Origin of the sequence: Staphylococcus intermedius NCTC 11048, assembly GCF_002902385.1 — a bacterium.
GTDB classification, from domain to species: domain Bacteria; phylum Bacillota; class Bacilli; order Staphylococcales; family Staphylococcaceae; genus Staphylococcus; species Staphylococcus intermedius.
Genome location: NZ_PPQH01000050.1, coordinates 1 through 44,254 on the forward strand (window position 1 = coordinate 1; position 44,254 = coordinate 44,254).

Annotated in this window: 31 protein-coding genes and 3 pseudogenes; 9 read left to right on the forward strand and 25 right to left on the reverse strand. The window is 39.0% G+C overall.

Annotation, left to right across the window (positions count from 1 at the left end; translation table 11 throughout):
* Positions 1-265: 265 nt before the first annotated feature.
* Positions 266-1,402, forward strand: coding sequence for an amidohydrolase (locus CD138_RS10710; RefSeq protein ID WP_019168984.1), 1,137 nt, complete (start codon positions 266-268; stop codon positions 1,400-1,402).
* A 282-nt stretch (positions 1,403-1,684) separates the two neighbouring features.
* Here CD138_RS10710 and CD138_RS14770 read toward each other — a convergent pair whose 3' ends face one another.
* From CD138_RS14770 to CD138_RS10730, 4 genes are all read right to left on the reverse strand, one after another.
* Positions 1,685-1,795 (reverse strand): helix-turn-helix domain-containing protein, encoded by a 111-nt coding sequence (locus CD138_RS14770; RefSeq protein WP_019168982.1) that lies wholly within the window; start codon positions 1,793-1,795, stop codon positions 1,685-1,687.
* A 66-nt stretch (positions 1,796-1,861) separates the two neighbouring features.
* A complete protein-coding gene (locus tag CD138_RS10720) occupies positions 1,862-2,143 on the reverse strand; it encodes a hypothetical protein (RefSeq protein ID WP_019168981.1) in 282 nt (93 codons plus the stop codon).
* Positions 2,144-2,352: 209 nt separating this feature from the next.
* A complete protein-coding gene (locus CD138_RS10725) occupies positions 2,353-8,526 on the reverse strand; it encodes a Rib/alpha-like domain-containing protein (RefSeq protein ID WP_096559500.1) in 6,174 nt (2,057 codons plus the stop codon).
* Positions 8,527-10,259: 1,733 nt separating this feature from the next.
* Complete coding sequence (locus tag CD138_RS10730) at positions 10,260-10,817, reverse strand: NADPH-dependent FMN reductase (RefSeq protein ID WP_019167709.1); 558 nt, start codon at positions 10,815-10,817, stop codon at positions 10,260-10,262.
* Between the two features lie 369 nt (positions 10,818-11,186).
* Between CD138_RS10730 and CD138_RS10735 the strand changes: the two genes are divergently transcribed.
* Positions 11,187-11,666: a YagU family protein gene (locus CD138_RS10735; RefSeq protein ID WP_096559653.1), complete on the forward strand. Its 480-nt coding sequence runs from the start codon at positions 11,187-11,189 to the stop codon at positions 11,664-11,666.
* A 48-nt stretch (positions 11,667-11,714) separates the two neighbouring features.
* Here the strand turns inward: CD138_RS10735 and CD138_RS10740 are convergent, their stop codons facing one another.
* Positions 11,715-12,557 carry a peptidoglycan recognition protein family protein gene (locus CD138_RS10740; protein ID WP_019167707.1) on the reverse strand — a complete coding sequence of 281 codons (843 nt, stop codon included), beginning with the start codon at positions 12,555-12,557 and terminating at the stop codon, positions 11,715-11,717.
* A 414-nt stretch (positions 12,558-12,971) separates the two neighbouring features.
* Between CD138_RS10740 and CD138_RS10745 the strand changes: the two genes are divergently transcribed.
* From CD138_RS10745 to CD138_RS10765, 5 genes are all read left to right on the forward strand, one after another.
* On the forward strand, positions 12,972-13,295 hold the full coding sequence (locus tag CD138_RS10745; protein ID WP_019167706.1) for a magnetosome magnetite crystal formation protein family: 324 nt from the start codon (positions 12,972-12,974) through the stop codon (positions 13,293-13,295).
* A 225-nt stretch (positions 13,296-13,520) separates the two neighbouring features.
* On the forward strand, positions 13,521-14,393 hold the full coding sequence (locus tag CD138_RS10750; RefSeq protein WP_019167705.1) for an ABC transporter ATP-binding protein: 873 nt from the start codon (positions 13,521-13,523) through the stop codon (positions 14,391-14,393).
* Positions 14,390-15,121 (forward strand): ABC transporter permease, encoded by a 732-nt coding sequence (locus tag CD138_RS10755; RefSeq protein WP_019167704.1) that lies wholly within the window; start codon positions 14,390-14,392, stop codon positions 15,119-15,121. The genes CD138_RS10750 and CD138_RS10755 overlap by 4 nt, the downstream gene beginning before the upstream one ends.
* Complete coding sequence (locus CD138_RS10760) at positions 15,118-16,218, forward strand: sensor histidine kinase (RefSeq protein ID WP_019167703.1); 1,101 nt, start codon at positions 15,118-15,120, stop codon at positions 16,216-16,218. Before CD138_RS10755 ends, CD138_RS10760 begins: the two co-directional genes overlap by 4 nt.
* The gene (locus tag CD138_RS10765; RefSeq protein WP_019167702.1) at positions 16,215-16,817 is read left to right on the forward strand and encodes a response regulator transcription factor; all 603 of its coding nucleotides are present in this window, start codon (positions 16,215-16,217) and stop codon (positions 16,815-16,817) included. The genes CD138_RS10760 and CD138_RS10765 overlap by 4 nt, the downstream gene beginning before the upstream one ends.
* A 128-nt stretch (positions 16,818-16,945) precedes the next feature.
* Here the strand turns inward: CD138_RS10765 and CD138_RS10770 are convergent, their stop codons facing one another.
* Positions 16,946-17,812 carry an alpha/beta hydrolase gene (locus CD138_RS10770; protein ID WP_019167701.1) on the reverse strand — a complete coding sequence of 289 codons (867 nt, stop codon included), beginning with the start codon at positions 17,810-17,812 and terminating at the stop codon, positions 16,946-16,948.
* A gap of 303 nt (positions 17,813-18,115) precedes the next feature.
* Here CD138_RS10770 and CD138_RS10775 point away from each other — a divergent pair, with 303 nt between their 5' ends.
* Positions 18,116-18,844, forward strand: coding sequence for an NAD-dependent protein deacylase (locus CD138_RS10775; protein WP_019167700.1), 729 nt, complete (start codon positions 18,116-18,118; stop codon positions 18,842-18,844).
* A gap of 95 nt (positions 18,845-18,939) precedes the next feature.
* Here the strand turns inward: CD138_RS10775 and CD138_RS10780 are convergent, their stop codons facing one another.
* From CD138_RS10780 to CD138_RS10810, 7 genes are all read right to left on the reverse strand, one after another.
* A complete protein-coding gene (locus CD138_RS10780; RefSeq protein ID WP_019167699.1) occupies positions 18,940-20,304 on the reverse strand; it encodes a trypsin-like serine peptidase in 1,365 nt (454 codons plus the stop codon).
* A gap of 498 nt (positions 20,305-20,802) precedes the next feature.
* Positions 20,803-21,297, reverse strand: a complete 495-nt coding sequence (locus CD138_RS10785) for a peptide-methionine (S)-S-oxide reductase (RefSeq protein ID WP_019167698.1) — start codon at positions 21,295-21,297, stop codon at positions 20,803-20,805.
* Between the two features lie 197 nt (positions 21,298-21,494).
* On the reverse strand, positions 21,495-22,661 hold the full coding sequence (locus CD138_RS10790) for an ArgE/DapE family deacylase (protein WP_019167697.1): 1,167 nt from the start codon (positions 22,659-22,661) through the stop codon (positions 21,495-21,497).
* A 227-nt stretch (positions 22,662-22,888) separates the two neighbouring features.
* Positions 22,889-23,824 (reverse strand): amidohydrolase family protein, encoded by a 936-nt coding sequence (locus CD138_RS10795; RefSeq protein ID WP_019167696.1) that lies wholly within the window; start codon positions 23,822-23,824, stop codon positions 22,889-22,891.
* Between the two features lie 589 nt (positions 23,825-24,413).
* On the reverse strand, positions 24,414-24,617 hold the full coding sequence (locus CD138_RS10800; protein ID WP_019167695.1) for a helix-turn-helix domain-containing protein: 204 nt from the start codon (positions 24,615-24,617) through the stop codon (positions 24,414-24,416).
* A gap of 9 nt (positions 24,618-24,626) precedes the next feature.
* Positions 24,627-24,803: a hypothetical protein gene (locus tag CD138_RS14270; protein WP_155961034.1), complete on the reverse strand. Its 177-nt coding sequence runs from the start codon at positions 24,801-24,803 to the stop codon at positions 24,627-24,629.
* Between the two features lie 338 nt (positions 24,804-25,141).
* Positions 25,142-25,615 carry a DUF2975 domain-containing protein gene (locus CD138_RS10810; protein ID WP_019167693.1) on the reverse strand — a complete coding sequence of 158 codons (474 nt, stop codon included), beginning with the start codon at positions 25,613-25,615 and terminating at the stop codon, positions 25,142-25,144.
* A gap of 145 nt (positions 25,616-25,760) precedes the next feature.
* Between CD138_RS10810 and CD138_RS10815 the strand changes: the two genes are divergently transcribed.
* The gene (locus CD138_RS10815) at positions 25,761-26,534 is read left to right on the forward strand and encodes a PhzF family phenazine biosynthesis protein (protein WP_019167692.1); all 774 of its coding nucleotides are present in this window, start codon (positions 25,761-25,763) and stop codon (positions 26,532-26,534) included.
* Between the two features lie 352 nt (positions 26,535-26,886).
* On the opposite strand, the gene CD138_RS10820 is transcribed toward CD138_RS10815, so the two are convergent.
* The 12 genes and pseudogenes from CD138_RS10820 to CD138_RS10875 all read right to left on the reverse strand — a co-directional run bounded on the left by CD138_RS10820 (position 26,887) and on the right by CD138_RS10875 (position 44,211).
* The gene (locus tag CD138_RS10820; RefSeq protein ID WP_019167691.1) at positions 26,887-28,020 is read right to left on the reverse strand and encodes a Fic family protein; all 1,134 of its coding nucleotides are present in this window, start codon (positions 28,018-28,020) and stop codon (positions 26,887-26,889) included.
* Between the two features lie 186 nt (positions 28,021-28,206).
* Positions 28,207-28,293: pseudogene (locus CD138_RS10825) on the reverse strand (helix-turn-helix domain-containing protein); the annotation flags it as partial.
* An 89-nt stretch (positions 28,294-28,382) separates the two neighbouring features.
* A pseudogene (locus tag CD138_RS10830) lies at positions 28,383-29,665 on the reverse strand (nucleotide sugar dehydrogenase).
* A gap of 32 nt (positions 29,666-29,697) precedes the next feature.
* A complete protein-coding gene (locus CD138_RS10835) occupies positions 29,698-30,204 on the reverse strand; it encodes a Rossmann-fold NAD(P)-binding domain-containing protein (protein WP_019167690.1) in 507 nt (168 codons plus the stop codon).
* Between the two features lie 55 nt (positions 30,205-30,259).
* A pseudogene (gtfB, locus tag CD138_RS14775) lies at positions 30,260-31,600 on the reverse strand (accessory Sec system glycosylation chaperone GtfB).
* Entirely contained in the window at positions 31,593-33,104 is a 1,512-nt protein-coding gene (gene gtfA / locus CD138_RS10845) for an accessory Sec system glycosyltransferase GtfA (RefSeq protein ID WP_019167687.1), read from the reverse strand. The pseudogene gtfB and the gene gtfA overlap by 8 nt, the downstream one beginning before the upstream one ends.
* Before the next feature lie 13 nt (positions 33,105-33,117).
* Positions 33,118-35,508, reverse strand: a complete 2,391-nt coding sequence (gene secA2, locus CD138_RS10850) for an accessory Sec system translocase SecA2 (protein WP_019167686.1) — start codon at positions 35,506-35,508, stop codon at positions 33,118-33,120.
* Positions 35,509-35,522: 14 nt separating this feature from the next.
* Positions 35,523-36,062 carry an accessory Sec system protein Asp3 gene (gene asp3 / locus CD138_RS10855; RefSeq protein ID WP_019167685.1) on the reverse strand — a complete coding sequence of 180 codons (540 nt, stop codon included), beginning with the start codon at positions 36,060-36,062 and terminating at the stop codon, positions 35,523-35,525.
* The gene (asp2, locus tag CD138_RS10860) at positions 36,052-37,614 is read right to left on the reverse strand and encodes an accessory Sec system protein Asp2 (protein ID WP_019167684.1); all 1,563 of its coding nucleotides are present in this window, start codon (positions 37,612-37,614) and stop codon (positions 36,052-36,054) included. Before asp2 ends, asp3 begins: the two co-directional genes overlap by 11 nt.
* Positions 37,598-39,163, reverse strand: a complete 1,566-nt coding sequence (asp1, locus tag CD138_RS10865) for an accessory Sec system protein Asp1 (RefSeq protein ID WP_019167683.1) — start codon at positions 39,161-39,163, stop codon at positions 37,598-37,600. Before asp1 ends, asp2 begins: the two co-directional genes overlap by 17 nt.
* Before the next feature lie 3 nt (positions 39,164-39,166).
* Positions 39,167-40,390: an accessory Sec system protein translocase subunit SecY2 gene (secY2, locus tag CD138_RS10870; RefSeq protein WP_019167682.1), complete on the reverse strand. Its 1,224-nt coding sequence runs from the start codon at positions 40,388-40,390 to the stop codon at positions 39,167-39,169.
* Between the two features lie 113 nt (positions 40,391-40,503).
* Positions 40,504-44,211: a lectin-like domain-containing protein gene (locus CD138_RS10875; RefSeq protein ID WP_258026513.1), complete on the reverse strand. Its 3,708-nt coding sequence runs from the start codon at positions 44,209-44,211 to the stop codon at positions 40,504-40,506.
* Between the last annotated feature and the right edge of the window lie 43 nt (positions 44,212-44,254).

The following is a 44,254-nucleotide window of genomic DNA, read 5'->3' on the forward strand; positions in this document are numbered from 1 at the left end:
AGCACTCCCCTAAGACGATTATGAAATTCTTCCCATGTTTCTTTGTATATCAACTCGCTGCTTTTATAATCACATCCATTTAGTAATTGTTATAACAGTACAAACTTTAATTATTTTTTCGGCTTACTATTTTTCTCTATATTTTAATAATTAGTAGATTCGAATGTAGCTATTTTACTAAAATTCCCCTACCTTACTTTACTTACTACAACACCCAATTTGACTGTATCAACCATTAGTTTTCACGTGAAACATCTGTATTGATTTGAAGCTGCCACTCCTATTCACTCCCAATGAAGAATTTAAAGCTGTCAAACAAATCACCTCAATTCTTGATAAGTATGGGTTTGATATAGAACGACACGTCGCTGATTTACCAACTGCATTTATTGCAAAATTTGATCATCATATGAATTTGTTAAAAGAACCTTATACTATCGGGTTAATTTGTGAATATGACGCCTTAGCTCAGTTAGGTCATGGTTGTGGACATCAACTTCAAACGCCATCAATTATCGGTGCTGCGATTGCGACAATTAAGGCTTATTCCGACTTAAATTTCATTACCAAAGTCATTGGTACACCCGCTGAAGAAACGACAAGCGGTAAGTTGCCTATGCAAAAAGCAGGGGTATTCAAAGACTTAGATTTGGCCTTAATGATGCAAGGGAGTGACCGCACCACAGCAGATACAAAGTCTTTAGCTATCAATAAAGTAGACTTCGAATTTACCGGCGCACCCTCTCACGCCGCTGTGTCACCCAAACTTGGTAGAAGTGCTTTAGACGGAGTCATGATGCTATTTAACGGTATCGAGTACTTACGAAAACATGTCACAAGTGATGTACGTATGCATGGCATTATTACGAATGGCGGACAAGCTGTCAATATCGTGCTTGAGTTCGCATCAGCACAGTTTTCTTTTAGAGCAGAAAAACGTTCGAATTTAAATCAACTTTTAAAACGAATGAAACGTGTTGCAGAAGGTGCCGCTCACGCTACAGAAACCGAAGTAACGATTAAAACAGTTAAACAGTTAGAAAGTAAAGTCAACGTTCAAACATTAAATGATGTTTTGTTAAAAAACAATGAGGTTTTGTTAAAAAACGCTGAATTAGCAGGGGCCTCTCGAATCTCACCACCAAGAGAAAAGACTGGATCCACAGATTTCAATTTAGTTACGCATCATGTACCTGGAGCTTGTTTAAGGACTGCCTTTGTACCGCTTCACACACCTAATCATACAAAAGCATGGGTCGATTCAGGAAAATTAGCTGAAGCACATGCAGCAATTCAAGTAGCAAGTAAAGCTTTAAGTTATACCATAGCCGATTTTCTAACTCAACCTACTTTAAGACATCAAATTAATAGCGAATTTAAGCAAGCCTATCAAGAGTTGTAACAAAAAATGAGATGTTTTAAATGAAAGAAAAAAATGTTAAAAAGTTTCCTGATGCTATCGTCATTATTTTTACTATGTCCATTATCGCCGTGTTAATTAACTATGGTACTTAGTCAAAGTAATTCTCACAAAATTTTATAAACTGATATATGTGACTATTTTTCTGAATCGAGGTTCTATAAAATAGCCATGTTTTTCTAAAAATATATTCGCCCTCTGTTGTAAACTCGATATTTTACCAAATTTATTCGTCAAATGAATTCCAAACTCTTCTTCAATTTTCTAAATGCGGTACGTCAATGCTGGTTGTGACATAAACAATTTTTCTGCTACTCTCATTAAATTTTTCTCCCGATAAAGTAAAGATAAAATTTTATAATCTTGCTCCCTCATATGTAACACCCCTTATCAACCAAAAAACGACCTTGTTTCATACAAAGCCGCTTCTCGTATGGCTGATTATTCAATCACTTCTAGTTTTAGTAATATGTACACTACGACTAAATCCAACACTGACAAACCTATGCAAAGTAACAACATGGTCGAGATGCGTACGGGCAAAGCGATGACAATGATCAGGTAAATCAAACTCAAAACTAAAAAAGACCTGCCTGTTAATATATTGGTTCGCGTCTTTGCTGGAAAAAAGAAAATAATCGGTTGATGACGGTTAAAAATAATAAACCACAGACCTGTTAATAAAATTAAAATGGTAAAACTAATTCCTACAGCATAACTCATTTCATACACTCCAATCTCTCTTTTTCTCTATTTGGCTGAATGAAATATTCTCTATCAAAACTATTATAAATAAAATAAATGTAATACGTAAACTATATTTCATAAAACTACTAACTTATGCATATATTATCATTTAAAACATCCAGAATGATGACACTTATTAAAAAAAGACCTGCCCTCATGAACGAGGACAAGCCTTTATCAAAAGATTAGTCTTTCTTTTCTTTACGGCGTCTACCGAATAATAGTAAGCTACCCATTACTGCAATGAATCCGCCTAATAATGCACCTGCTTGTTTCGAATTTCCACCTGTTTCTGGTAATTGTTGAATCTCGACTTGAGTTGTTGTTTCAGCTGTAGTCATTTCAGTTTGCGTTACTTGCATATGAGAGACAGTAGCGAGATTTGTTAGTGCAACATCGCCATTTGTCTTATTTATAGGCATATGCACAACATTTTCAGTCGTATCTTTAGCTTGTTTTGATACATTTGCACCACTTTCATCATCATTTGCTAATTTTGAGCCATGAGCAACGGTTGGAATTGTGACTACTTCATCATTCGCTGGTTGTTGATCTTTTGCTTTTGATGCTACTTTTTCATGACCTTTCACAACAGGCGTAACATCGCCAACTGTTGGTACGTCATCCGTCGTTGATGCATCTTCTTCTGCTTGTGTCTCTACTGAGTCCACAGTTGTTTGCGTTGATTTGACACCACTAGGATCCATTGCTTCTACTTGCACTTTCGATGTACTTTCAATCGTCACGGGTACTGTGAGCTGGGTTGTTGAACCATCAGGATAGCGCACTTCAACATCGACATCTACTGTACCATCTGTTGTGCCATCTGGTAATTGCGTTTCATCGTGCACTGTCACAGTAGGCTGACCACCCCCTGTTGGATAGTTCGGAATGTACACTGAATCTGTGACATCATTCTTCTTCACGGGTATGCCATGCGCTTTCGTTATCCCTTCACTTGTTGGACTGTACTTGTCACTATCTGCTTCTTGATGAGGGGTTGTTGGTGCTGCCAAATGCGGTACAGAGCCTTTCAAACGCGGTAATTGAATAGCTGGTCTCACTGTTGGACTATTAGCGTTTGGCGTTGAACCACTTCCTGATGAGCCACTTGAACCATGTCCTCCCTCATCTGAACTGACTGTTGTGACTGGAACAGTGATTTCATCTGTTGTGCCATCTGGGTATGTCACCGTCACATCAACATCTACTGTCGTAGCCACACTGCCGTCTGGTAATTGTGTTGGGTCTTTCACTTTGACGACGGGTGGTTGCGCATCTACTGGGTAATTCGGAATCTTTACAGCATCTTCCACTTCATCAGAACTTGTCGGAATGCCGAATGGTTTTGTAATACCATTTGTTTTTGGCGTGTATTGATCGCTATCTGCCTGCTTACTTGTCACAACCGGCACTGTGAAGTAATCCGTTGTGCCATCTGGATATGTCACTATCACACCCACATTTACCAGCCCTTCTTTTTGACCGTCCGGCAATTGTTTTGGATCAATGACTGTAATCGTAGGTTGTTCGCCTTCTGTTGGGAAGTGGGGTATTTTAACCGCATTCGTCACATCATCTGCTGTCGTAGGTTCACCAAATGGCTTCGTAATACCGTCCGTTGTAGGTTCATATCTGACATTATCCGTTGGTGGATTTGTTACGACTGGCACTTTAATATAATCTTTTGAACCATCTGGATATGTTACTGTAACACCGACAAGGACTTGGCCTTCTGTCGTACCATCTGGTAATTGATCTGGCGCATCGACTGTTTTTACAGGTTGTTCCTCTCGATCAGCTGGGTAGTCCGGTACTGTGACTGCATTCAACACATCTTCAACAGTTGTTGGTGTGTCATATTCTTTTGTTACGCCCGTGCTTGTCGGTTCGTATTTTTGATTATCCTTTTGTGGGTTTGTAACCACTGAAACAGTAATGTGATCTTTTGTGCCATCTGGGTACGTCACTGTTACTTTGACATCCACTTGACCTTCTGTCGTACCATCTGGCAATTGTGTTTCGTCATCTACTGTCACTTTTGGTTGTTGACCCCCTACTGGATATGTTGGGATTTGAATGGAATCCGTTACATCTTTAGCAGTTGTAGGATTACCATAATCTTTGACTACTCCCAAAGTGATTGGCTCGTATTTTTCATTTTCTGCCTGTTTACCTGTGATTACGGGTACTGTCATGTAATCTTTTGTGCCGTCTGGATATGTCACTGTCACGGGAACATTGATTTGACCTTCCTTTTTACCATTTGGCAATCGTTTAGGGTCATTCACTGTCACAACAGGTTGCTTGCCATCGACTGGGAAATTCGGGATATGAACTGAACCTGTCACTTCATCTGCTGTCGTAGGAATACCATAAGCTTTTGTAACTCCCGTTGATGTAGGTTCATATTTTTCATTATCCGGTTGCTTCTCTGTCACAACTGGAACTTTGATGTGATCCCTCGTTCCGTCTGGATACGTCACTGTTACATCTACTTCCACTTTTCCTTCTGTTGTGCCGTCTGGCAATTGTGTTTCATCATCTACCGTGACTTTCGGTTGCTGGCCATCAACTGGAAAATCTGGAATCTTCACTGTGCCAGTCACATCATCTGTCGTTACTGATGTGCCATACTTTTTCGTTACACCCTCGGTTGTTGGTTCGTACTTATCTCCGTCTAGTTGCTTCTCTGTCACGACAGGCACTTTGATATGATCCTTCGTTCCATCTGGATACGTCACTGTTACGTCTACATCCACTCGGCCTTCTGTTGTACCGTCTGGTAATTGTGTTTCATCATCTACCGTGACTTTTGGTTGCTCTCCATCAACTGGGAAATTCGGAATCTTCACTGTGCCAGTCACATCACCTGTCGTTACTGGCGTGCCATATTTTTTCGTCACGCCAGTACTTGTTGGTTCATACTTGTCTCCGTCCGGTTGTTTCTCTGACACAACTGGAACTTTGATGTGATCCTTCGTGCCATCTGGATACGTCACTGTTACGTCTACATCCACTCGGCCTTCTGTTGTGCCGTCCGGTAATTGTGTTTCATCATCTACCGTGACTTTTGGTTGCTGGCCCTCAACTGGAAAATCTGGAATCTTCACTGTGCCAGTCACATCATCACTCGTTACTGGTGTGCCGTATTTTTTCGTTACACCCTCGGTTGTTGGCTCATACTTGTCTCCATCCGGTTGTTTCTCTGTCACGACAGGCACTTTGATGTGATCCTTCGTGCCATCCGGATACGTCACTGTTACGTCTACTTCCACTTTTCCTTCTGTTGTACCGTCTGGTAATTGTGTTTCATCATCTACCGTGACTTTCGGTTGCTCTCCATCAACTGGAAAATCTGGAATCTTCACTGTGCCAGTCACATCATCTGTCGTTACTGGTGTGCCATACTTTTTCGTTACGCCTTCCGTTGTAGGTTCGTACTTATCTCCGTCCGGTTGTTTCTCTGTCACGACAGGCACTTTGATGTGATCCTTCGTGCCATCCGGATATGTCACTGTTACATCTACTTCCACTCGGCCTTCCGTTGTGCCGCCTGGTAATTGTGTTTCATCATCTACCGTGACTTTTGGTTGCTCTCCATCAACTGGAAAATCTGGAATTTTCACTGTGCCAGTCACATCATCACTCGTTACTGGTGTGCCGTATTTTTTCGTTACACCCTCGGTTGTTGGCTCATATTCCGATGCCATTGGTTCTTTTTGTTGAACAGTAACAGGGGCAAAAATTGTGTTTTTAGACCCGTCTGGATACGTCACAATGACAGGTATCGCATATTCATCTTCTGTGACTTTTTCTCCAGGTTTAACTGTGATCGACCCATCCTTATTCACAGTCACCCAAGTTGGCACGTGATAACCTTTTTCAAAAGTTGTACCATTCGGTAAAGGCTGACCATCTGTATTTTGCGGTGCTGGAATCGTTGCTGATTGTCCTGGTTCTACTGTGACTGGCGGATACACTGGTTGATATTTCGCTGCATCTTCATTGACATGTACAATGAATGAGTCAGAAGCTGCGACATGTCCATCCACGACAAGCTCTACAGTATAGACTTCACCTGATTTGGCATGCGTTGGGATTGTAAATTTACCTTTGTTTTCCGCTTCTGCTTTCGAAGTGACCGGACCACTATCTTGAACAACTTTGCCTGTTGAATCTTTCCATTGTACACGTGTAGGCAATGATGTACGCGGTATGCCTGAAACATCGACATATGCGACTTGACCACGATGACCAGGGTTTGAAGTGACATCGAAGTTTTTAATATTGATTTGTGCGCGTGTCGATTCAACTACTGCAAAATTAACATTGACCCAAGCATTTCGAATCGGTCTGTAATAAGCTGCTGTTTGTGGTGCGGTTGCGACATCATAATTAGGTTTACGAAACTCTGTTGAAGTAAACCCTGAATAACTTGCTAGAACCTCACCGTTTGGACTTAATACGTAACCGTAAAGAAAATCTTTATTCAGTGTACCTTTAGGGAAACGTAATGTGTATTCACCCCGTGCATTTGTTGTCCCTTCTACAGTTACCGACATATATTCCGGATGCGCTTTTAACAATTTGCGTGCTGCTGCCGCTCTGTCTTTTTCTGGTAAACGGTTCACCTGGGTTTGATATGCTTGAGCACCCGCCTTTGTTAATGATGTCATCACTACTTTGTATCCAGAGGCAGGGATATCTTTCTTATTAAAATTCGGGCCCGACGCTGAATTCGCATAGTCGCCATCACCTGTTTCAAGCCAAACTTTACCACTCACAAAATTGTTTTCAATCATTGTCACCGCGGGATTGGCAGTCGCACCTTTTTTATCTTGAACTTTATTTTTTGCAGATAAATGTTTTTCTGAAGGCAATGTGGTCATAAAGATACCTGTACGTTGCATATTTGTGCCCACTAGTGGAAATTGACCCATATTGTTTTTCGTCACTGAATCAACAAATGTTCCTGGAAGAAAGCCTCCTGATACACGTAACATTGTGTAGATATCGCCCTCTTTAGTTCTGAAGTCGTCAATCCATATTTTATAACGTTGACCTTTTTCCGCACTGTATACATGGTGTTTACCGTTCGCATCCGTCCAGCCTTTACGTAAATCAAATGCATAGGCACCTGGCCCCACTTGACTACCGTCTACAGCACTTAACTTATTCGTTGTTTTTGCAGTATAAATCGGTGAAGTTGCACCATCTTTATCTATCCATTGTAAATGAACTTTAGTACCTTCTGGAACAGGTGTTAAGCCATTAGCCATCGTTGCCAGTGTGCCGCGACCTAATACCCAAGCGCGACCTGATAACGTATGTGCCGCATTTGTCGCATCTGTACCCGTACGGATATAACCGTTTGCGATTGCATCTGCAGTCACTTCACGCTTGTTTTCTGCAACGACATCACTTGGTCGTGTGTTCGTTTTAGGCGCAGTCACTTTCTTAGCTTGAGTTCTCGTTTTCGCTGTGGCTATAGGTTTTGCTGCATCTTGTTTATTCGTATAGTCTTTAAGCAAGTCTAAATAGAGTGCTTTTGTAGTTGCATCCATATCCTCGAAAGATGTTTCTTTTAATAATTTTTCAAGGTCTGCTTTTGTTATTTTTGATGCTTCCGTTGTTTGTGATTGATTTGTTGGGTTTTCTTGAGCTGAAGATTCTGGTTGGTTTGTAGATTTTTTTGTTGTAGTCGTTTCTGTTGTGGGGGTTTCACTTGTTGAAGATTCTGTTGTTTGCTTTTCTGTTGTGTCCTTGTCATTTTTAGACAATTCTTCCCTATGAGATATTTCTTCTTGAGGTGTTTTTTCTGTTACTGCTTCTTTTGTAGATGCTTCGACTGTTGTTTCTTCTGTTGTTTTGGGTTCTTGAGTGGAAGTCCCATCATTCGATTGGAGTTCAGTATCATTTTTCGGAGTGCCGTCGTGATTTTCGTCAGTGGCTTGTACATCTTGCGTTTGTTCTTGCGTAACGGCTTCGGATGTATTTTCTGAGTCATTGATTGCTGTTGCATCTTCCTGTTGTTCTGAAGTTTGTGGTGCTATTGACTGATCAATACCTGCTTCTTCTTGTTGATTGACTTCTTCAACTGATGGATTTGTTGCTGTTGTCGGTACTTGTGCTGTTTCTTCATTGATTTCTGTGAGCGTGTCCGAAGTCCCAGAATCATCATGAGCGGTTTGCGCTGTTTGATCTTGTTCCGAGGCAGATGCTTCACTCGTATGGGCACCGAAAAAGAAAGCTGTACCGACGAGCACTGAAGCGATACCAGCTGAAAAGCGACGAATGGCATACCTATTTTGACGTTTTGACAAAAATCCTAACTGTTTCTCTTTTGATTTGTTCATTAAATTATCAACTCCTGATTTTTTTAAACACATTTGCAACTTAACGATATGACTGACAATGACGTTGTGATTTTTAAAATTTCCACCAAAATATGACGATATTTTAAGCATAGTTTTTTGGTTTTAACTTTAAAAAGGTATGACTTTCAAAATATTAATATAGAACTTTAAGCATCATTAGACTTTTGTCACTTTATCCTTCTCAAACTCTATAAATAAACAATATAAATATTTTTTTAGGGTGAATTGATTACAAAAAATAATTTATATGTGAAATCCAAAAAGCGATCAATATCAATAGTCATTATGATGCTTAACTTTCATAAACAGGAGAATATATGTGCGCGCAGTATATCGCGGTAGGTTAAACCCTTTTTGATACGAATGTAATAGACAAAGTATAGAACAGACCACTTATATATGATCGTATGTCCTCACTAACCAATTGCAACTAGCAGCAGAAGCAATGATGAAATGAAGTCTGATACTTTTCATATACTTATGGAAAAAGTGAGCATTTTGTTAATTTGCTTAATCACAAATCATCAAATTTACTATTCTATAAATTACAAAATGGATTTATTTACAATATAATCTTCTGTAAATATTTAAAAGTTTTCATACAACTTTCGCCATTCTATCACCGAAATCCTAAATGTCATAAGTGTTTGAAAAACGTTTTCATTTGTTTACAATGAAAAACGCTTATCCTATTCAGTGATTAAAGCTAACCAACTCAATCAGGACAAGCGTTGCGCAAAATGGCTCTGAAAAATCAAGAAAGCCTATAGATTGTACTGTTGAACAAAGAAACGTTGCCGTTATCCTACACATTTGAACATCAAAAATCATTACAAACATTGATACGACGCCATTTTTCATATCAATGTTACATATAATTAAAAATATTTCTTTGTTCTTTAAAAATTTAATTATAAAAAGAGTTAGCTATGCTCATTTTAACTAGACGTAGCACGCATTTGCCGTCCATTTTAATGAGTTTTGCTAACTAACTTATTGTGCATTTATTGATTCTATACAGAAAATCAATGATTCTGTAATGAAACTGTAAATATTGGATTAAGTTAATTTACTCTTTTTATTGCATATGTATATGTAATTTGCGATAAAAATCATTCTGTACACGTTGATCGTATGTATCCGCTGTTCAATTTGATTTCCTTTTAATTACGAAAAATCACGAAAAAGGCTGAGACAAAAAATTTTTGATGCTATGGATGCAGTATTTTTTTCACTTGCCCTCCCTATGATTTATGTCTACTGATTGCCCTCATGGCTTCGCGTTCCTAGGTACTTGCCTCAACTCAATTCGGCTTGATTGAAGTGTACACTGGATGGAAGCCAAATTGGATTTTCGGGAGCAGTACAGCAATCTCATGTGGAACAAAGATTTCGTCGTACTGCCCCCGCAAGGCTGACTAGACTTCTCAAAAGCATGCGTATTGAGAAGTCAGACAGCTACTGCGTTAAACAGTAGCCACTATCAAAGTTAAATGGCAGGATTTTGTTGATGACTCTCAGCCTTCTGGGCCATCTTACGTCAAATGTAGTCACTTAGGGCAAGTTTATGACAGGGAGACAACTCCTTAACCTACAAATATTACGTCCCATTCATCCTCATTTTTGGCTGTATTATCAACATCATTAATCGATATATGTCCATAAAAAAGAAGAGACTGGGAAAAATTTAATATCTCCCAGTCTTGTTCCTTTTAGTTTAAACGATCAATATATGCATCGAACGCATTTACAAAACGTTTCATATAAGAAATCGTACGTTCGTCTTCAATTGTCCCTGCATCTGTAATCAATTCGTGTACACGGCCAACAACTAATTTAGGTCCTGGCATAATGTGTGCATTCATTGCTGTTAATGTTTGTCTTAATTGAGCTTGTGACAACGCTGAACCTGTTGCCCCTGGAGAACATCCTGCAATCGCAAATGGTCGATTGATTAATGGTGAACGGTCCCCTTTATTTTTAACACGAGAAGCCCAGTCAATCGCATTTTTCAACGGACCTGGTGTGCCATTATTATACTCTGGTGTCATGATGACAATACCGTCTGCTTCACTTAAGGCATCACGAAATGCGGTCACAGCTGCTGGTTCTTGCTCACCCTCAAGATCAAAGTTATATACAGGCACATCTTTGAATGACACTTCTTTAATATTCCAATTTTCAGGCACTTGTTGCATCATTTTCTCCATATAAATTCGGTTGTACGAGTCTTTCCTTAAGCTACCACAAATAAATACAATGTTTTTCATCTTAATTCTCCTTTAGCCAGTCACTTTCTCATCTACTTACGACTGATGTTAAATTTGGTACTATCATAACACAGGTTTTTTTATTTTACTGAATGCATGAATTCAAAATACCTGAATCATTCCGTTTTTGACAGATGCGTTCATAGCTGTATCGTCTAACACTATCGAGACCTTTTCAAAGTAAAATTCAATTTATTCCCATACTTTCTCATCATAAGCATGATTGCACCTTACATGTCACTCCCTTTTTGCCATCAAATATTCAAAATTATCTTCCAATAGTATATTGATATTTTTTTCACATAATCCTATACTTTGGATATCTTATACAACAAGGAGGTCCTGATATTGAGACAACGACAATGGGGCATGTTGCTCTTTACAGGTATTATTGGAGGCATACTATCTGGTATCGTCAAACTCGGTTGGGAAGTGATGTTTCCACCACGTACGCCAGAAAGAAACGCGACGAATCCACCACAAGAATTGTTACAACAAATCGGATTCAGTCATGACTTTACACATCAAACGTATACATTTTCACATATGGCCTTGCCGTGGGTGAGTTTTATTGTACATTTCAGTTTTTCAATTGTGATCGCAGTGATTTATTGCTTGTTAGTGAAAAAGTATGCCGCTGTCGCTATGGGATACGGAGCTGTTTTTGGGATTGTCATTTGGGTACTTTTCCATTTGATTTTAATGCCGCTCATGCACACAGTACCTGCACCATGGGATCAACCTTTCCATGAGCATTTATCTGAATTATTCGGACATATTGTATGGATGATGACGATTGAAGGTGCTCGTCTACTTTACTTTTATCAGCATCAATCTGAACTTCAATAAAATGAAACATGGGCTAGGACACCGTTACGATTTCCTAGCCCACTTGCTCTATTTCAATTTTTCTTCGTCAACCACAACTTCGGCATCTTCCATTTGTTCATAATGATGTTTCACTAACTCAAAGAATTGTTCCATACTGTAATTCCATCTATGATAATACGCGATTGGGTCTGTATGTGTTGTACCGCCCCAATATTTCGAAACGGCATAATGACTAATAATCGATCCCACCCCTGCTTGATCGTCAGCTAATGTCGGTTCAATGTTTTGTTGTTTCAACATGTACGCTGCGAGCCATGCTTGGTTATTCACTGATCTTGCAAAGTCATCAAAGCTATACATCCGAACGACTTCAATATGATAGAAGTACGGGTTCGCCTCTTTACCTGCACCCCAAGCGATATAATTCGATGATGCTGTAATATGGATTTCATTGGCATCTACAAAGGCATGGACAAAAGCCGTATTATAGGTCGCGTACATCCGGTCGACCCATTGTTGTAACGTACGATTATCTTCACCGACTTCATGAATAACAACACCGATATACGTGCCATATTTGTAAGGAATTTTAGGGAGTGTGTTCATTCGTGAATCTTTGACAACTGGGGCGTGTTGAATGTGATTTTTTATAATGTATTGGTTGACATCAGGATAAGGAATTGGAGGCATGTTTTGTACTGATGATTGAGGTTGCTTTTGCTGACTTTGGGACATCCAACTGTGAGGGCTCGGTACATGTTGAGGCTGTTGTATAACAGTAGCAGCGTCTGTGGAAGCAGCTAAATCCACTGTTCCCAATAGGTTGCGTGCATAACTCGAAGTCGCAAAAAATAATGATGTGAGTGTCATCATTGCAGACAGTGCCATCGTCGTCATCCCTTTTAGCATTTTAACCACGCCTTTCTCTCTGGATTTTATTTAAACAACATCAAATTCTATAATACTTTTATACAATAGATACTACGCCGTTCCTTTTTAAAGTCAAGCCTCTATATTTTAAAAAAGACTACTTTATCTTTAGGTCAGACTTAATTTTCTCTTTTAAAGCCGTTTCTAGTTTGGTTCATTGCCTATGAATATAAATGTATTTGAAATATTATTGTTCATTTGCACGTTTGAGCTGTCTCTTCCGCACACCTGGACGATAGCCACCGTTCTAATCTCAGTTCGAATATTTTTTAACAAGTTTAATGATTATATTGATGTGGAAAATAAAAAATGATTATATTTTGTAAAATTCTAAAATGATTATTTCACATTAAACAAAAATATGATTATAATGACAAAAAGGAGGCTGACACAATGTCAACTACATCAGAAAAATTATTAGCTTGTCTTTCATATTTCAGCGTATTTTTTGCGCCAGTATTATTCCCACTTATCGTATGGTTGGTCGCACCACAGCCTGTTTCAGCACATGGTAAAAAAGCATTGCTTTATCACATTTTGCCGACCGTATTTTCCATCATCGCTTTTGCTTGTTTCATCGCGATTGTCAATACAAGCGGTGCGTTGTTAACAACTTTCCTCGTGATTGTCATGATCATCACCATTGTAGGTTCACTCTATTACATCGTTTATAACTTGTACTCTGGCATCAAAGTATTAGTTGTCGAACAAATTTAGTTGCTGTCTACATGCCATGTCAGTTGATGGCAATACTTGAGACATCATCTCAGTTCAAAGCTCGGACATGAATTTGTCCGAGCTTTTGGCTTCAGTCTTACCCTCTCCCCGCTTCAACTCCTAAATCATGACAAATGTCATATCGTCATGATGACAAACCTCACTACAAACGAAGGGCGCCGTTCACATACAATCAACATAACCTGATTAAAGGATGTGACGGATATGATTCAAATTTCTCATTTAACGCAAACATACAATCAACGCCATGTTGTTGATGATGTGTCATTTCAAATTCATGCTGGCCAATGTACCGCACTGATTGGACCGAATGGCTCTGGAAAAACCACGCTTATTGATATGATTATCGGCGACCGCCACCCTGTACAAGGGACAATACAAGACCTTGACCACCTTTTAACACCAGAACGTTTAGGCGTGATGTTTCAACAAAGTCGCTTTCCCGAGCGCATGAAAGTCATTGAGCTGTATCATTTATTTGCGCATTGCTATCACGCGCCTTTACCACTTGAGTCATGGCTCGACATCACACGCTTTACAGAAGCACAACTCCAACAATTTGCGACACAACTCTCAGGTGGGCAACAACGTATTTTAGACTTTGCGTTAACACTTGTTGGGCAACCCCAATGCCTTATTTTAGACGAGCCAACCAGTGCGATGGATGTCGAAATGCGCCAACATTTCTGGTCAGTCATTCGTCAGTTGAAAGCAGAGGGACGTACGATTTTTTATACTTCTCACTACATAGAAGAAATTGAACAAATGGCAGATCGTGTCATTGTACTCAGTCAAGGCCGTTTAGTCATGGACGATACACCACAACATATTAAACAGGAACAAGGACGCTCCATCATCACATTGCCTACACCACCATCTGAAGCACTGCTATCACAATTATCTAGTGTCAAACTCATGCCATCAGATGACAGGCAACTCAAAATTGAAACAGCAGATGTACAACAAACGTTAATCGAACTCTTGTCACTTCATGTACCGTTACAACATATTGAAATTCATCATCATTCATTACTCGACATTATATTCAAACAAGACCAAGGCGGTGTATCACAATGATCAAACATTACTTTTTCACAGAACTGCGCTTACTGATACGTCACAAAACACGATTTGCACTCGCCGTATTACTCCCGTCTGCATTTTATTTATTGTTTACGTCTATCCTCGACCTAACCAAGGCAGCCATGACACAATTCAACCAAGAGTATATGTACAGTATGACGACATTTAGTTTAATGAGTTTTTGCTTATTTTCTTTTCCGTTAGACCTCATTGACGAACGCACACGTGGCTGGTACAAACGGCTCATGCGTACGCCACTTACACCCGTTCACTACGTTGGCGTCAAAATGGGTAAAGTCATGTTTCAATTTGCGCTGGCGATTGTCATGATATTTACATTGGCGGCACTGTTACGAGGTGTACAGATGTCGTGGCACGATTGGTTGATCTCAGGTGTTTTTATCTGGCTCGGGGCAAGTTTGATGTTGAGTTTAGGCGCGCTTCTTGCACAGATGGATGATACGCAAAAAGTGAGCGGTATCGGCAATATTTTGTATTTAGCTCTGGCTGTTCTCGGCGGGCTATGGTTCCCTGTGTCACAATTTCCAACATGGATGCAACATCTTGCAGTGATCACACCGACATATCATTTAAAAAAGCTATCCTATGACATCAGTTTGCATGAACAATTTCCGGTATTATCTTTAATCGTTTTGCTCATATATAGTATAATTTTCTTAACACTTGCACTGTATATCCGTAAAAGAAGTGAGATATCATGATTAAAAAATTAGATTTACATTATCTGAATTTATCTAGTTTACTTTATTTACTTTTCTTAGTCCTTAACTTATGGAATCCATACATTCATGGTCGTCGCGATATTTTAATCGTCGCTGCTTGTCTCTTTGTCATTGTCTATACAGCCCTTGTAGTCGCTTATCCGCTAATGTCTTACGGTCTAATGTATACTTTGCTCACCTTTCAATACGCGGGCATTATTTATTTCGTATATGCCCTCAATCCGATGACGGCACTGTTTTTGTTTTATAGTGCGTTTGCGATTCCTTACAACTTTAAAGCTAAACTCTGGTCCAAAGAATTTATCACTTGCCTTGCGACGATGGTGCTTTGTATTATCGTGACAGCCATGTATTACCCGGAAACTTACTATATCGCCGCCTTATTAATCTTTTTCACTGTCATCAATCTCATCATGTTTGCGAACTTCAAAAAGGTTGAGCAACAGCACTATCAAAATGAGTTGGATGCTAAAAATAAACAGCTAAACTTTTTAATCGCTGAACAGGAACGCAACCGTATTGGACAAGACTTACACGATACGTTAGGACACGTTTTTGCATCGTTAAGCTTAAAATCCGAACTCGCACTCAAGTTGATCGATACCCAACCTGATCGCGCAAAGTTGGAAATGCAAAGTGTGAACGCCATTTCAAAAGAGACACTCAATCAAATCCGTGTCATTATTAACGATTTGAAAATCCCTTCTTTTGCGGAAGAAGTGGCATCTGTCGAGACATTATTACAAGATGCCAATTTGGAATTCCAGTTTGAAGGCGTACAATTTGCCCATGCATTGAATCCAGCGAAACAAGGATTACTTGCCATGGTACTGCGTGAAGCGATTAACAATGTGATTAAACATGCGAATGCGACGACAGTGCATGCAGCATTATCTGAAACGGTTGATGGATTACAGCTCGATATTCAGGATAATGGTCGCGGCATTAATGAAAAGTCGCCCATTCATCTCCAAAGCATCCAAGCGCGTGTTGATGTTTTAAAAGGGCAATTACATGTACAAAACAATAATGGTTTACATATACAAATTTTGATACCGAGGAGCGTGCCACTATGATTCGTGTCGTTTTAGCTGAAGATCAAACGATGTTACGTCAAGCGATGGTTCAGTTGATGCAACTGCATGACGCGATAGATGTTGTTGCTGATGTTGGTGATGGACAAGCGGCTTTGAAAGCTGTCGAAACACACCCTGTTGATGTCGTCATATTAGATGTCGAAATGCCTGTATTGACTGGCCTTGAAGTATTGAAACACATTCGCGAACAAGCCATTGACGTCAAAGTGATTATAGTGACGACATTTAAACGTCCAGGTTATTTTGAAACAGCCGTAGCACACGATGTCGATGCGTACGTGTTAAAAGAGCGTTCTGTGGATGAACTCGTTCAGACGATACATCACGTCATGGCGGGTCAAAAAGAATACAGTGATGCTTTAATGACCTCATTTGTCACAGAACGGAACCCCCTCACCGACAAAGAACAACTCGTGTTGAAGCAAATTGGCAAAGGCCTGACGAGTAAAGAAATTGCACAAACCCTTTATTTATCAGATGGGACGATACGCAATTATACGTCGACCATCATCGACAAACTTCAAGCAGACAACCGCTTCGATGCATGGAAAAAAGCGCATGACAAAGGATGGGTGTAGTACAAGAACAGCACTGTCGCGGATATTCACCCACATTTCATCAAAAAACGACCACGCACGTCTTCATACACATGCAGTGGTCGTTTCATATGGATTCAGTTGTCGTCATTTTCAAATGCGACTTGCGGTTATTTGCCCCACAAAAATTGGATCAGTTCACGTGCAACTTTTTCATTATCATGCAATTCACTATGCTGTGCACTTGGTCCGACATATTCGGATTCGCGATACGTTTTCGCACTACCACCAAGTAGATACTTCAATGAACGAGAAGACGTATTCGATACACTGCCGTCAGAGTGCGTACCGTCTTTTAAATCTCCGTAAATGTTCAGTACATCAATATTTTTCCCTTTGTACACCTTTTTTAATACAAGTAAATCTTGATATGGTGGATTCATGCGACTCGGTTTACCTTCCGCATCAAGCGTAATTTCATTCACTTCTTCATTCATATGCAATACCCCGTTATACGTCCCTGCGATGTTGACTTGACGTTGTAACTGTGGCAACGCGGTATCTTTACCATATGTCACCATATACTGCGCAAAAGTCATATTCGCCATTGAATGCCCGACAAAGTTAAAATTTTTGATATGATACTTTGTTTGTAAAGCGACTAACACATCTTTAAACCATTCTGCATTTACATCCGGGTCTTCTTCCTTATTCTCTTTCAATACGACTTGTACGATAGGATTGATTGCGTCACTATCCAAATGTCCTTTTAATTTCACTTCACCCGCTTCATCCACGTGCGCGGTAATGACGTCTTGCGTGACACCTTGATTCTCCGCTTCCTTCACTAAAAATTTTAAAGAATTCACTGTCCCACCGTAACCGTGCAAAAATAACGTCGGTGTGGCGCTATCAATATACTTGGCATGTTTGGGATTATTGGCAATAGATGTATTGCGATAAATGCCTATATACGTTACCCACGCAACAATCAATACCACAACCACACCAATACTCCATTTCCAAAATTTTTTCATGGCTGTCACCTCTTTACGCTCGATGCCGTCTCATCGATGTTTAATAAATTTACCTGATTCTATTGCAAAATCTATGAAAAGTCAATGTTACACGACTGTCCTATATATTGGGGTTAGTGTTTCGGACGCAGTATTTTATACATTGGGTTGAATATTTTGCAATGTTCATTGACGTATGTCGACACATGTCTCACCGCATGACACCGTCGAAGTGTTGATACAATCATCGTCTATGCACCTATTTTGTTGTGATATACCTTTTGATAAAATGAAATTGACATTGAAAAATGGAGTGATTCAACTATGGTAAATCCTATTGATCAATTAAAAAATATTATCGACCACTCAACGCGCATCGTCTTTTTCACTGGTGCAGGTGTGTCAGTTGCAAGTGGTGTCCCAGATTTTCGTTCAATGGGTGGCTTGTTTGATGAAATTTCAAAAGAAGGCTACTCACCGGAATATTTGTTAAGCATCGATTATTTAGAGGACGACCCTGTTGGTTTTATGCGTTTTTGTCACAAACGTTTACTCTTAGCGGATAAATTACCCAATCCTGTTCACAAATGGATTGCTGAATTGGAGCAACGTCAACAAGCATTAGGTGTCATCACGCAAAACATTGACGGCCTTCATAGTGATGCGGGGAGCCAACATGTAGATGAATTACATGGCACACTCAATCGTTTTTACTGTCCGAATTGTCATCAACAGTACACGAAAAATGACGTAATGACGCGCGAAATGATCCAATGTGAACGCTGTGGCCATGTGATTAGACCAGATATCGTCCTTTATGGAGAAATGTTGGACCAAGCGACCTTAACACGCGCCGTACAAAAAATCTCCCAAGCCGATACTTTAATTGTTTTAGGTTCTTCACTCGTCGTTCAACCTGCAGCTGGACTCGTCTCAAACTTTCAAGGGCAGCACCTCGTCATTATTAATAAAGATGAAACACCCTATGATCACTATGCAGAATTAGTCATTCATGAAGATATGGTCACTGTCGTCGAACAACTGACATCATGAAGAAAAGCGGTAGCTCTAAACTACCGCTTTTTAATGAGATGTTTGACGTGTAAATGTGATGATGCTTTTTAACTATTGTTATCCAACCTCATCGCTTATTTCACCACAGTGACGATACGACTATCGATGTAACCTATCCGCTTTCCTTTTTTGTCATATAAAGCGTAGTATTGCTTACCATTCGGATGGTAATAAATTTCTTTCGCGTTGTATTGATGACCCGCTTTAATATGCTTTGTGGACACTTTTTGTTTGAGTTGAAGGCCTTTCCAAACTGTAATTTTGCCTTTATTGACTTTGATTTGTTGATTGAATTTTTGTGCCGTTGCTTTTTTAATCGGTGCAATCGAATGACCATTCGTGTAGCCTATCCACTCACCATTTGTTTTATAAAGGGAATAATATTTCTGGCCATCAGGATGGTTGTAAGCGTATTTCGCAAAGTAGACCTCTCCCATCTTGACACTACCAGAACCTTCACCTAATGTAAGTTCTAAATTTGTCCAAATCGGAATTTGCGGATGATTCAATTTCACAAATTTATGATAAGGATGTGCGACAGGTGTACCCATCCAATGTTTAATGTAATCAATTTTTAAAGCATTGAGTCTGACACCACCATTGTATTCCTCTCCACCGAATGTATGCACACCAATCAATTGATTTTTACTATTTCTCACACCACTACCACTTTGACCGTTATAGGTGTCTACATCATAATACAAAATATTGTCAGTTACTTTTTTCAAATGACCCGTTGATTTATACTGCATTTCTCCAGGTTTATCTCCAGGGAATCCAGATATTTCTATTTTTTCGCCTTCCTTAATTCGAGATGTGATGCCTAATGTCCCTGTCTTTTTTCCTAATTTAGAATCCAACTTAATCACACCGATGTCATAGTTTTGATCAGTTGAATCAATCCATTGTTTAAACGTCCATATTTTTTTCGATTTGGCCTTACCTATCGTATATTGGTTCCCTTTTTTACCCGCATAGACCGTCACTTCTTTTGCCCATCCGACGTTATGCGCATAAATGTTATGTGCTGCAGTCAATACCGTATCTTCACTGATCATCGTCCCTGAACCTGAATACGTTTTCCCATTCGGAAATGTCATATTTAACAGCACCACTTGTTTATAAGGCGACTTTAAATGATGTGTTACGGGTTGACGTTGATCTTCTCCAAATACTCTTTCAATACCATTTTGATACAAATATTCAATCGGCTTCACTTTGCTTTGGTCTATTTCTAAAGGACCTGATGATGGCTTTTCTGTTGCTGTGATTGGCAATGTTTCTGGATTCAATTCTATACCTTCTGGATAATATTGGTTTTCGATAATACCATCACTCGCAACGACATTTACTTCGGCAAAAACTGTGGATTTACCACTCAACCATACGACGAACATTAAAACAGCGCTCAGTAAAATCACTCTTAATTTGACTTTCATTTTTAATCCCTCACTCGATGTTATCTATCCATATCATGATTTACTTTTATAAGGCTTTTCATCACTATGCGCTTAGCACGATTAACATGCATGCTATCTATGCAATTACATTATAAGCACCTGTACAAATAATATTCAATAACACATTGAAATGTTTATTATTTTATTTTGTGCGTTTTAGTGTTTCAAATTCATCGCACTTTGTTTAATGTCATCGCACTAAAATGTGTGTAACTTAGAAATATCAAATCGAGAAAATTTTCCTTATCAATTTTTGGCAATAAGAAGAAAAAATAAAATTAGAAGCGTCTACAAAAGTGAACTCTATGAAAGACGCCAACATGTGGACGACCTTACAGTACAATCCCGTGTTGGCATAATGGAAGTTTCATTAATCAAGCGTGTTGTGGTCATCAAACTATGAAGTGAATCCCAAAAGTCAGCCCTAAAAGCTAATTTTTGAGGTGTCGTTCACTATCGACAAATCAAATGTTGTCTCTAATTTGAAGCGATTCCTTTTGTTCCTGGATACTTTTTCATTAATGCATCTGGAATGTGACAATAATCATTCGGATATTTGTCGAGGTGATCTTGATGGATGTCTGCACTCGGAATATAATTCGTGAGTGGCTTCACTTCGACAGCGATACGGTCTGCATCAGCTCGATTTTGAATGAATTGTCGTGCTTCAGCTAAATGTTCGGGCCGTTCACTATACACGCCCGTCCGATATTTCGGGCCGACATCTTCTCCTTGTTGGTTGATGCTATATGGATCAATAATTTCAAATAAGTAACCCATCAATGCTGTAACGTCGACTTGTGACGGGTCAAATGTTGTTTTAACACATTCGACATAGCCATCATACGGGCCGTCTAACGTTTTTGTCGTCCCATTTGCACGCCCCGCTTCTGTTGTGATGACGCCGGGTAATGTTTTCACAAAGGCTTGGACACCCCATAAGCATCCGCCTGCAAGAAATATCGTTTCCATTGAATCCCTCCTTATTGTAGTTTTTGCTGTAACTTAACCTAAAAACTGTTCTTGAATGAGAGCGTCGAGAATCATGCCGCATAGCATTTTCTGACCCAATCTTTATAGCCCAAAAAGACTTGGACGTCATATCATCCAAGCCTTTTATCATTTCGAGTCTCACTCGCCGTGATACAAAAATGATGCATCATGTGCGCTTAAGCCTCATGATTCAAATACGTTGTGAACATGTCTTGATATAGCTCAATAAATGTTAAATAGACATCTTTTTCGACATATTCATCGACTTGATGCGCTTGTGACATTCGCCCTGGACCATAAGTCACGAATGAAAAATGTTCGTCTTTATCTTTTAGTAATAATGATGCATCTGTCACACCCGTCGCAGCGATTTTTTTGACTCTCTCACCAAAGTATTTTTCACTTAAGTTTTGCGCTAAATCGACCCATGCATTTTCACCTGTTGTGACGACGGGCGCACGGTCTCCATAGGGCTGAATCGTCAACTGTTCATCTTTATTCGTTACACGTTGTTGAATGGACTCAAACAAATCGATAAAACTTTGACTATTGAACTCTGAAACGGTACGCACATTAAACAGTGCCGTCGCTTTGTCTGGAATAGAGTTCACCTGATCGCCACCGTTAAAAACAGTCGATGCTAACGTCGGTCTACCGATAATGTCATTTTTTTGATCAACGTGTTGAAATGCTTCATTTAAGTGATAAATAAAGTTGACAACAGGCGTAATGGCATTAATCCCTAATTCTGGCATCGAACTGTGCGCTGATTTGCCTCTAGATGTCAGTTCGACGTGCATGGAACCTTTGTGCGCGTAATACATCCCCTCTTGAGAAGGTTCAGCGATGAGTAATGCATCCACATCGTCCATGTAACCTTGTTGTTGTAATAATGCAGCGCCTTCACTCTCAATTTCTTCTCCCGCAGTCGCTAAAAGGCGAATTGTGCCCTTGTTCAATAATCCTGCTTCTTTAATTTCAATCATGCTTATGACCAGTGCTGCGAGGCCTGCTTTCATATCTGCTGTACCTCGTCCGTGTAATCGACCTGCGTCATCCTCTGTTAATTGAAAAGGTTCATAGTGCCATGTCGCAATATCGCCAACCGTAACCACATCCATATGTCCTGAAACAGCTAGTACAGGTTGACCTGAGCCAATTTCTGCCACTAAATTTGCACGTGTCTCACTATTTTCTAATTTGATGATTTGCGCGTTAATTTGATACTGCTCAAACAAATCGTGTAAATATTGGGCAACTTTTAGCTCATGATCGTTGACTGACTGCATTTCAATAAGGTCACGTAAAATTTGAATGCTTTCATCTTGGCTTAAAACAGGCATTGCTTTCACTCCCCTTCAAAAATGTGTTAAGTGGATTCGTGTTGTGCTAAAAATATCCTCAACTTTAACACTTACTAAACAACCTAATTGTCTCAAAAAGAGTATCGAATTACAATTTAGGGCGCTGATCTAACCAAACAGAACGTATCTTTTCTTCATTCACATATGAAATTAAAAAACACTTCTATGCAAGATGAGGCACAAAAGTGTTTGCTATGTTAATGATTTTATCGTCCTAACAACGTTTCAGCATTTTTATACATGAATTTTTCTTTTTGTTCATCCGTGATAAGGTCCGTTGTTAAAATTTCGTCTGTTAACTTTTTGACAACTGGCGCAATCGTGTATGGTGTGTCTGCGCCATAGACAATGCGATTTTCATCTGCCATTTGAAGGAGCATCGGTAACTGTTGAGGTAACACTTTACCTTCTAAATCAAAGTACAAATTGTGCATGGTTTCCAAAATATCATCCGGTTGTTCCTCGTATTCAAAAATGGCATTTCCCATATCAATCCGTTGCGCAATCACTGGGAGTAATGCACCGCTATGTGGGACAATCCATTTAACGTTAGGAAACTTACTGAATGTTCGGTTTTGATTCATATAGACGATAGCACGCGTCGTATCAAAGAAAAATTCCATCAATGGGGTAAAGACTTTTTGTTTGATTGATTCATTGATCGGCTGAGGTTCGTTAGGATGAATGGCAATAACCGCGTGACGTTCATTGAGTTTCTCAAAAATCGGATCTAAGCTCGGGTCTCCTAAATAGATACCACGCGCATGTGTCGGAAGCGTAAAACCTACCGCACCGTGCACATCTAAAGCTCTATCAATCGCTTGAATTGATGCATCCACGAGAGGTATCGGCAGTGACGCAAAAAGCCCAATCTGTTCTGGATATTTTCTCGACAGCTCAGCACCATAAGCATTGACTTCTTCATTGACTTCAACCATAACGTCATCTGGCACAGCACTATGATGAGGTCCCGCAATAGACAACACCCCATAATCAATCTCCATTTCTTCCATAAATTTCAAATACGCCTCGATAGAAAATGAAGGCGTCGCAACACCTGCACCCTTCCCATCAAAATACGTATCTAAATAGCGAATAAAACCTGGTGAGAAATAATGTGAATGTAAATCAATCTTTTTCATGAGACACACTTCTTTCTTTTTAATATGTGTTTAATAAAAAATTGTCACTGAGCCAAGGTTTCTGAACAGTCATACCTTAAAACGTGTCGTGCATCGCTTTATTCACCAAATTGAGAGCGCCGGCAGTCTTCCCTCAATGCAAACAGCCACACTCACCCGGATACAACAACCTTTAATATGCATGTCATATCATCATCAATCTCACACACCCCGAACTTTTGATAGCAAGATGTTATTCATTATTAAACGAAATTACTTTTGACAATATTTTTTATTAACAATGATATGAAATACACTTGATATTATATATTTAAAATTTCACGACCTCAAACAACGATTCTTAGCCTGTTGACAACAATATCATCGCTGACATTACAACTTCATCCGTTGATTTTTGTCTCCAATAAAAAATCCCACATCACCCTTAACGCAAAAAACACGAAATTTTGCGTTAAGAAAATGCAGGATTTTGACCACTGATTTTGAGAAATGTTGTCATATCAACGTTTCGGACTATTTTAGGTCTTTTTTGAACACTCATGTTACACACGAGCCCTTGTGTTAACTTATCTTAGAACTAGAAATAATATTACGACTCTTCATAAACAATAATATCGCCAGGTTGACATCCTAAATATTTACAAATCGCCTCTAAAGTACTGAAGCGCACAGCCTTTGCTTTCCCCGTCTTTAAAATGGATAAGTTCGCAATGGTCACGTCGACGGCTTTGGACAATTCAGTAAGCGAGACGTCTTTTTCTTTTAACACTTCATCTAACTTTATTTTAATCATGATGACTCCTTATATCGTCAAATCATTTTCTTCTTTAATCTTTTGAGATTTTCTATAAATCGTAGTAAATGAGAGCAATAATAAATTAATAACAACAAGTAAAGTTGCAATCAGGTTGTCAATATCTAATACGTTAACGATGGCTTCATCCACATGTAAGAAATCTATCAAAAAATGAAGAGACACAAAAATTAAAATACACATCGAAGTATACAACGTTTTATCGTGTATCTTATCTGAAAATCTAAATTTGGTATTTATGTTTACTTTACTAAATATTTGATATACGAATATAAAAACAACTAAAGCTAAGATAACTTGTATCACATATACAAGGGCATAAAGCTGATACGATATTGATGCATGCCAAATTCCGTCATCAAACAATTGGCTATACTTGAACAAATTTTTTATTGAAAGCAATACAAATAAAATGATTAATACTGCTAAAGTGCATTTTAGAAATTTAATATTCCTTGTCACATTTATCACTACCTTTATTTCAATTTGATCTATTTGAATTATTATATCGTCAAATCATTTTCTTCTTTGAGTTTCCGTGACTTCTCATAAATAGTACCAAAAATGAGCGTCACTGTTCCGAGTACCATTAAAAGTGTATCAGATAAATCTTGCATATTAAGGACTTTCATGTATTTGGGCTCAATTTGAAGTGGATTGGATAAAAAGCTGATAGCCGAAAATATCATGATACCGAGAGAAATGTACAAAATTCTCATGTGTGATTGAGCTGAAAACTCAAAATTCTTGTATATATCATTAATCAGTATGATGGTTAAGACAAAAACCCCCACAAGTATCAGTAACCGTACAGTATACACTAGCGCATAAAGTTGATATTGTAATGGCGCGTGCCAAATTGACGTTTCAAGCAATTGATAATAATGAATTAAGTCTTTAACTCCTCCAACAAGATATAAGATAGACATGATGACAGCTAGTATTTGAATCAGTCTCATATGTTTTGGTATTTTCATTGAAACCTCTCCTTTTATTGATTATCGATAAAATCATACCACCATTTTTATCGATAATCAATAAATATTTTAAAAATAGATTCCATTTGCATGTAACTATTTAGTATAATGGTGTTCAATTTAACATGTGTAGGGAGTGGTTAGCTTGAAACAATATGTAGTGGATGCATTTACCAATCGTGTTTTTAGTGGGAATCCTGCAGCAGTATGTATTTTAGATGAATGGTTGGACGACCAAACGATGTTATTGATTGCACAAGAAAACAATTTATCTGAAACTGCTTTTTCGGTAAAACAAAATGGGAATTATGAATTGCGTTGGTTTACACCTGGAGGGGAGATTGATTTATGCGGCCATGCGACATTAGCAACCGCGTTTATCCTCATGAATGAAGTAGATGCCTCCCTTAAAGAGGTCACTTTTTCAACATTAAGTGGCGATTTAACGGTCACAAGAGAAGCGCACCTTTATCGCATGACTTTTCCACCGTTCGACTTAAAGCGCGTTGAATTGACTCAAGCAATAATTGATGCGTTGGGGGCTACACCCACAGAAGTTTACTTAGGAAGAGATTTATTATGTGTCTTTGAAAACAGTGAACAAGTGATCCATTTGAAACCTGACATCGAGAAAGTCAAACAACTCGACGGCGTGCTCGTGCATGTCACTGCACCAGGTACTGACACAGATTGCGTTTCACGAAGCTTTGCACCAAAACACAGTATTGCAGAAGATCCAGTATGTGGTTCAGGACATTGTCATATTGTGCCATACTGGGCTAAAAAGTTAAATCAAACAGAGGTCTTGGCATATCAAGCTTCATCACGTGGTGGTACGCTTTATACCACATTCAAAGATGGTGTACTGACATTGGCTGGAGAAGCCGTGCTATTTGCACAAAGTGAGCTTTATATTTAATAAAATGAGACGTGAATCGAAGCAATATGACTCATCAATCATTAAGCGCTGTGGTTTAACGCTTCTCTTATATGCATCAAAACTAAAACTTTATCTCTTTTAGATTGGACAAAGCACATACACAAATACTCTCTTCCACATTGGTTAAGACCAAAATGAATAGAGGTTTTGTTGTATTGTTACGTTAATAAAAAAATCCCCACATCACCCTTAACGCAAAAAACACGAAATTTTGCGTTAAGAGGGATGTGGGATTTTCACTACTTATTTTGGCAAATACTGTCATATCAACGTTTCGGACTGTTTTAGGTCTTTTTGAGCACTCGCGTTACACACGAACCCTTGTGTTAACTTATCTTAGAATTTGTAGTAAATCATAATTCACATATACTTTATTACGTTTTCTTGAGTGATCTACATCAATCATACCTAATTCAACAAGTGTATTCAGATGCATTCTGGCAGTATTTTCACTGATATTCAAACTTTTGGCAGCATACTTCACAGTTACATTAGGTGTCGTAAATGTATAAAACCACACATCTATGATTTTTGAACCAGCCGCACCATTAATTTTTTTAAGCCCGTCCTTTGCCAGTTGTTCAATATTTTCTAGCTTCTTTTGTAGATTAAGAATCATTCGTTGGCACGCTCGTAAGTAAAACTGAATCCATTTATACCAGTCGGCATTTGATCCCCTCACACTATTCAACAAATTATAGTATCTTAACCTTTCTCTTTCTAACTCCTCACTTACAAAGAATATTGGCGCATTTACAGCACTTTCAGCCATCATATTCAATACAATTAAAATTCTACCGAGTCGACCATTACCATCAAGATAAGGGTGAATGGATTCGAACTGTGCATGCATAATTGCAGTTTTAATCAGCGGATCAGAATGCTCATCTAAAAATGTATAGCCTTGATTTGGTTTTTTCTTAAAGCTCTGATGGCCTACACGATTGATGTAATGTTCCCAATTCGTCATATATGCATCAATTTCATGTGCAGGAACTGGTATATATACAGCATCTTTAATATCATTACTTGGACCAATAAAATTTTGTATCTTTCTAAATTCACCTGAAGAGACAGTCGTTCCTCTTGTGTTCCGTCCCATCAATATCTTGTGCAATTCATGAATCAGCCGAGTCGTAATAGGATTTCCATTTTTAATTTGCATGACACCATAATCTAATGCATCTTTATAGTTAAGAACTTCAGTCACTTCAGTACTTTTTTGTTCATTAGGTGTCTCCTCGATAATGTCTAGAAAAGTGACCTGAGTCCCTTCAATTCTTGTAGATTGTACCGATTCAGATAACGTCAATAGTTGGATCATTTGTGTGCTGACCAGTGACTGATTGATTTGAGTATTTAATGCGCCCATTAAACTATTGATTTCAGCAACTGATTTATATAAATCTAAAGCATTTTCTAAAGTCACTTGTGGTGGTAAGAAATCTATACCTTGTAATGTCATTAAAAACACCTCTCTTAACGCAAATTATACAATATTTTGAGTTAAGAAAGGGTATTAATTTGTTCTGAATTATACTTTATCATTAGAAAAACCTTGTCATATTAACACTTCTCCAGCATACACCCATTTTTTCAACCCCCATTGTTACACACGCACCCTTGTGTTAACTCACCTTAGAAGGACTAATTACGACGCTTCATAAACAATCATATCACCGGGTTGGCATTCTAAATATTTACAAATCGCCTCTAAAGTACTGAAGCGCACGGCCTCTTTCAATCAAACCGAAAATATTATCATAGAAAAGTGATTTTGCATTGATAAAGAAGTCCGTGATGACACTGGTTCTTATGGGGTTTCTCTCACATTTTATTTTTGTCAGTTAAATTTTTTTCAAGTTCAAATAGGTTGCCATAATGATAGTATGCGACCTCTTCAAATTTTGAATTCACTACATTTTTCGTATCAAAAATAACTTTATGTTTCATACTTTTAAAGTCATCTCTTTGAGCCCCTTATATTCTGAATGGTCACTTAAAATAAGGACCAAGGACGCATTTTCGACAGCTTGTGCCATATCTTGATCGACAAAATCCAAATTCACATGGGTATCATACGCACGCACTTCGATGTCTGGCTCTTGTAATAATAGTCGATAAATATCAAATGCAGGTGACTCTCGAATATCATCAACATCACCTTTATAAGTTAAACCGAATACTGTGACTTTATGGCCTTTCAACAGCTTAAGAATGCTTTTCGTTTGTTTGACAACATAAGCTGGCATGGAATTATTAATGCCCCGAGCTGTTTGAATCAATTGGGAGTCTGCAGGGTCTTTCGCAATAATAAAATACGGATCTACTGCCAGACAATGTCCTCCAACACCTGGCCCAGGTTGATGAATGTTCACACGTGGGTATTTATTTGCCATACCGATAACATCGATTACATTAATTTCTAAATTTTGACAGATTTTAGTGAGTTCATTGGCAAGTGCGATATTAACATCTCTGTAGGTATTTTCCATCAGTTTACTCATTTCAGCTGTACGTGCATCCGTTTCAATCATTTCACCCTTAACAAAAGTACGATATACACGTTTTCCTTCTGCCGTACATGCTTTTGTCACGCCGCCGATAATGCGATTGTTGTACACCAATTCCTCTAAAATTTTTCCTGGTAATACTCTTTCTGGACAATGCACAAGGTAGACATCTTCTCCGACCGTAAATCCTCTCTCCTCCACGGCTGGTTTAACATAATCATCCATCGTTTTGGGCGCAATCGTGGACTCCACAATAATCGTATTTCCTTTTTTCAAGAGAGATAATACACTATCTAAAGCGCGCATCACAATTGATATATCACAAGATTTATATTGATCTTGGTTATTAGGTGTCGGCACGGAAATGATAAAAACATCTGATGCTTCTGGCGTTGTAGACACTTTTAATTTACCTGTTTCCAACACTTCTTGATATGCTTCTTGTAAGCCCGGTTCTTCAATACTGATTTGGCCATCTTGTAATTGATCAATCACCTTTTGATTGATATCTACACCAAGGACATCTACATTATTTTTCGCAAACATGATTGCGGTTGGTAAGCCGATATATCCTAATCCCACTACAGTTAATTTCATCTTCTAACCTCCAATAAATGTCACTTGTATGTCTAACCTTTGATGACTTTTGACTGATTTTTCTTTGTCACTTCTACAATCTCTTTCATAACTTCTGCCATCTCACCAGAAACGCGCTCTTGAATTTGATGATCGTGATACAAATCATTCGCATAGGTTAAATGACCGAACAATTTTTTGAAAAGCTTAATCTGATTTAAATAACGATTTAACCGCTTAGGTATCCATATTTCCAACGTTTTCAGTTCATATTGTCGCCGTATTTCACGCATGACAGCTGTCGTTTCAAAATAAAAGTCATCTTGTGGGTGAAACACCCCTGCACTTTCTAATGTGATTAAGTCTGTGATAAAAGTTGTAAGGTGCTTAATATACAGTGCACTTCGCTGATTCTCTATTTGTGGTAATACAGGGACCATTTTTGACAGTTGCATTAACCGTTGAAAATTTCCCGGGGAATCTGCACCATAAATCATCGGCGCTCTTACAATTGCGACTTTAAATGTATCACTTTCACAAATAAAAACACCCTTTTCCACGTTGGTAATAACCAAAATGTAAAGGATGTCTTCTCTATCATTCACTATTTTTGAATTATATTCGAAATATTTTTGTTATCAAATGAATTAAAATATCAGGCTTAATGTAGTGGGCATGTTGGCGTTGCTCTGACATTCTTTGTTCAAATGCTCGAGGGTCATCGCCAATTTCGTCTAAAATTTTATTCAATTTCTTATATTCATGAACAGAAAAAATATGACTCGGTGCAGTCAACGGACGATGATGTGTAGTTTCATCATATGCCATAATAAGCTGTTGATGATGAAAAGCACGCGAAATCGCATTTTCTACTTCATTTCCACGGTTAATATCGAGATAAATGTCACATCGCTGATACAATTGCGCGATTGTGTCTTTGTTTGCTGTCGGATATAACTTCACCTGCGGAAACTGCTCAAAAGCCATTAACTTCGATGACATTTCAGTCCGTGCAGCAATGTGAAACTGCCATTCTGGATGTGCAGAAACAATATCTTTTAAGTGAGGGATATCATCTGAATTCGTTAATGTTAAGACGTGCTTCGTATGTTGATTCTTTTTGTTGAATTGATATAAGTAACCAGCCGCGTGCACATATTCTGCTTGTTGGGGTGACAGTTGCGCCACAATTTTCTCATACTCTTTTCTATTAGGAATCATCACGGAGAAGCGTTGGCTTTGTTCTTGATTCAAAAGTGTCAGCATATTGCCTGGAACGTGACCTTGACTCTCTTCTTGCCAAAACAACACACCCCGACCATTCAAATTCATATGATAGAGCACTAAAAATGGTGTTGATAATGAATTAATGACAATATCGCTTAACTCAAGCTGCATCTGTTTTAAATAAAAAGTGATAAACGCGACTTTTGAATCAAAGAAATAGGTTTGACCTTACCAGTCCAATACGTAATCGCCTGTGACGTAATTTTCGTAAATGATATCTTTCTTATCTCGTGTCACATACTTTTTGAAAATAGCTGTTCCTGCTAAGTCATAAATCGTTTCAGCAAATTTAAAGCCTCTGTCCGTATAGTGATCCATCGAACGTAATCGGCCACTCTGATCAAACCAACGCACGTGGCTCACAATTCTCGTTTTATAGTTCGGGCGATACATGATTTCACCACGTGTTTGTCCCATATTTATAATTTTAGCAGTATGGGCGTCTCCTACAATTTCCCAATATGGTGGAATGTCAACATCATTAAAAAATCTCGGTTGGTCGTCTTCGTATAATTGATTCGCCGCAAAAAACTGATAAGGTGAGGTAACATTTTCTGGTAAAAAACCATCATCTTCCATACAAATTGTGAAGTTTTCATAACCTGCTTGAATCAATGTTTGATGTAATAATCGTGTCGGTTCGTGATAATATTCAAATAAGTTAATCATCGCGCACCTCTTCCAATAAGTTTTGCCATTGCTTCACAATTTCAGTCGTTTTAAAATGTTTCGCAATCGCATAAGACGTCTCGTGTGGGGATTTAGGTCCGTGATGAAAATATTGAACAATTTTATCGGCCATACGATCAGTCATTGCGTCTATCGTTTCGTTCGTCGCTAACGTATCAAGTAAATAACCGTTTTGACCGTCATGAATAAAGGTTGGATTACCATAATTAACATTAAAACCAATCATACCGAGCCCCGAACCGACTGCTTCCATTAAAGTTAATCCGAAACCCTCACTTTGTGATGCCGACACAAACAATTCATATTGCGCGTAAATATGTGTTAAGTCGACATGTCCTTTAAAATGAATATAATTTTCGGCGTTGTGTTCTTGAATCACTTTTTGAATACATTCATGTTCAGGGCCTTGACCATAAATATCAAACTGAAGCTCTGGAACGTGTTTTTTTGCTTTAATGACAGCACGTGCAATCCAATCGACATGTTTTTCCGATGCTAGCCTTGAAGCTGTAATGATTGTATAAGGTGTCCTATCTTTGGTTGGATATGTTAACTGCTTCAAGCTCCCAACCGGAATCGTATAAATGCGTGGGTCGTCCGCGGTATATTGACGAAACTGTTCTGTTAAAATGGTGTTCTGCAATTCAGTTGCAACAATATAAAAATCGATAAACCTCGCATTTTTAAACTGATATTCATAATAATTGTTCCATAAAATATGTGTCCCATCTGTCGCGTTCTCACTGAAATGTTCTGCATGGATAACAACGCCTACACGACTCTGTTGTTTGTTTTGAAGTACGGCTTGACCGATATGAGACGCACGATCTAAAAGGATGATGTCAGCTGCTGTTAAATTTAATTTTTGAATGAAATAGGCCACAAGTTCTTCTTTACTGTATAAAATGGCGTCTTGAAAGTGATACATGTGCATATCCTCATCAATAATTTCTTGGTACGCAATAGTGCCATTTTCATTGTAAAATTGGCGCATATACAATTTAGCATGCTGCTCACTCGGGGCATAATACTCTGAAAATGTCCGCACATAGCTGTAAAAATCTTTTCGTATAAGCTTTCCGTTAACTACAAATTCAGCACGATCAACATACGGCTCTCCTTCATTTTTTAAATAGCACGTCACAAATGTTTGTGATGGATGATGAAAATATAGTCGCTGAATTTCGCCCATGTCTTCAACGTACATCACCGGTTGACCAAGTTCATTTTGTAGATCTTGAAGTGTATATGTCGTTGGCGCAATAGGAATATCTGTGAAATATTGATAGATCCAAATGATTTCCTCATCTTTAAAACCGAGGTTGTTGGTTAACGTTTGAATATTTTCAGAAGCGATAAAGTCCAAAAATATAAATTTCGCATCCTCATTGCAAAGACGCAACAGTTGGGCACGATAACTTTGAGCATATTCCACACCACTACTCGCCCAACCAATGCCAAAATTAATATTATAAATTGTCATACCGCACCTCCTTTTAAGGAAAATGAATCGTTAAGTCTCCATTTTTTTGTTGATCCACCATACTTAAACAAACGTTTCTAATTATACGATGCTTGATTTCCCACAACATACGATTGAATGACTCTAAGGCGACTTTATGATATTCAAACATCGCATTACGTTGTCCTTTTTGGCGTTGATTGACATTCGCTTTTAATTGTTGCAAGTAGTCCACTTGTTCAATCCATGCTGTATCGATCGCTTTAAGAACAGCTTTACGTAAAAATTGTTGAAACAAGGCATCATCGTTAATTTTCTGTTTATTTTTCGCGAATTGTTGCTTAAATTGCGCCATTAATAATGTCATCACTGCAGTCTCATGCGTTGTCGCAGCTTTAACCTCAACATCTACAGCACTAAAACTCAAATTTTGATAAATATATTGCGAAATATCAGAAGAAGTCACAGTGCCCGATGTCTTAAAATGGTGATGAAATACATCTCGTGCTATCTGTTCAAAATTAAACGTCTCCATCTGTGCACTTTCTAAAATCCGATTTCGCTCACGATAAATGAGTTGACGTTGGATGCTCATACTTTTTTCGAACTCATTTGCCAATGCTCTTAATTTCATTCCTTGTTCTTCTGCAACACGTTGGGCTTTAGTTAAAATCCGTGTCACTTGATGTCGAAAGAGCAGACTTTCACTTAAATCATCGTGATCTTGTGACATTAATCTCTCCTTTTTTGTTAATTTGGCATCACTCCAACGTTCAACTAAGTCATCATCAAGCGAGATAAATATTTGCGACTGTCCCGGATCACCTTGTCGTCCTGCACGCCCTCTCAACTGTCTATCGATACGACTATTTTCCATATGTTCATGCATCAACACTGTTAAGCCACCAAGTGCATAGACTTCCGACGCTAATTTAATATCTGTCCCTCTTCCTGCCATACTCGTCGCTACAGTCACTGCACGCAACTGACCCGCTTCAGCAATCATTTGCGATTCTTTAGCGACATTTTGTGCAATGAGCAAGTTATTAGGAATGTGCAAATTAAACAACGCATTTGAGAAATATTCTGCCGCTTCAGCTGTTCTTGTAATGAGTAACACAGGCTTTTTTTGTGCATGTAACTGAGTCACTTCTGTTAATATTGCACTGTTTTTATCATGAATATTCACAAACACACGATCTGGAAGGTCTTCACGAATGACAGGACGCGCAGTTGGAATTTGAACTACGATTTTCGAATACAACTCAAAAAATTCCTTCTCTGCCAGTTTTCCCGTCGCTGTCATGCCAGAAAAACGTTCGAACTGCATAAATAAATTTTGAAAAGTAATTGTCGCCATCACACTCATATCGTTGGAAATGTCCAATTTTTCTTTCGCCTCTAAAGCTTGATTGAGACCCGCTTGCATTTTCGTTCCAGGCAACATCCGCCCCGTAATACGGTCAATCAACATAATTTCACCATCCAAGACGATATAATCTAAATTCACATCCAACAAATAGATTGCGCGTAAAGATAAATGAATCACGCGAACAAGGTCAAAATTGGAACTGTCGTATAGATTTGTGACATTAAAATACACATTCGCTTTCTCAATACCTTGTTCGGTCAACCAAATGTCTCGCTTCGTCTTTTTCATTTTAAAATCCTGGTCTACTTTGAGGGTCGCAACAAACGCTTTGACCACATCAAACAAATTGGACTGAACACGTGGTGCACCAGAAATGACGAGTGGGGTTTGTGCCGTATCTAAAATAATCGAGTCCACTTCATCGATAATCGCATAATACAATTCAGGCAAAAACTTACTTTCCAACGTATCCGCTAAGTTATCGATTAAATAATCAAACCCTAAATGGCCGTTCGTCGTATAAATGATGTCATGTTGATAAAGATTTTGCTTTTCTATATTACTTACGGGATTGTCTGCATTTTCTACAAAACCAAGTGAGACCGATAAGCCTAACCAGTTGTATAACGGCTTCATTTCTAAATAATCCCGCTCTGCTAAATAATCATTCGTCGTAATTAAAAATACAGACTTCCCTGCTAATGCATTTAAATATAACGGCATTGTTGCACTTAACGTTTTCCCTTCGCCTGTCTGCATCTCAGCAATATTCCCTTGATGCATCACAATCGCGCCGAGCACCTGAACATCTTTGTGGTACTTACCTAAAATACGACGTGACGCTTCTCGTACAACAGCATAAGCTTCAGGTAACAGGTCGTTTAAAGTCACTTGATGCGCACGTAACTGCCGTTGAAATTCAATCGTCTTCTGTTGTAGTTCTGCATCTGAATATTGGGCCATCCGTTCACTGTAATGATTCACTTGTTTCAACATTTTATTTAATTTCTTGAGACGCATACGGTTGATGGTTGTATTAAGATGAAGACGCATGGTCGCCCCCCTTTCTAAAACGAATTCGCATTTTGAAGTGCTCGTGTCCGTTGAATGATATGATTCACTTGTTTTACCATGTCGTCATAGCAAGCAAGTGTGGGCTGGATGTCGTCATTAAGCTGTACTTCTGTTAATACCATACGTTTAAATGTCAGACGATGACACGATGCATTCATCATTCGAATATCATAGCGATATGCCTCTTTCGGATATTCGAAGTCTTTTGGACCATGATTCATCATTAACTGCTTGATTTTCGTGTCGTTCTTTCTATAAAAGGTAAGAATGAAATAGACACTCTCTACAGGATGTGCCTCTACTTCAAATATCAGACGATAATGACCCCCTCTCTTTAAAATAGGGAGATTCGGTGTACAGCCGTCTTGATCAAATTGCGTCGTCATCGTCCATAAATGAATTTGTAACCCTGACGGCATCAGTTGATTCTCAAAATACGTCCCGTTTGAATGAAATTGAATCCGAGAGCCGTGTTGATACGTTTCTTTATTCGTATTGCGCCATAGAATCGGCATCGCGTATTTAGTTTGCATGAACATCTCTCCCAAAATGATCTTTCAATAAAATGTGATAAAAGTTCATAAACCAATTCACTACAGTGGTCGTGTCATCATTATGTCGACCGGGTACCGCTTTATTCATTAAATGGACATGTTGTCGACTGAGTACCGGGAGTAAATCATGAAATGCGGCATGGTCGTAATCATCATGTTCCATATAAGTCATCGCTACAGAAGTGTGATACAAGTCACTATTTGTAAATACGTCCCAAAATTTCTGATTCAGCTTAGACATACGTATGTCAGGGTCAACCACTTCAGACTGGTGGGCGAGCGCAATATCCAATGCTGTTTCAAAATCTTGTGGCCGTAATAACTTCATATTTTGTGCAATGGTCCCGATATTCACGAGTGGCTTTCCAACATTGATGGCTTTCGGATGGAGTTGTGCACCGTAATATAACGCACCAAACGACCCCATTGATAAACCAGAAAAAATACACGCATCGTAACTAAATCCGAGTATTTCCAAAGTTTTTTGGATGACTTGTTTTATACCATTTTCAAACGTGGTCGATCCTAAATAAAACGCACCGCCTTGAATACGCGGATCACTGATGAGTAGAAACGGCGCGCCAAGTTGTTGCATTAAATAATACGCTTCGAATCCTTCTGCCTCACGATAACCACTAAAATAGACATTTAATGGGGGTTTAAAGTCACCAGGGTTAAAGTAGTAGAAAAATTCCTCGCGCCTTTCATCCACAAAACGCGCACCCCCTAATAACAACTGTCCAAATTCAATGCGGGACAAGCGCTTATGTACGGCTCCAATATGTACAACACCGCTGTAACGTGCTCTTATCGCAACAGCAATATATGCGGTATACGGACGTCGTGTTAAGTAAAACGGTTCTGCTAATTCTTGTTCGTCTAAAATGAGGGTCTCTAACACCCCTTCTTCAGGATTTAACGACAATAAACGGACAACGTATTCAAGCTCAACGTCTCCTTCTGTATAAAATTCAGGCCATATTTCAATGACTTTATCACGGTCATATACTAAATTTTGACGCCAACTGAGCAACGGGCGAAATGTATCACCAAAATCTCCTTCACACTGGACTTCTTTATGGCCATAATACGTCACGTTAACTGCGTCAGACGTATGCATGTGCGTATGTGCTGGACTGACTTTATCGCCATATTGCCCGGGAAATGAAAGTGCCAATAATTTATCGTGTAACGCCGCTTCATCTGCGTAGTGAATCGGTCGAACGTCATATTTTTTTACTATTTCTAACGCCTTATATCCCGTTTGCCAATAATGATAATCCACGAGCGTGTTGTATGGTGTACACACAAGAGTCAAGAGTTCACTCAATGGCTCAGTACAGGGGGTTTGAATGAATACAAGATCAAATGACCCTACTGCTTCAAACATCGCCTCAATGTTTTCAACCCAATCACTGTCATGATGAAACAATTGCGCATCCAAATAGTTCCATGACACATCAGACTTTTGTTCGAATAAATAATCCAAATCACGCCCACCAACTTGTAATACACTAAACGGTCGTCCCATCGTTACCACCTTCTAAAAATTGATTCAATTGTTCAATCATGCGCTCAGAACTTAATGTTTCAATGATGTTTGTATTAAATGTATAGGCTGTATTCCAATGTTTTAATGTGTTTAAAAAGTAATCGAGCGCTGAATCAAGTGCCTCATAACGGTCGATGATGATGCCATTTTTAGAATCTGTCACATAAGGGCTTTGAATCATGTGAATTTGTGGAATACGCACACTGATACTCGCAATTTGGACATATAAATCGGGTTGCTCACTCAAATCAATGATAAGGCGTAAACGTGTCAAAGCTTTGCGCACTTCATCTTCATACGGCACAGATTGAAGTTGAATCAATTCCTCAAATGGTGTCGGCGTTTTCGCTTCAATCAACTCCGCTTTCGCTTTATCTTTCACAGCTTTTTCATTATGACGCTTATTCATTTCGTGCATAATTTGTCGAATCCAATCATTTACATTCGCCTCATCTTGTTGCGTCAATAATACGAGCCGATAAGATGGATAGGGTTGAATGTAGTCTGTGAGCTGACGCAATACACGTTGTAAATTCTCATCCTGCATCCCGTCTATCCAAATGCCAATATACGTTTCATGTAATTGACTGCTTAAATTCGGCAGTTGCTGTGTTTCAAACGGCGTGATTCTTAAAATGTCGTCTTGATGCGTATGCTGTGCTAACAAAGTCTTTAAACGTGCTTCATTTTCCGACGTATCCACCAACCATTTCGAACCGTGTGTCATCGACTGAATAAAGGCATCATCTAACGTCCCATTTCGTTTACTAAATATCGAATAGCCCACGGTAACATCCGTTGAGACACTTTGAAATATCGCATTGTGCTCGGGATGTGCGCACACTATCAGCTGATCCGTTCCATTTAGATGCCGTGCACAATAGTGCTCAAACCGTTCTTGAATCAGCGTTGCCATCGAATCGTACATGGGCACCTCAAACTCTGGTTGAAATGGTGGCATCACTTTCACTTGATCTGTCAGTAAATTTTCTCGCAGTATAACTTTTCCCGTTGTCGTTAAATAGTCTTGTATGTTCGCTACACCATCTGCATAATAACGAATAGCACTCAAATAACCACGCTCATCAAAAATAAATCGCCGTTGTTGTTGGCACTGTTCAAAGTCATCGAGCCAAATTAAATAGCCATCTTGATTAAAATACACTTTGGATATGCCATTTTCTGTTATCACTTGAATCATATACGGCGAAAATACAAATTCTGCATCATCTGGCCACGTCAAATCCTCAAATTGAAAAGAACGTGAAGGTGCATCATCAAAGCCTTGAATCTCATCAAATAATGACCAAATATCCGCTTCATACAAATCATATTTGTGTAAAAACATTCTTAAATGCGGTTGATAACTTAAATGCAACAGTTTAAATGGTGCGTCATTTTGCGCATGCATCGTCATTAAACTCATTGCGTCATCAAATTGTATCTTTCTATGCTTGACATAAAATGGCTCAGTTAATTGACACCACCATTTGTCATGGCCATACCATGCTGGAACAAAATATTTCATAGCTCACTCCTTACTGTACTTGTCCAAAAATGGCTGATATTGATCAAAATATAAATAAGTGCGTATCGTTTCGGTCATATTAATCGTCATGTAAATCATAATGACAAATTGCGTAAACACTGACAGCTCTTTTGTCATATTAGGCACCACGATAGAAGTCAGTAACGGCAAACTGATCATCAAACATAATACACACGCACCTACCAAACTCACTTTTCTAGACATGCCGTTTAAATATTTCTCTGTCGCTTTTCCTGGATAAATCCCTTCAATATAATGCCCATTTTTTTGAAATTCTCTCGCCTTACGCTTCGTATTCAACAGCAATTTAGACAAAATATAGTTCAGGATGATGAACATCACGAGAAACATGACAACGCCCGTTGAATGATTTAATTCTAAAAATTGGGATTGATAGGTTACATTTCCTGTCACCCATCTTCCTATCAAATGAGCAATCATTCCTACGATGAAAAATAATGTAAAATTAAACATCATCGCAATGCTTCCACCAGAATTAAGCTTCCACGAAATATACGTATCTTTTGGATTTGGCGTCACATTCATCATATCTTGATAAATCATGCGATACTCGATGCACTCTATCCATACTAACAACACCAACACGATGAACATCAGCATCACACCTATCATGACTGTAGAAGCATCTAATCGTTGAAGCTGTTGCTGTTGAAAAATGGACTTGATGATACCGACGAGCACAATCGGCGTTGGACCCGCGATGCCATACACAGTATTTTGATCCGCTAGCCACACGAGTAACATCGTCCCTGTCACTAAAATGAGCAACAACAAACCGATATGAATACCGTGGCGCGTGCCATAATATTGATTGAGCACAAAACATCCTTGAATCACGGCCAATAGTATTGTGAAAAAACGCTCTTTAAAATGACGTTCTATACGTGTTTCCAACTTTTCTTTTTCGATATTGCGATAGGTCAACAGTGCCATAACAATCATCGTTGTAAGCCACGGACTAAGCCCTAGAGAAAAAATGTTGATCGTATGTACATCACCACCCACATTCGACAGCGCTAAATCTAACAAGTGATGTGGCGTATGCGTGCGTTCTTTTATTCCTGGCAAAGTGATGTGACTCCCAAACATAAAAATGATAATGACCATCAATGTGAAAAAAAGACGTTGATATAAAACTTTATATTCTTTCGTTTTAATATGCTTCAAACTTGTCAATGTTCCCATATTTTTCCTCTTTTTAATGAACTAATAAAGAAGAGACAAAAGCCTGCATTATTTTTTAATGTTCTTTGTGTCCTTTAGAAAATAACGTTGCTTTCGCCTCTTTGGATATTGCATTAATTGTTTTTCTTACGTGTCGTTTTATCTTTTTTGTCTTTTTTAGCTTTGCCGAATAATGCTAAACCGAACAAGGCTGATAACAAGCCAACGAATATATCTTTTGATGTGTCTTTTGTACCTGTATTTGGTAATGACTGAGGTGAATAATGCTTTGGTACTACACTTGGCTGTTGACTGATGGCTTCACTCGTTGTTGGATGCATGCTTTGTGATGTGCTTTCACTTGTTGAATGATGTTGCAGACAATCAGAAACAGATTCGCTATGGCTTGTGGAATGTGCACTACTTATGCTCGTGCTTGTGCTATTCGATGTACTGAGTGAACCACTGACACTTGTCGACGTACTGTGTGACATTGAACCACTTAATGACAGGCTCTCACTTGTCGATGTGCTTAAGCTATCGGAATGACTGGTTGATACGCTCGCGCTACTTGCCATAGACACACTCTCAGAGCTTGAGAGACTTGTGGAAACTGAAGCGCTCTCACTTGTCGATGTGCTTTGACTCGTTGAAAGAGAATGACTCTGACTGACTGATGCACGCGTTGATGTACTTGCACTTGCAGATACTGAATTACTTGTTGGCGTACTTTGCGAATCAGAAATAGCTATACTATCACTCACTGAAAGACTGAATGATGTGCTTGTTGATTGACTTAACGATGCACTCGTACTGCCTGAAATAGAACCACTGTTAGAAACAGATGTACTATTATTGGCTGATTCACTGAGCGAGATACTGATTGAATTGCTTAACGACGTGCTGCCACTTGACGATTCAGATGTACTAACACTCATTGATGCATTGGCTGAAGTTGAGAGCCTTTCCGATTGACTCAATGATGTGCTTGTACTATAAGACTTAGAAAGACTTGTACTTACTGATGTACTGCCTGACATGGAAGTACTTATCGATTCGCTAAGTGAGATACTGTCGCTATCAGACACTGAACCACTCATAGATTCACTAGATGAAAGACTTAAATTATTGGAAGTGGACGCACTATTCGATACAGAAATGCTGTCACTGATTGAAGTGCTTTCTGAATCACTGATGCTATTGGATAGAGATACGCTAGCACTTTCAGATTTACTGTCGCTCATTGACATACTATTTGAAACAGAGGTACTTTCCGCTTCTGACACTCTCTTAATCGCACTCAACAAAGTGCTCAGACTATTTGATGTTGACATGCTCTTGGACTCACTCAATGACGTGCTTTGTGAATTAGAAATGGAGTCACTTTCAACATTTCTTTCAATCGTCCATACAAAACTTTTTTTCGTCGTATTATGGCTCGAATCTTGAGACGTTACAGTAACCGTAAATTCACCGATTTGCATTGGTGTCCCGCTAACCCTTTTTGTCTCAGGATTGTATGTTAGACCTGGTGGCAAGCCTGTCACTGTATCTGTCGTCGTTCCACTATTGTCCATCGTCTTTATCTCGACCTCGTTAATCGGGTCAAAAACTTCATTGAATTGATGGTCAACTTGCACAATCGGATTTGTCGTATCAATAATATTGAAATCAAACGTAGAAGTAGCAAAATTATCCGCGTCGTCAATAGAGGTCACAGTCACCTTATATGTACCTAACTTGAGCGGTGTCCCCGTAATCACATTATCTACCTCATCGAATTTTAGTCCTGGTGGTAAATCGGCCACCATATTTTTCACATGTCCTGTCCCATTATCTGTTGTGTTCACTGTAATCGGCGTAATCGGACTATTCAGCTCTTTCGTTTGTGTCGGCATATCTAATCTCGGAGCTGTCACATCTTTATAAAAGAAGACCATCGTTTGCCCTGCCCCAGTTAGTTGCGCCGTATTTTTTGACGCATTATAAGTTGGTGCATCTTTACTGTAAAATTTTACGTATCGATAGCCTCTTGCTGATAATGCATTCCTTTGCTGATCGACGTTCACAACATCACCTACATTACCGGCAATCTTTTTCGGCGCTATAATTTCTTGGCCTGTATCTGCATCGAAATAATGCACATGCGTAACGGCGGCTTCAGTATAGTAAAGCGAACCTACTTGAATTTGTTGTAAATTTCGTGCATCGCCAGTTGATGCTGATATCGAGAACGAAAAGGTCGTATTTCCACTTCTTAAAAGCCACTCTGAAATATCTTTCGACCATTTTTGATTCGCATAAACGACGGTCATCACTTTCGTGGTAGCGTCATAATTAATAAGGAAATGCTCGAAAGTGCCATTCGGTTGCTTGTGTAATTTAGCTGCTGTCGCTGTCGTCGTCCCCTCTGTATAGGTTACCGCAACGCCCCTTTTATTGGTTGTCACAAAAGCACCAAAAGCACCACCGCCGCCGACAGTTGGAGGATCTGCATTGGCATCGTCACCGGCTTTCGGTTGCGTTGAATTGTGAAAAGTATCTAACTTGAAACCAAACGCACTATTCAAACCACCAAAACCAACAGCTGCCCCTTTCTTCCCAACTTCACCTAAAGGACCAGGTGAAAAAACAAAACCAATCCCATCACCACCTAGTACACCGTCTGGACTATGCCCTTCATATCGCGTCCCCAGATTGACAGCACCGACTAATTCGAAGCTTTTCCCAAAATCAACTCTGGAACCAAGCGTAATGGAGCCTCTTTGGTCGCGTGCGTCAGACGTTAAAGTGACAATGCCTGTCTCCGGCACATAATACGCTGTCCCTCTTGGAGTAAAGTTACTTTTAAAGTTATCTCGCGTCACGATAACTTGGTCCGATGCCCTTGACGTTGTATCTCGTGTTGTCGTTAAATGACTTACCGACCTTGCTTTTCGAGTCCTTTTCGTGTGATGCGATTCACTCGTAGTCGTTGGTGTCGCTACACTTTCTGAAGACACCCATGTGGTCGGCTTGAATACCTTTGTCACTGTTTTCATAGGCACTTCACTATGAAGAGATTGACTTAGGCTAGACGCTGACGCACTTGTTGTCACTGATGAACGTGCCTTGTTCTGTGATATCGATTGTGCGTGCTGTGTTGTAGCATCATGTGCTGTAGTGGATGTTCTATGTTGTGGTTTGCTTGAACCTTTTTCTCCAGTTTTTGAAAAAGATGTGGCGTCATTTTCTTTACTTTCACTAGAGTCCATAGTGTGATGTTCGTGCGACGGCGCTTTCGTTGTTGTATGCGCATGAGGTGATGTATGACTTTCTGCGGATTCACTATGTTGTATCGTATTTTCACTGTGCGATGCTTTCATACTTTGGCGCTCTGGAGTATGCGCACTATGAGTTTCTGAGGTTATTGCGCTATCTTTCGCATGTGCACTTTCTGAAGTTTTTAGATATGCCATTTCACTATGACTTTCACGCGCTGATGTACGCACGTTTTGACTTTCTACTAATGACACACTATCGCTTTCCGATGTTTGCGTATGTGTAGTCACGTCATTTTGTTCAGAACTTTGAACTGATTCTGACGATACGGTCTCACTTTCACAATTGCTATGTTGACTTAACACTGTTGAATTTTGGTTTGCGACAGCCTCACTCTGTGTAGACAACTTCGAAGTTAACGGAAGTTCAGAAGCCGCCATTGCTTCGTGACCTTGAAACGCATTTGCTGTTAAAACACCACCCGCAAGCGTAGACACTTTGATGACATGTCTTTTAATGACATTCCCTTTACATTCATCATCTTCTTCAATTGAACGACTTGTTAATAAAGGTAACCCCATTATGTGCAATAACTTAAATGCCTTAATACCTGATCTCACCCAA

Excerpts from the sequence above, each read along its gene's own strand:
- CD138_RS14770 (WP_019168982.1), bottom strand. The coding sequence starts at position 1,795 with ATGAGGGAGCAAGATTATAAAATTTTATCTTTACTTTATCGGGAGAAA.
- CD138_RS10720 (WP_019168981.1), bottom strand. The coding sequence starts at position 2,143 with ATGAGTTATGCTGTAGGAATTAGTTTTACCATTTTAATTTTATTAACA.
- CD138_RS10725 (WP_096559500.1), bottom strand. The coding sequence starts at position 8,526 with ATGAACAAATCAAAAGAGAAACAGTTAGGATTTTTGTCAAAACGTCAA.
- CD138_RS10730 (WP_019167709.1), bottom strand. The coding sequence starts at position 10,817 with ATGAAAAACATTGTATTTATTTGTGGTAGCTTAAGGAAAGACTCGTAC.
- CD138_RS10735 (WP_096559653.1), top strand. The coding sequence starts at position 11,187 with ATGTTGCTCTTTACAGGTATTATTGGAGGCATACTATCTGGTATCGTC.
- CD138_RS10740 (WP_019167707.1), bottom strand. The coding sequence starts at position 12,557 with ATGCTAAAAGGGATGACGACGATGGCACTGTCTGCAATGATGACACTC.
- CD138_RS10745 (WP_019167706.1), top strand. The coding sequence starts at position 12,972 with ATGTCAACTACATCAGAAAAATTATTAGCTTGTCTTTCATATTTCAGC.
- CD138_RS10750 (WP_019167705.1), top strand. The coding sequence starts at position 13,521 with ATGATTCAAATTTCTCATTTAACGCAAACATACAATCAACGCCATGTT.
- CD138_RS10755 (WP_019167704.1), top strand. The coding sequence starts at position 14,390 with ATGATCAAACATTACTTTTTCACAGAACTGCGCTTACTGATACGTCAC.
- CD138_RS10760 (WP_019167703.1), top strand. The coding sequence starts at position 15,118 with ATGATTAAAAAATTAGATTTACATTATCTGAATTTATCTAGTTTACTT.
- CD138_RS10765 (WP_019167702.1), top strand. The coding sequence starts at position 16,215 with ATGATTCGTGTCGTTTTAGCTGAAGATCAAACGATGTTACGTCAAGCG.
- CD138_RS10770 (WP_019167701.1), bottom strand. The coding sequence starts at position 17,812 with ATGAAAAAATTTTGGAAATGGAGTATTGGTGTGGTTGTGGTATTGATT.
- CD138_RS10775 (WP_019167700.1), top strand. The coding sequence starts at position 18,116 with ATGGTAAATCCTATTGATCAATTAAAAAATATTATCGACCACTCAACG.
- CD138_RS10780 (WP_019167699.1), bottom strand. The coding sequence starts at position 20,304 with ATGAAAGTCAAATTAAGAGTGATTTTACTGAGCGCTGTTTTAATGTTC.
- CD138_RS10785 (WP_019167698.1), bottom strand. The coding sequence starts at position 21,297 with ATGGAAACGATATTTCTTGCAGGCGGATGCTTATGGGGTGTCCAAGCC.
- CD138_RS10790 (WP_019167697.1), bottom strand. The coding sequence starts at position 22,661 with ATGCCTGTTTTAAGCCAAGATGAAAGCATTCAAATTTTACGTGACCTT.
- CD138_RS10795 (WP_019167696.1), bottom strand. The coding sequence starts at position 23,824 with ATGAAAAAGATTGATTTACATTCACATTATTTCTCACCAGGTTTTATT.
- CD138_RS10800 (WP_019167695.1), bottom strand. The coding sequence starts at position 24,617 with ATGATTAAAATAAAGTTAGATGAAGTGTTAAAAGAAAAAGACGTCTCG.
- CD138_RS10810 (WP_019167693.1), bottom strand. The coding sequence starts at position 25,615 with ATGAAAATACCAAAACATATGAGACTGATTCAAATACTAGCTGTCATC.
- CD138_RS10820 (WP_019167691.1), bottom strand. The coding sequence starts at position 28,020 with ATGACATTACAAGGTATAGATTTCTTACCACCACAAGTGACTTTAGAA.
- gtfA (WP_019167687.1), bottom strand. The coding sequence starts at position 33,104 with ATGACAATTTATAATATTAATTTTGGCATTGGTTGGGCGAGTAGTGGT.
- secA2 (WP_019167686.1), bottom strand. The coding sequence starts at position 35,508 with ATGCGTCTTCATCTTAATACAACCATCAACCGTATGCGTCTCAAGAAA.
- asp3 (WP_019167685.1), bottom strand. The coding sequence starts at position 36,062 with ATGCAAACTAAATACGCGATGCCGATTCTATGGCGCAATACGAATAAA.
- asp2 (WP_019167684.1), bottom strand. The coding sequence starts at position 37,614 with ATGGGACGACCGTTTAGTGTATTACAAGTTGGTGGGCGTGATTTGGAT.
- asp1 (WP_019167683.1), bottom strand. The coding sequence starts at position 39,163 with ATGAAATATTTTGTTCCAGCATGGTATGGCCATGACAAATGGTGGTGT.
- secY2 (WP_019167682.1), bottom strand. The coding sequence starts at position 40,390 with ATGGGAACATTGACAAGTTTGAAGCATATTAAAACGAAAGAATATAAA.
- CD138_RS10875 (WP_258026513.1), bottom strand. The coding sequence starts at position 44,211 with ATGGGGTTACCTTTATTAACAAGTCGTTCAATTGAAGAAGATGATGAA.